Below are 57,671 nucleotides of genomic sequence, written 5' to 3' on the forward strand. Positions count from 1 at the left end.
AAGCGCCCTGCTGGCCTGTCCGGGGATCCGGGAAGCCGTGGTCATCGCCCGCGAAGACAGCCAGGGCGATTCGGAGAACAAACGCCTGGTGGCCTATGTCTGCGGCGAGCCGGTCCCGGCCGAGCAACTGCGCAGTGCCTTGTTGAACGGATTGCCCGAGTACATGGTACCCAGCGCCTTCGTTCACCTGGACCGCCTGCCCCTGACCGCCAATGGCAAGCTCGACCGCCGCGCATTACCGGAACCGGGCCAGGATGCGCTCGCCAGCAAGGCCTACGAGGCGCCGCAGGGCGACACCGAGGTCGCCATTGCCGAAATCTGGAAAGGCTTGTTGCACCTGGACCAAGTCGGCCGTCATGACGGTTTCCTCGAACTGGGCGGGCACTCGCTGCTGGCTGTACAGCTGCTCTCGCGGCTGCGACGCAAGCTCGGCGCGCGGGTCACCCTGCGCGAGCTGTTCGACGCACCGACCGTGCGCGGCCTCGCCGCGCTGGTCCAAGCCGCGTCGCCCACCGAGGCGGCATCGATTCCCCTGGCCAATCGCTCGGGACGACTGCCCTTGTCATTCTCCCAGCAACGGTTGTGGTTCCTCGACCACCTGGACCACGCGGCCGGCGCCGCCTACCACTTGCCATTGGCCTTGCGCCTGAAGGGGCCGCTGGACAAGACCGCCCTGCAGGCAACCCTCGATCGCCTGGTGGCGCGCCATGAAACCCTGCGTACCCGCTTCGAGCTTGTGGACGGCGAACCGGTGCAGAAAATCGCCCCGGCCGACTACCGCTTCCCGCTGGAACACCAGGACCTGCGCCAGATGTTCGCCGACGAACGCAGCGCCACGCTGGAACGCCTCGGCCAGGCCAACGCAACGCAGCTGTTCGATTTGAGCCGGGGTCCGCTGATGCGCGGTCATCTGGTGCAGTTGGCGGACGAAGAGCATGTGTTGTTCATGACGTTGCACCACATCGTCTCCGATGGCTGGTCCAACAGCGTACTCGCCCGTGAAGTCAGCGTGCTCTACAGCGCCTTCGCCCAAGGCGAGAAAGACCCGCTGCCACCGTTGGCGCTGCAATATGTGGACTACGCCGCCTGGCAGCGCAAGTCCCTGGAAGGCCCGGCGCTGCAAGCCCAGATCGACTTCTGGCGCCAGCATCTGGAGGGCGCCCCGGCCCTGCTGAACCTGCCGCTGGATCGCCCGCGCCCGGCGATACAAAGCTATGCCGGCGGTATCGTCGATTGTGTCTTCACCCCGTCCCTGAGCGCCGACCTGCGCGCATTCAGCCAGGCCCAGGGCACCACGTTGTTCATGGTGCTGTTGGCCGGCTGGTCGGTGTTGATGAGCCACCTGAGCGGACAGCACGATGTAGTGGTCGGTACGCCAGTGGCCAACCGTCAACGTCCGGAGCTGGAGGCCTTGATCGGTTTCTTCGCCAACACCCTGGCGTTGCGGGTCGACACCGGTCGCGACAGCCGCATCGAAACGCTGCTGGAGCGGATCAAGCATCTGACCCTGGCGGCATACAGCCATCAGGACTTGCCCTTCGAGCAGGTGGTCAGCGCCTTGCAGCCGACCCGCAGCATGAGCCATAGCCCGTTGTTCCAAGTGATGTTGAGCCTGGACAATACGCCACCCTCACCGCTGCAATTACCGGGGCTGGAGGTACAGACCCTGGACAGCCCCCACAACACCACGCAGTTCGATCTGTCGCTATCGCTGGTCGACAACGGCGAGCGCATCAGCGGCAGCCTGCAATACGCCAACGACCTCTTTGACACGGTGACCGTGCAAAACATTGCCCGACTGTTCGCCACGGTCCTGGAAAACCTGGTGGCCGACCCACAACAGTCTGTCGGACAGTTGTTGGAAAACACCCCGCCGCTGGTGCGCTCGGCCAACGCCGTGACGCAACCGGTCGATACCGCGGACACGGTCGAGGCCTTGCCGTACGAAGCGCCGCAGGGCGATACCGAACTCGCCATCGCTACACTTTGGCAAGACTTGTTCAAACGGGAGCGAATCAGCCGACACGACGATTTCTTCAGTCTTGGCGGGATTTCGTTGATGGCCGTCCAGATGGCCTCGCGGCTGCGCAAAGTGCTGGGTAAACCCATTGCCGTGCGCGACCTGTTCGTCGAGCCTACCATCGCCGGTTTTGCCAGGACCCTCGACGGTCAAACCCGACCGGGCGCCCACGGCAACCTGGTACCGATCCGTCGTACCGGTTCCCAGCGGCCGCTGTTCCTCGTTCACCCCCTGGGCGGCGAAGTGCAATACGCCCGGGACCTGGCAACGGCGCTGGATCCCCAGACGCCCGTCTACGGTCTGGCCGCCAGCGGCCTGGTGGCCGGCGAGGCGCCGCTGTCGGACGTCGCGGCCATGGCGACGCGTTACCTGTCGGCCATCCGCCAGGTACAGCCGCAAGGACCGTACCGGATCGCCGGTTGGTCGGCCGGTGGCCTGATCGCCTATGAAATGGCCCGTCAGCTCCAGGCCGGTGGTGAGACCCTGGAATTCCTCGGCATCATCGATGCTTCGGCACGCCCTGATCCGGTATCGACTCCGGCGGTGAGCGAGGCGCAGTTTCTGATGGCCTGGCTCCCCGAGCAGATCGATCCGGACCTGTCCCGGCAACTGACGGAGATGGCCCGGGACTCCGCCATCGAGGCAATGCTGGCGCTGTGCACGGCCCATCGCCTGCTGCCGGAGGAACTGCCTCATGACATCGACGCGGGCCTGCTGCGCACGCACCTGGCGGTGGCCTATGCCACACGACAAGCCATCGGCGCCTATGTCAGCCCACCGAGCCCACTCAAGGTGTCGCTGTTCACGGCCAGCGAACAGCAGCGCAGCGACCCGACTCTGGGCTGGCGCGCACTGCTCCAGGATCGGGTGAGCGTGACGGCCCTTCCCGGAACGCACAATACCGTGGTCAAGGCCCCCCATGTCGCCCGGCTGGGCGAGGCGATCAACCAGGAGCTGAGAACCGCCATGGCGTCATGAACCCACTGTCTCTGGGTGGAAGCGAAGCTTGCTCGCGGTCGTGGAAAGGCAGTCGGCGCAGAAGCGACTGTCCGGACGTCATCGCGAGCAGGCTCGCTCCCACAAGGATCAGTGGCGAACACAATCATCATGAACTCCAGGAAAACTGTGGGAGCGGGCCTGCTCGCGATAAAGCCCCGGATAGAGGGCGGGCCAGGTGTCCCTGTTTTCCGCCACAGACTTTTCCCACCCGGCACGGCTTAATACCTCCCTGGAAGCTGAATCGTTTTAGTGGATGGAGTCCACGGGCGATAGCCGGTTCATCACTCACCGCACGATCACTCTGGAGGGAACCTTATGCATGTGATCATTACGGCTGTCGGCTCAGCCGGCGATGTTCATCCTTTCGTTGGCATCGGTCGCACGCTCGCAGCCAGGGGGCACCGGATAACGTTTTGCGCCAGTGCCGCGTTCGCCCCGTTGATAGAGCGTTGTGGCTTCGAATTCCTGCCCCTGGGCACCCGCGAAGAGTATGACGAAGTCATGGCCGATCCCGCGCTATGGCATCCACGGACATCCCTTCCAACGCTATGGAAAACCATCGCCAGCACCCTGCACGAACAATACCGGCTGCTGGAACAGGCGTGTGATGATCAGACCGTCCTGCTGGGGTCCCTGTGGGCATTCTCTGCCCGGCTGCTACAGGAAAAAACCGGTATCCCACTGGTCACCGCACAGGTCTCGCCGTTCGGTTTCTGGTCCGCCGCCGCGCCCTCCACCCATCCACCGGGAACGAACCTGCCGGCGTTCGTGCCCTATCCGGTGAAACGGCTGCTGCTGGGGGTCATAGAACGCGCTTTCCTCGATCGGGTCATGGCGCCAGAGCTCAACAGCTTCCGCCGCGAACTGGGATTGCCGCCCATCAAACGCATTATCAGCCAATGGATTTCGTCCCCGGATCGGGTGCTGGGATTGTTTCCGGAGTGGTTCGCCCCCGTACAGCATGACTGGCCCGCCCAGACCGTGCTGACCGGCTTCCCGCTGTTCGATGAGTCGGGCTTCCAACCGATCGATACCGAACTGGACGACTTCCTGAACGAAACCTCGCCGGTAGTGTTTACTCCCGGCTCGACCATGGTCAACAGCGAGCAGTATTTCACGGCTGCCGTCCAGGCCTTGAAGTTGATCAATCGGCGTGGTGTGTTCCTGACCAGCCAACCCATCGACCCGACGGTGTCTACCGAAGGCCGGGTCCTGGTGCGTCGCTATGTGCCGATGAGTCGCATCCTACCCCGGAGTTCGGCGCTGGTGCACCACGGAGGCGTCGGGACCACCGCCCTGGCGATGGCGGCTGGTGTGCCGCAGATCGCCACGCCATTTGCCCATGACCAATTCGACAACGCCGCACGAATGGAACGGTTGGGCTGCGGTGTGCGGGTGTTCCCGCCCGCCTCCGCCGAATCGTTGGCCACGGCACTGGACAACGTCCTGAACAGCCAGGAAATACGTGCCCATTGCGATCGCTATCGTGCGCTGATCCCGGACGGCGAGAGCGCCAGTGAAGCGGCGGCGTTGCAGATCGAAGCACTCGCCCGCACCGCCAGGCACCGCGCAGCATAAGCCCGCAGCCACGCGGCGGGTGCATGGATGAATCAGTCACCGACGGGAAGCGGCCATCCGTTTGCCGTCGGGCTTTGAAAAGGACGACGGACATGGACGTGCTTTACCCCCTTACTGCCCCACAACTGGACATCTGGCTGGACCAGGTCCTGCACGGAGATAGCCCGCTCTACAACATTGGCGGCTATGCACGCATCAACGGAGCGGTCGATGCCTCGCGGATGCGACTGGCCGTCCAGCAAGTGGTCGACCGTCATGACGCGTTGCGCATCCAGCTGGTACCCGGCTCGCCTGACCATCCCCTGCCGCGACAGCGCTTCCTGGCGTCTGTGAATGTTCCGCTGGCTCTGCACGATGTATCCGGACAGGCCGATCCTGAAGCCAGCGCACTGGCCTTGCTGCAAACCAACCTGCAAGCGCCGTTTTCCTTCGACAGTGGATTGCTGTTTCGCGCGGCCCTGCTCAAGGTGCGGGAAGACCTCTACTATTTTTTCGTCAACTGTCACCACCTGATCATCGATGGCTGGTCCTTCGCCATGATCGGCCGGGCCATCAGCCAGGCCTATACCGCCCTTTCGGACCCGGCACAAACGCGGGTGCCGGCGCCCACCTACCAGGCGTATGTCGAGCAGCAATCCGACACCGACAAGCACTCGCCGTCGGTGCGTCGCCAGCGCCAATACTGGCTGGACAAGTACCGCACCCTACCCGAGCCACTGCTCGCACCCCGCTATCAAGGTCGATTCGCCCAGCGCGTGGCCCCCAGCCGCAACCATGCCTGGCGCTTGCCCCGAGCGCTGTACGACCGCCTTGGTGAGCAGGCCAGGGCACGCGGCCAGGGGACGGTTTTTCACGCCATGGTGGGCCTGCTGTACACCTACTTTGTCCGCGTGACCCTGCGCGATGAAATCGTGATCGGCCTGCCGATCCTCAATCGCGCCAACGCCACGCACAAAGCCACGGTCGGCCTGTTCGTCGGCATGAGTCCGGTGCGCCTGAGCCTGGGCACCGACTTGGGCTTCAGTGAATTGGTTGCCAGGATTGCCCTGATGCTCAAGCAGGATTACCGCCATCAACGCTACCCGTTGAGCGAGCTGAACCGCGAGTTGGGCCTGCAGAACCTGGGCCGGCGGCAGTTGTTCGACCTGGTGGTGTCCTACGAGCAGGACCAGGACACCCGGTACGGTTCGGCCCTTGCACAACCGGTCAAGCTCAGCAACGGCTATGAACAGATGCCCTTGGCGATGCACATTCGTGAAGCCGCCCCAGAGGACGACGTGTGGATGCATTTCATCTACAACGAAGCCTACTTCGATGCGGCGCAGATCGAGGCATTGCAACAACGTTTCATGAGCCTCCTGGACCGGGTGCTCGCTGATTTCGACGCGCCGGTCAAGACGCTCGATCTCATGCCACCCGCGGAGCGTGAACAGGTATTGACCGGGTGGAACAGTACCCGCGTCGACTATCCCAGGGACGTGCTGCTACATCAGTTGATCGAAGCGCGGGTGGCCACACATCCCGAAGCGATAGCCGTCCGGTTCGAAGACCGGACGCTGACCTATGAGGAACTGAACCAACAGGCCAACCGGCTGGCCCATGCCTTGATAGAGATGGGTGTCCGCCCCGACGCCCGGATCGCCATCTGCCTGGAACGGAGCCTGGAGATGGTGGTGGGCCTGCTGGGGATCCTCAAGGCGGGCGGTGCCTATGTGCCCCTGGACCCTGGTTACCCGGCCGATCGCCTGGAACACATGCTGAGGGATTGCACCCCCAGCGCATTGATCACCACCCGTGCGCAACTGGCGAACCTGCCCGCCGTGATATCGCCAGTGCTGTGTCTGGACACCGATTCCGAACACATGGTTCGTCAACCGGCGCACAACCCTGACGCCAGCGCACTGGGATTGACGCCGCGGCACCTGGCCTACGTGATCTACACCTCCGGTTCTACCGGTATGCCCAAGGGTGTCATGAACCAGCATGACGGGGTGGTGAACCGATTGCTCTGGGCTCGCGATACCTATCAGGTCGATGAGCACAGTCGCATCCTGCAGAAAACGCCGTTCAGCTTCGACGTCTCCGTCTGGGAGTTCTTCCTGCCGCTGCTGAGCGGCGCGCAACTGGTCGTGGCCGCCCCCGGTGGACATCAGGATCCTCGCTATCTGATGGAGATCATGGCGACCACCGGCATCACCCTGCTGCATTTCGTACCGTCGATGCTGCAGGTCTTCCTCGATCAGGTCGTGCCACAGCGCTTGCCCGCACTCAAGCAGGTGCTGTGCAGTGGCGAAGCGTTGCCCCCTGCGTTGCAGGAGCGCTTTTTCCACCACCTGCCGCAGGTACAGTTGCATAACCTCTATGGCCCTACCGAGGCGGCCATCGACGTAACGGCCTGGCAATGCCGCCCCGATGTGCACCCGGGTATCGTTCCCATCGGTCATCCCATTGCCAATACCCGGCTCTATGTCCTTGATGAACACCTGCAGCCGCTGCCGCCGGGTATCGCCGGCGAACTTCACATCGGCGGCATCGGCGTGGCGCGAGGCTATTTGAACCGTCCGCAGCTGACGGCCGAACGGTTCATCCGCGACCCGTTCCAGGCCACCCCCGAAGCCCGCCTGTACAAAACCGGTGACCTCGGGCGCTGGCTGCCCGATGGCTGCCTCGAATACCTCGGACGCAACGACTTCCAGGTGAAGATCCGTGGCCTGCGTATCGAGCTCGGCGAGATCGAAGCGCACCTGGCGGCCTGCGAAGGGGTCAAGGAAGTGGCAGTGATCGCCCGCCAGGCAGGCGACGGGGACGCGTTCCTCAGCGCTTATCTGGTGAGCGAGACCGGCAGCACCCTTTGCCCACAAAGTCTGCGCGAGGCCTTGCGCAGGCAGGTGCCGGACTACATGGTGCCCCGCCACTTGATCCAGCTCGAACAACTGCCCTTGAACGCCAATGGCAAGCTGGACCGAAAAGCCTTGCCCGAACCGGAGCACACCTCTGGCAGCACCGATGCGACGGCGCCTCGCAATCCGTTGGAACAGACGCTGGCCGAACTCTGGGCAGACAACCTGAATCGACCCGCGCCGGGCATTCACGACAACTACTTCATGTTGGGCGGCGACTCCCTGAAAGTCATCCACTTGCAGATCCAGGCCCGTGAACAAGGGATCGGGCTGACGCTGGCACAGGTCTACCAGCACCCGACCATCGCAGAGCTGGCGCAAAGCCTCCAGGCGCCGAACCTCACGCCGACGTCGCTGCTGCCCTCGACGCACGTCGTGCCTTTCGCCCAGGTTCCAGAGGCGATCCGCCAGGCCAGCGAGGGTGAATTCGATGATGTGTTCGCGGCCTCGCAGTTGCAGGTCGGGATGATTTACCACTCGATGATGCACCCGGACTCGGCGATCTATCACGACATCTTCCGCTACCGCCTGCGCTTGCATTGGGATCCGGTGGCCTGGGAACGTGCCTGCGACGCCTTGATCCGCCGCCACCCGGCATTGCGCATGTCGTTCGATATCGGACATGCCGAGATTCCCATGGCCCGCGTGCACGCCAGGGTCGAATCGCCTGTGCAGGTCATCGATACCCTGTCGCTGAGCGCGCAGGCCCGTGCCCAGGTCATCGACGCCTACGTGGAGGAACGCAAGCGTCACCGCGAGGACTGGCAGCGAGCGCCGCTGTATCAGTTCTGCGTGTTCGTGGCGGCGGAGGAAATCGACCTGGTGTTGAGCTTCCACCATGCGATTCTCGACGGCTGGAGCGTTGCGACGCTCATGCGCGACCTGGTCACCCTCTACACCTCGGCGCCGGACACAAAGCCATTGCCCCGGCTGAGTACCACGCCCGCCGATTTCATCGTCCTGGAACGGCAGGCCATGGCGAATGACGACCACCGCCGCTTCTGGGGTGCCTACCTCAGCGATGCACCCGCCGCGTCCATGACCAGCTGGGTGCCGGCGGTTGCGCCGGATCCGACGCCTCACCGCTCGGCCTACCGGGAAATTCCCGCGGCTGAACTGGCACGACTCGAAGCGTTCTGCCGCGACCACGACCTGCCGCTGCGTGCGGTATTGCTGGCCGCCCACGGTTTCGCGCAAGCCATCCTGTCCAACCATAAAGAGGTATTGTGCGGCGTCATCAGTCATGGCCGGCCTGAGTTCGAAGACGCGGCCTCGGTCCTGGGCCTGTTCCTCAACACCCTGCCCGTACGCTTCAGTGCCCGGGGCTCGAATTGGCTGGAGGTAATCCGCGCAACGGCCGCCGAGGAGCGAAAGGTCTTTGCACATCGACGCTATCCATTCGCCCTGATCCATCGCGATACCGCTGTCGCCCTGAATGTCGTGTTCAACTACGTCGATTTCTATGTGCTCAAGGACATGGTGGCCCGGGACGCAGAGATCCTCGTCGAATGGCAGACCACCGAAGCCAGCAACTACGACCTGCTGACCACCCTGGGTCGCCATCCTGGCAATGGTTCGCTGATGTTGAAGATGGATTACTGCACGGCACGCGTCGCCACGTGCCAGGCCGAGGCTTACGCCGATTATCTGCTGCGCACCCTTGACCTGATGATCGCCGAGCCCGACGCCCAGCCTCGCATACCGGCCTGGCTCCCCGACCTCGGGCCAACCAACCCTGTGCCAGCGCCGTTGCCTCGGCACAATTTATCGATCCTGCTGGAGCACAGCCTGTCGCACCATAGCGAGCAAACGGCCCTGAGCTTCAACCAGACCCGCCTGTCCTATCGCCAGCTGCGTGACCGTTGCGCACAGCTGGCCGATTGGCTATCCCGGCACGGTATCGGCCAGGGGGATCGGGTAGCCATCATGATGCCCCGCTCCCCCGAGCTGATCGTTGCCCTGCTCGGTGTCGTCCAGGCCGGCGCGGCCTATGTGCCGATCGATCTGAGCTATCCCCATGACCGCATCAGGCTGATCCTGAAAGACTCACAGCCAGGCCTGGTGTTGTTCGCCGATGCGTCGCAAGATCTCGCGGCACTCGCCGGCAAGACGGTGCAGCGCCATTGGGATAGCGTGACGGCGGAGTTCGACGACGACCTGGCGCGCTGCCATGAACGGGTTGCCCTCGTGGCCGACACCATCGCCGGTGAAGATAACGCTTACGTGCTCTACACGTCGGGCTCCACAGGACGCCCCAAGGGCGTGGCGATGCCCCACCGTGCGCTGACCAACATGATCGTTTGGCAGATTCGCCAGCAGCCCCAGCACACCCCGGCGGCCGCACCGCTGAAGACTCTGCAGTATTCGCCCATTTCGTTCGATGTATCGTTCCAGGAAATTTTCTCCACGGTGTGCTGCGGCGGGGAATTGGTCTTGATCGACGAAGGGCTGCGCTATGACTTCATCCGGCTGCTGAAGTTGATCCGCGAACAAGGCATCAGTCGCCTTTTCCTGCCCTACGTTGCCTTTCAGGGGTTGGCCGAAGTGGCGCTGCAACTCGGCATTCGACCTGTTTCGTTGCGCCAGATCAACGTGGCCGGCGAACAACTGAAAATCACCGGTGAAATCCGCAACCTGATCGATAGCCTCGAAGATTGCCGGGTTGAAAACCATTATGGTCCCACCGAAGCCCACGTGGTCACGAGCCTGACACTCGAAGATGCCGCGGCGGCCTGGCCGAGCATGCCGCCCATCGGCACGCCCATCGAAGGGGTGCGCATGCACGTGCTGGACGCAGCGGGCGAGGCCTGCCCTGTGGGCGTCATGGGAGATCTTTATATCGAAGGCACCTGCCTGGCGAACGGTTACTGGAACCGTCCCGACCTGACTGACGAACGCTTCGTCTATCGCCAGCTGGAAGGCAAGGCCCGTCGCCTGTACGAAACCGGCGACATCGGGTTCTATCTGCCTTCGGGCGATCTGGTCTATCAGGGCCGCAGCGACGCCCAGGTCAAGATCCGCGGCTATCGCGTCGAGCTGGGTGAAATCGAACTGGCCATCCTCGGCTCCACCCGGTTCGGCGCGGAGATTCAACAGGTGGCCGTCATCGACAAGCCAGCGGCGGACGGCAGCCGTTACCTGGTGGGCTTCATCCAGGCCATCCCGGGCCGTCAGCCGGACCTGGACCAACTCAAGGCCGAAATGCGCCTGGCGCTGCCCGACTACATGGTACCGACCACGCTGGCCGGCATCGTCCGGATCCCACTGGGCCCGACCGGCAAGATCGACCGTCGACGCTTGCAGGAAGTCGAGGTCGAGAACACCTCGATACGCCCCTTTACCGGCCCGAGGAATGTCACCGAGGACCTGCTGCAGGCCTATTGGCAGGAAACCCTGGACCTGGAGAACATCAGCGTCCACGACAACTTCTTCGAGCTGGGCGGCAACTCCCTCAAGGCCGTGCAACTGGTTGCCATGCTGACCCGGCACCAGGGTTTCGAACCGTCGCTCTCCGACTTCATCCAGGCGCCGACCATCGCCGAGTTTGCCCAGGTGCTGCAACGGACCGAAGCCATGCGCCGGGACACCGGTGCGCTGGTGGATTTCAAGAACGCCAGCCAGGCACCTGCGCTGTTCCTGGTTCATCCCATCGGCGGCCATGTCTTGTGTTACGCCGCATTGGCCCGCGTTCTCAAAGACCAGGTCCATCTCTATGCCTTGCAGGCACCGGGGACCTGGGATGAACGCGGACCGCTGCAATCCGTGCAGGCCCAGGCGATCCATTATGCCGATGCCATCGAACAGGTCGCGCCACGAGGTCCCCTGAATATCGGTGGCTGGTCATATGGCGGCGTCGTTGCGTACGAGCTGGCAAGCGAGCTGCGCCGCCGTGGGCGACGCCTGCACAACGTGTTCCTGCTGGACACCATCGTGCGCATCAAGCAGGGCGAGGTGCAGATAGAACGCAGTGAATTCATGAACTGGTTCATGTGGGAGCTGCTCAGCGGCGACGGTCAGAAGGATTACGACTACCAGGCACTCGACTTCTCGTCCCTGGACGACCCGGATGCCTTCGATGCCATCAGGCAACACGGGATCGACCGTGGCCTGTTCGACGAAACCCTGACCCGGGCCACCCTGAACCAACTGTTCCAGGTCTTCCACGCCAACTGGCAATCCTTGCTGGACTACCGCTTCCCGCCGTTGGACCTGCCCATCACGTTGTTCGCTGCGGATGTCCAGCTACCCGATGTGCTGCAAGCCCCCCATGAATTGGTGGGGACCGCCTTCGCCGATCCCTACCGAGGCTGGCGTTCGATTGCGCCGCAGGTGCAGCGCATCGCCGTAGAGGGTGACCACCTGACGATGATGCGCGAACCGCACATCCGGCGAGTGGCCGAATTCATCAGATTACGCATGGACGCCGCACGGGCTGAGAACGCCAGCGCCAGGACGGCGTTCGTTTGAATCACCCCCCATTCGAAAAAAGGTGAACGACATGACTGAACCCAGGAAAGCCATCGTGGCAGGCGCCGGCATCGGTGGGCTGACCGCGGCCATCGCCCTGCAACGAGCAGGTTGGCAGGTCAGGGTCTTCGAAGCGGCCCAGACGCTCCGAACCGGCGGCACCGGATTGTCCATCATGGCCAATGCGATGGCGGCGCTGCACGCCATCGATGCCCACCTGCCCGTGGAACAGGCTGGCCAGGCAATCCGCCAGTTCTGCTTCAAGAGACAAAACGGCACGCCCATCACCCGCATGCCGATCCATGAGATCGGCGAACAACTGGGCCACCCCAGCGTGAATATCCAGCGCCCACTGTTGCTGCGCGCCCTCGCCGCGCAGCTCGCACCCGACACGCTGATCACCGGATTGCGTTGTGTGGGCTACGCCCATCGCCCGGACGGCGTGACAGTGCGGTTCGAGGATGGCAGCAGCCACGAGGCGGACCTGCTGATCGGCGCCGACGGCCTCAATTCGGTTGTCCGCCAGCAGATGCTCGGCGAGACGCCCACACGCGCCTCTGGCTATATCGCGTGGCTGGCGGTAACGCCCTTCAGCCATCCAGTGATGAGCGAAGGCTATGTGGCGCATTACTGGGGCCGTGGCAAACGCTTCGGGTTGTGTGACGTAGGGGACGGCCAGGCGTACTGGTGGGGAACCTGCAACCACGATAATGCCGCGCACGCCGCCTTGAACGTCAATAAACAAGAGGTCCGGGCGACTTATGCCGGCTGGGCGCCGGAAGTCATGGCAGCCATCGAGGCCACCCCCGAGAATGCATTACTGAAAATGCACGCCCGGGATCGTCCTCCGGTCAAACAGTTCTGCGACGGGCACGTGGTGCTGCTGGGCGATGCAGCCCATCCGATGTTGCCCAGCCTGGGCCAAGGCGCGGCACAAGCGATCGAAGACGCGGTGGTACTGGCCGACCGGCTGGCGCAAACGCCGGACTTGCGCACCGCGCTGGCCCTCTACCAGGCGTATCGACTGCCCCGGGCCAACGGGATCGTCAACGCCGCTCGCTTCATGAGCGGTATCGAACAGGCCGAATCGGCGGTTGCCTGCTGGGTCAGGGAACTGTATTTCCGCCTGGTCCCGCAAAGCAGCTGGCGCAAGAAAAACCTCGACATCCTGTCATTCAAGGGCGGCTTACAGCCGATCCCTGACTACGTCAATGACTGAAATTGACTCACGCATAGACAAAAAATGAAAAAAAAATTCAAAATCCGACGGAGCCCTCCATAATTGGAACTCAGATTCCGGCCCCTGCTGTCCGGAACGATCCGCCGCAACACCGCCAAAAAACGGACAGGACGTCACTCGAATGAGCCCGATAGCTGCGCAGTTCATTGGTTTAATAAGGATTTTCGAATCGCAAAAAGCCCCTGCCAAACCGCCAGTGCGGAAACTGATTTCCGCACTGGCGGAATCTGGTCTGGTGTCGTCGGTCAGACAACGCCCCTCCCGCTCCACACGATGTCCCTGTTTTCCCTTACAGATTTTTCCTACATGAGAATGCTTAATAGTCCCACCAGCTGAATCGTTTTTCATGCGAATGGATTCACAGGTGATATTGATCAACAGGTATTAATCCAGAAAGGCTTCAGCATTTTGGGAAGCGGTCGGATTTTCCTCCGTCAACGATCACTGAAATGCAAAGCAGTTTCGATATGCAGGATAAGCATATGAATCGACATGCGGTTTTTGGAGGTGCGCAAAACACGCACATCTACGCAGAGCTAGGAAGGCTGATTTCAAGTGTCGGACACGAGAGTTTCTTGACCAACATGCACCAGCTGATCGAAGCATCGGTGCCTGTCAGTCGACTCGAACTGAGCGAATGGACAGTTGACGATACTCAGACGAGCGTTCTCGATGTGCAGTTGCTGGGGGACGCGGGCCTGCAAAAAAGCCCCGAGATGCAATCCGTCTGTCCCACCACCGCGGTCCAGCGCAACGACCACCCCCTGGTGAAACGGGTGCTGGAAGTAGACGACGCCCTGCTGATCCACCTGGGCGCCAGGATGAAGGACGAAAGGGGTAACACCTGCCTCGGTACGTCCCACCAATGCAGCCTGATTTCCCGTAAAGGCAACCGCCGTTGCGTGATCTCGCTGCACCGACCGCAACTGCACCGTGACTTTTCCCTTCAGGAACTGTCCTTTCTGAAATACCTCTCCGAAACCTTGCTGCCACTGGCGGAGCGCCATGCCCATCTCAATCGCCAGTCAAGCGTCAAGGCCCCTGGCGGTGCTTCGGGTCACTCGCTCAATGCCGCGGAGCAAACGCAACTGCAGCGTGATTTCGATGAACGGTTGAGCCCGTGCGACGTCACGCTGTCGGTGCGGGAAAAAGAAGTCTGCCTGGGGCTTCTGGCCGGTGGCACGGTTCCGGAGATCGCGGAAAAACTCCAGGTCAAGAACAGCTCCATCGAAACCTACCTCAAGCGTGCCGCAGCCAAGCTTGGCGTCAGCGGGCGGCACGGGCTGGCGAAATGGATGATCGGATCATGACGAACCGGCGCGCAAGGCCGCTGCCCCGACAGACCCCGCCTGCCCGTGCCAACGGGGCTTGAGCAGGCACTATTGAGACAGGTCGATGCATAAATTCTTGAGCCCTCTGACAGCCGCCACCTTGCTGCTCGGCGGCTGTTCGCTGATTCCGGACTACCAGCGCCCCGCGGCCCCTGTCGCCGCGCAGTATCCGCAAACGTCGGCCTATGCTCCGGCACTATCAGGACCTGTCGCGGCCGACCAGGGCTGGCGCGACCTGTTTCGTGATCCGGCGCTGCAACAACTCATCGAGAGCGCACTGCGCAACAACCGCGACTTGCGCGTGGCGGCCCTGAACGTCCAGGCCTACCAGGCGCAATACCGGATCCAGCGTGCAGATCTGTTCCCGGCAGTCAGTGCCACCGGCGCCGGTTCGCGCCAGCGGGTGCCCGCCAGCATCACACAGACCGGCGATTCCGCAATCAGCAGTTCGTACTCCGCCACGCTGGGCATCAGCGCTTATGAACTCGACCTGTTCGGACGCATCCGCAGCCTCAGCGACCAGGCCTCGCTCGTCTACCTGTCCAGTGAAGAAGCCCGTCGCAGCACCCAGCTGAGCCTGGTAGCCAGTGTCGCCAGCGCCTACCTGACCTGGCGTGCCGATCAGGAATTGCTGGCGCTGACCCGCGACACCCTCCAATCCTTCGAACAGAGCCTGCGCCTGACAGAGCGCAGCAATCAGGTCGGCACTGCCTCGGCCCTGGACCTGAGCCAGTCGCGAACCTCGGTGGAAAGCGCCAGGGCCAGCCTCGCCAAGTTCCAGCGCCAGGTGGCCCAGGACTTCAACAACCTCACCCTGCTGGTCGGCGCATCGGTCGCCGATGACCTGCCTGCCCGGGCATTGTCGGAGGACTTGCTGGCCGAAGTCCCAGCGGGCCTGCCTTCGGACTTGCTGCAACGGCGACCGGATATCCTCGAGGCCGAATACCTGCTGCAATCGGCCAACGCCAACATCGGGGCCGCCCGTGCCGCGTTCTTCCCGAGCATCAGCCTGACCGCCAACGCCGGCAGTTCGAGCAACGAGTTGTCGGGATTGTTCAAGGGGGGATCGGGCACCTGGCTGTTCCAACCCCAGATCAACCTGCCGATCTTCAATGCGGGCAGCCTGCGGGCGAGCCTGGATTATTCGAAGATTCAGAAAGACATTCGTGTATCGCAGTATGAAAAATCGATCCAGACCGCCTTCCAGGAAGTATCCGATGGCCTGGCGGCCCGCAAGACCTATAAGGACCAGCTGATCGCACAGAACGATCTGGTACAGGCCAACCAGGACTATTACAGGCTGGCGGAGCGCCGGTACCGTATCGGCGTCGACAGCAGCCTGACGTTTCTCGATGCACAACGTTCGCTGTTCAGCGCCCGCCAGACGCTTATCGTCGATCGTTTGGCCCAGTTGCTCGCCGAAGTCAACCTGTACAAGGCGCTGGGTGGGGGTTGGCTCGAACGCACACAGACGCTGACTGCGAGGTGACTGATGATGGGTACATTCGAACCCGGAACGCTGGTTCGCTTACGCTCGGGAGGCAAGACCATGGTGGTCAAGCACGCCTCGTCCATCTCCCAACTGCCCGACACCCTGTTACTCCTGTGCGAGTACCGGGCCAAGAAACGCCTGGTACAGGGTTTCTATGCGATACGCGACCTGATCCCTGCCTCCGTAGACCCTGGCGGCGAAAACACCTGAGGGAATGAGAGACCCTCCCCCGCACGGCTTGTGGTCAGACCGTTCGCGAATACTGGACCGTCGGGGCCGCCTCCAGATAGGCATCGAAGGCCATCGCGACGCTGCGCATCATCAACTGCCCCTGGGGCAGCAGCACCAGTGTGTCGGGATGGATCTGCACCAGTTGGTCGCGTACCTGCTCCTGAAGCCGGACCAGCGCATCGGCGAAGTAGTCGGTGAAACGAACGCCATGGACGGCCTCGATGCGGGCGAAGTCGATCCTTCCATGACACATCAACTCACTGATGACTTCGCGCCGCACACAGTCGTCGGCGCTCAGGCGATAGCCACGCTGCACCGGCAGCAGCCCCTGCTCCAGGCGCGCGTAGTATTGGGAAAGTTCCTTGACGTTCTGGTTATAGCTGTCGTCGACCTTGCCGATTGAAGAGACCCCGAGACCGATCAGGTCACAATCGGCATGGGTCGAGTAGCCCTGGAAATTGCGCTGCAAGGTGCCTTCGGCTCGTGCACGCACCAGTTCATCGTCCGGCAGGGCGAAGTGGTCCATGCCGATGTAGACGTAACCGGCCTCGGTCAGGCGATTGATGGTCAGCTCCAGCAGCTCCAGCTTGCGCTCCGGTGGCGGCATGTCTTCCGGCCGGATCATCCGTTGCGCCCTCACCCGCTGCGGCAGGTGCGCGTAGCTGTAGGCGGCGATCCGGTCGGGACGCAGCGCGATGATCTTGCTCAGGGTAACGTCGAAACTGGCGACGGTTTGCAATGGCAGGCCGTAGATCAAATCGACACTGACCGACTTGAAGCGCGCCAGACGGGCGGCCTCCACCAATTGCGCAACCTGCGCTTCGCTTTGCACCCGATTCACCGCGGCCTGCACCTGGGCATCGAAATCCTGAACACCGAAGCTCAGACGGTTGAACCCCAATTGCCGCAAGCCCCGCACCCGTTCGGCACCGATGGTGCGCGGGTCGACCTCGATGGAGAACTCATGGGCGTCGCTGTCATCCATGTCGAAGGCCTGGCGCAGGCAGCCCATCAGATCGGCCAGTTGTTCATGGGACAGGTAGGTCGGAGTACCACCGCCCAGGTGAAGTTGGGTCAGCTTGCGCGAGCGGTCGAACAACGCTGCCTGCAAGGCGATTTCCCGCTTGAGGTACGTCAGGTATTCGGCCGCGCGGTGGGTCTTGCGGGTAATGATCTTGTTGCACGCGCAGTAATAGCAAAGGCTTTGGCAGAACGGGATATGGATGTACACCGATAACGGCTTGGGGATCGGTGCCTGGTTGCTGCGCTGGGCCGCCTGGCGATACTCATCCATGGCAAATGCCTGATGGAACTGCGGCGCGGTGGGATAGGACGTGTAGCGTGGCCCCGGACGGTCGTATTTCTCGACCAGGGCGCGGTTGAAACCGGAGGGGGCATTCATGGTGGATTCAGTTCTCGAGAAGTCGGGTCAAGTATCGGGTCGAAGGGCGCCGTTCCGGCCTCGTCCGGACGGGGGTCGAACAGTTCGCAGATCGCGTCCACGTCCAGTCGTCCGGCCGGCAGGATGCCGATGAAGCGGCTCGACAATTCGATCGATCCCTTGGCATGCAAGGTTTGCAGTTGCGGCCAGATCGAGGCGAAGTGTTCGCGAAAATCCAGCCCGAAACGTGCCTCGATGGCGGGGATATCCAGCTCCAGGTCACAGGCCAGGTGTTCGGTCACCGTCGCGCGGATCCGGTCCTGGGCTTCGCAACGCCAGCCACGCCAGACCGGTAGCTGTCCGGCGTCCAGTTGCTGGCGGTACTGCAGCAGGTCCTCGGTGTTCTGTACGTACAGATGTTCGATCTGAGAGACGGCCGCCAGCCCGAACCCCACATGATCGCAACAACCGTGTCGGGTAAACCCTTGGCAATTGCGATGCAGCCGTCCATGTTCCTGGGCAACCGCCAGGTCATCGTCGGCCCTGACGAACTGCCCTTGGCCGATGTAGTGATAGCCCGCTTCGAGCAACTGTTCGCAGCAGATCCGCGCCATGGCGTCCTTGTCGGACTGGCTACAAAAGGCTTCCACCGCTCCGGCGTTGACCGAACGGTAGCGCCAGGGCGCTCTGGCGTAATCGAACACATGCAAGCGATCCGGCTCCAGTTCGATCAACGTCGCCAATTTCACGGCAAAACTGCGGGGCGTCTGCCAGGCATGACCATAGCCGAGGTCGATGTTGACCGAGCGAAAACCGAAGGTTCGCGCCGCGTCGATCAGCGAATGGATCGGGGCCGGGTTCTGATAGCAGTCCACCGCCATGTCCCGGTCGACGCCCATGTCGGGCACACCGATGCTGACATGGGTGAAACCCTGGTCGCGTATCAAACCCATGGTTGCCCAGTCGGTGTGGTGCAGGTCCACTTCGATGCTATGGTCGCCGCTCTCGGAAAAGTCAAAGCGCTTGCGCAGATCGCCCATCAGTTGCTGCAAATGAGCGATCACCGGCGTCCCTCCGGTCAGCCAGAACTGCTCGACGCTGCGGCCTGCCCCCAGATGACAGCCGACCAGGCCCATCTCGTACTTCAGGCGTTGCAGATAAACGTCGATTTCGGCGCATCGGCAGACGCTGGCCAGTGGCGAGCAGGACGCCAGCCTCAAACGCGACGGCAGGTGCACCGACAGCGACAACGGCCGGCACTTGCGACGACTGTCGCGCAACCCCCGGAGCAGGTCGAGGGAGCCGACACCTCCGTGGAATTTATGAAACAGGTCGAACATGACAATCTCCGAGTGGTTGCCGGGACATTGTCCGTCTTGAGCCAGCTCCTCACCTTGACCTGTATCAAGCGCCCGGAACCCCACACCATCGGCTTACCAGGCGACGTAGAACATGGCCTTGGCCAGCAGCACGATTGCCACCAGATGCAAGAACACGCGGGTATGGATGATCCGGACACAATGGGCATTCATCCGACCGCGCCTGAACAGCCACATGGCCCAGAAAAAATGCCCCAGTACGCTGCCTGCCAGAAGAATCTTCAGCCCCAGCAGCAAACCGAACGATGAGTGCATGGGCGATATCAGCGCGGGCCAGTAGCGCAGCCAGACCATTGCAACGCCCGCCCCGAACAGCACCAGCAACACCCAGGGCATCAATTGCCGCGCTCGCTGGCTGATACCCTGTTCCAACAGCACCATGACCTTGGCGGGCAGTTGCTTGCGGATGCTCTCCAGGAACAGCACTTCGAAAAACACCGTGCCGACGAAGACCAGCGCGGCGAACAGGTGCAACGTCAGAAACAGCGGATAACTCATGGGGGATTCTTCACCGGCGGAGGGTTTATCCCGAGGCTACCGCGTGCCCCCGTCATCCCGATTTGATGCCAGTCAACAAAGTCCTGAATACCTGCTCCCACAGGTCATGCGTCAACAGAACGTTATTTTCCAATCCGTAGTTCCCGACCGCTGATCCGTTAGTTCAGCTTTTTGACACTTCTCCCGATGTGCGGTCACAACTTTCCCGCTCCGCCGGGTCCTAACTCCGTGGTCGCCGATGGAATATTGGCATTTACCGTGGTTCCAGCCCGATACGGAGATAAGCTCATGATTTTCAACGTACAAAATTTTGGCGCCAAAGGAGACGGTATTACCGATGACACCGCAGCCATCCAGGCTGCGATCGATGCGGCGGCCGCCGCCGGCGGGGGCCAGGTGTATATGCCCACCGGGACCTACATTGTTTCGGGAGGCGAGGAACCGTCCGACGGTTGCCTGATGCTCAAGAGCAACGTCTATCTGTACGGCGACGGCATGGGCGACACCACGGTCAAGCTGGCCGATGGCTCCGACACCAAGATCACCGGCATCATCCGCTCGGCCTATGGCGAGGAAACCCACGATTTCGGCGTCAGCAATCTCACCATCGACGGCAACCGCGACAGCACCACCGGCAAGGTCGACGGTTGGTTCAATGGATACATACCAGGCGAAGAAGGCTATGACTCCAACGTCACGATCGACAGCGTCGAGATCAAGGACTGCTCCGGATACGGCTTCGACCCCCACGAGCAGACCGTCAACATGGTCATCAAGAACAGCGTGTCCCATGGCAACGGCCTGGACGGCTTCGTGGCGGATTTCCTCAGCGACAGCACCTTCGAAAACAACGTCGCCTACAACAACGACCGCCACGGATTCAACGTCGTCACCAGCACCCATGATTTTACCCTGACCAACAACATCGCCTACGACAACGGCGGCAACGGCATCGTGGTCCAGCGCGGCAGCGAGGACATCCCCTCCCCCAGCAACATCACCATCACGGGGGGCGAGGTCTATGGCAACGGTGCCGAAGGCGTGCTGATCAAGCTGTCCAGCGAAGTCGACGTCACCGGCGTGGACATCCATGACAACGCCAGCGCCGGGATCCGCATATACGGCAGCAACCACGTCGACATTATCGACAACACCCTGAACAACAACGCCCTCGGCGGCGCCGTACCGGAAATCATCATCCAGTCCTACGACGACACCCTGGGCGTCTCCGGCAAATACTTCAACGGCAGCGACAACCTCATCCAGGGCAACCTCATCAGCGGCAGTGACCTGTCGACCTACGGGGTAGCCGAACGCAACGAGGACGGCACGGATCGCAACGCCATCATCGCCAACACCATCAGCCACACCAGCAAGGGCGCCACGCTGGTCTATGGTGATGGCAGCTACGTCAGCGCCACGGTGCCGATGACCACCGTGCAAGGCACGGCCGGCAACGACACCCTGCTGGGCAGCAGCGCCAGCGAGATTTTCTACGGCGGCGCGGGCAATGACACCATCAATGGCGGCGCCGGCGGCGACATCCTGGTGGGCGGCGCGGGCGTCGATAAACTCACCGGTGGTACCGGCGCCGATACCTTCCGCTTCGCCAGCCAGTCCGACAGCTACCGTAACGCCACGTCCAGCTTCGATGACACGATCACCGATTTCGACGTCACCCAGGACAAGATCGACCTCGCCGACCTGGGCTTCACCGGCCTGGGCAATGGCCGTGGCGGCACCCTGCAGGTCAGCTACAGCGCCACCAGCGACCGCACCTACATCAAGGACTACGATGCCGATGCCAGTGGCAATCGCTTCGAACTGATTCTGTCCGGCAACCTGGCCAGCACCCTGACCGCCAGCAATTTCATCTTCAATCGCGTGGTCACCGGCACCAGCGGCAACGACTCGCTGACGGGCAGCGATGCGGCCGACACCCTGCTCGGCCTGGCGGGCAACGACAGCCTCAGCGGCGTTGCGGGCGATGACAAGCTCGATGGCGGTGCTGGCATGGACACGTTGACCGGCGGTGCCGGAGCGGACACGTTCGTGTTCTCCAACCGTCTGGACAGCTACCGCAACTACAACACCGGAGGCGCCAACCTCGGCGACCTGATCACCGATTTCAACGTGGCCTCCGACAAGATCGACCTCTCTGCGATGGGCTTTACCGGCCTGGGTGACGGCAAGAACGACACCGTGTACCTGGTGCTCAACAGCGCCGGTACCAAAACCTATATCAAGTCCCTCACCGCCGATGCCAATGGCAACCGCTTCGAAGTGGCGTTGGACGGCAACTACCTCAACACGCTGACCAGCGCCAATTTCGTGTTCGCCACCTCGTCCCCGACCAACCAGGCCCCCGTGGTGGCGACGCCGCTGCTGGACCAGAACGCAACGGAAAAAACGCCATTCAGCTACGTGGTACCGGCTACCAGCTTCAGCGACCCGGACAATGACAGCCTCAGCTACACCGCCAAACTGGCCGATGGCAGCGCACTGCCCAGCTGGCTGGTGTTCGATGCGGCCACCCGCACTTTCAGCGGCACGCCCAGCGACACGGCATCGGGCACCTACGCCATCCAGGTCACCGCGACCGACGGCAGCAATGCCAGCGTCAGCGACAGTTTTACCCTGGCCGTGCAGGATGCGCCCGCCGCCCCCATCGTGATCAACGGCACGCCGAACAACGACACGCTTACCGGCACCGCGGCCAACGAGCAACTGTTCGGGGGCGCCGGCAACGACACGCTCAACGGCGGCGCTGGTAATGACATCCTGGTGGGTGGCACCGGCGTGGACAAACTCACCGGCGGCGCGGGCGCCGATGTATTCCGCTTCACCTCCAGACTCGACAGCTACCGCACCAGTTCGACCAGCGTCAGTGACCAGATCCTGGACTTCGATGTGGCCGCCGACAAGATCGACGTCTCGACACTTGGCTACACCGGTCTGGGCAACGGCCTCAATGGCACGTTGCAAGTGACCTACAGCTCCTCGACCAACCGGACCTACCTCAAGGACCTGACCGTCGATGCCAACGGCAACCGCTTCGAAGTCTCACTGGCGGGCAACCTGCTCAATAGCCTGACCGCCTCCCATTTCGTCTTCGCCGACCAGAACACACCAAGCAACGTCGCGCCGGTGGTGACGATTCCATTGCTCGACCAGACGGCCAGTGAAAACACGCCGTTCAGCTACACCGTGGCCCATGACAGCTTCACCGACGCCAACCAGGATGTTCTGACCTACACCGCGACCCTCGCCGACGGCAGCGCCCTGCCCTCGTGGCTGAAATTCAACGCCACCAGCCTGAGCTTCAGCGGCACGCCCACCAGCACCGCCGCGGGCAGCTACGACGTGCTGGTGAAGGCCACCGACCCCTCGGGTGCCTCGGTCAGCGACAACTTCGCCCTGGTGGTGGCCGACGCCCCCGCCAACACCGTCACCGGAACCAACAACGCCGAAACCCTCAATGGCACGGCAGGCGCGGACTTGATACTCGGACTGGGTGGCAACGACACGATCAAGGCCGCTGCCGGCGCGGACATCGTCGATGGCGGTGCCGGACGGGATTCGCTGTACGGCGGCGATGGTGCCGACACCTTCCGCTACAGCAACGTGCTCGACAGCTACCGCGACTACGACACCGGCGGTGTCACGGCCACTGACACGGTCTATGACTTCACCATGGGCATGGACAAGATCGACGTGTCCAGCCTGGGCTTCACCGGCCTCGGCGATGGCAGCAACGGCACGCTCTACATGACGTTGAACTCGGCGGGCGACAAAACCTACATCAAGTCCGCCGAGGCCGACGCCGACGGCAACCGCTTCGAAATCGCCCTCAACGGCAACTACCTCAACACCCTGACCGCCAACGACTTCGTCTTCGGCGAGCGCGCCCAGCAGGACATTCTCTATCTGCCGACCCTCGGCCAATCCAATGCGCGGCTACTGCGCATGACCGAGGACGACGATCAATCCGGCACGTCAATGCTGGTCAACGACCTGGACAGGTACACGACCTATGACGTGCGCAGCCAGTTCACCGATGCCGACGGCAATGGCATCGACATCGCGGTGGGTGGCAGCACAGTCAACGGCCTGTCGACCCTGGGCCCCGACGAACTGAAGCTGTGCTGGTGGCTGACCGATACCAACCAACCCGGACCGGCGCTGTTGCGTGCCGTGACGTTGTTGCGCGACCAGCTCACCGAACTCAAGGCCATCGACAACGTCACCATGGGCATCATCTGGGGCCAGGGCGAGGAAGCCGCCCAGGAAATCGCCCGCTCGACGGACAAAGCGGCAGCCGCCGCAGCCTACAAGGCGGCGACCCTGAAAGTGTTCGACTACTTGCATGCCCAGTTCGGCAATTTCAACGTGTACCTGATGGAGACCGGTCACTACGAGCAGGATGCGGCGCGTGCCCGGGGTTATTCCGAAGAGAAAATCGCCGCCATCGTCGACGGAGTGGGTTATGTCCGTGCCGCCCAGGAGGCCATCGCCGCCGAGCGCGCGGATGTCAAGCTGGCGGTGGACTACACCGACCTGCCCCTGCGCTACGAAGTCGATCCGCTGGTGTACCCGGATGATGTCTGGCATCTGCACGAGGAGTCGGCGGAAATCGTCGGCCAGCGCCTGGCGGACTACATTGCCGATGACCTGGGCTTCCAGGGCAACCCCAACGACAACAACAGTGTGCAGGACATTTTCGACAACGCCCAGAATGAAGGCGGGATGATTGTCGGCACCGACCAGGCGGATACCCTGGTGGGCAGTTCCGGCAACGATACGCTGGACGGTGACCTGGGTGCCGACACCCTGACCGGGGGCGATGGCAACGATATCTACATCGTCGATAACGCCTTCGACAGCGTGGTGGAGACCAACACTTCGACCTCGCAGATCGATACGGTACAGGCATCGGTCAGTTGGACCCTGGGCGCCAACCTCGAGAACCTGGTGCTCACCGGCGTCTCGGACATCGACGGCACCGGCAATGAGCGACGCAACTTCATCACCGGCAACGCCGCCAACAACGTGCTCGATGGCGCCGCCGGAGCCGACAGCACCAGTGGCGGCGACGGCGATGACACGTACTACGTGGACAATGCCAGCGACACCGTGATCGAGACCAACGTCAATGCGTTGACCGGCGGGGTCGATAGCGTCCACAGCAGCCTCGCGGCCTACACCCTCGCCAACAACGTCGAGAACCTGTACATCGCTGGCGCCGGCGCGGCCAATGGCACGGGCAACGCGCTGGACAACACCCTGTTCGCGGGTGCCGGCGACAATGTGCTGGACGGGCGTGACGGCAACGACACTGCATCATTCGAACGTGCCCTGGCGGGCGTCACCGTGACCCTTTCGACGTCCTCGCAACAGAACACCGTGGGCTCGGGCCTCGATACCTTGAAGTACATCGAGAACCTGACCGGCAGTGCCTACGCCGACACCCTGACCGGCAACAGCGCCGGGAACATCCTGAACGGTGGCGCGGGCAACGACGTGCTGGTGGGCGGCTCGGGGGATGACCGGCTGATCGGCGGCGCGGGCACCGACAACCTGAGCGGTGGCACCGGCGCCGATACCTATGCGTTTTCGGCGTTGTCGGAGATGGGCGTGGGTGCGTTGCGCGATGTGATCAGCGGCTTCAAGAGCACGGAGCTGGACCACCTGGACTTGACCGGCCTGGACGCCAACCCGCTGACCGCCACCGTCGACACTTTCACGTTCATCGGCAGCAATGCCTTCGACGCCACCAACGCCACCGGCCAACTGCGCTTTGTCGATGGCATCCTCTACGGCAGCGTCGACGCCGACGCCACGGCGGAGTTCGAGTTCGAACTGGTCGGCGTCAAGGAGTTGCATGCCAGTGACTTTACCGCCTGAGGAGGTTTGGACCGGCGAGGCCCGAGGCAGCTGACCCACCGCTATCGCGGGCGAGCCTTGCCCGCGATGGCGATAGCTGACTCAGAAAAGCGCTTGCACCTGTTCCAGTACAGCACGACTCATCTGCCCGGTGTGGGTGTGCAGGCTCACGTAGCTTTGCAGCATATCGAGCTTGGTGTTGAGCAGATCTCGACGGGCCTGGAAGACCCGTTGCTGAGCGTCGAGGATGTCGACAGTGGAGCGCACGCCACCCTGGAAGCCTTTTTCCGTCGAGGTCAGCGCCCGCTGGTTGGATTCCACCGCCCGTTGCATGGCCTTGCTCTTGGCAAACCCGGCCACCACGCCCTGGTAATCGGTTTCGATATCCTCCGCCAGTTGTTGGCGTTGCACGTCGTAGTCCGACTGGGCACCGGCCAGTTGCGCCTCGGCCTTGGCCACCGAAGCCCGTACCGCGCCGCCGCGGTACAGCGGAATATCCAGCTGCACTCCCACGTAGTAGGTATCCTGGCGTGGATCGAGCTCCTGGTACTGGCGGGTTTCCCGACGGGTCAATTGGGTGGTGAGGGACAAGGTCGGATAGTGCCCGGCACGCTGGCTGTCGGCCTGCGCCTCGGCCACTTTCACCGCCGCCAGCCGGGCTGCCAGCTCGGGGCTGGCTTCACGGGCGATGGCCGTCCAGTAACGCAGGTCCTGCTCCGGCGGGATCGGGCTGCTGGCGGCAAGCTCCTCGCGCATCGGCAGAATGTCATCGATAGGCACGCTGGCACGCCCCGACAACGCCCGCAACGCCGCCACCCGACGCGCCTGGGCCTCGGCTTCCTGGGCCTCCACCAGATCGAGCCGCGCCTGGGCCTCGTCGATGTCGGTGATCGCCCCCTGCCCTCCCTGGAACAGCTTTTTGCTCTGCGTGACCAATCCATTGATGGCGGCTTTCTGCTGGGCGATCAGCTTGATCTCGTTCTCGGCCCGGGCGACGTCGAAATAACCCTTGGCGACCCGGTCATACAGGGTCTGCCCGGCCACATCGAACACTTGGCTGCCCAGTCGCCCCCGCGCCTTGCCCTCCTGATAAGCGGCCCAGCGCCCCTTGTCATAGAGCGGTTGTTGCGCCACCAGGGACACGTTATTGGCCTGGTAGTCGTTGCTGTTGACATAACCGCTGTCGTCGCCGCCATCGGTACGTCCACCGTAGCCATAGCGTGAAGTCAGGGACACTTGCGGATAGAGCCCGCCTCGCCCGATGGCTTCTTCATGCCGGGAAGCCTCGAAAGCATGGGCCGCCGACTGCACGGTCGGATCGTTGAGCCGTGAAGCATCGTACGCGGCGGTCAGGCTCAGCCCTGCCTCGGCGCCCCAGGAGGGGCTGATCACCGCCCAACCGGTGCACAGACTCAACAACATCCGGGCGCGATAAAGACAACGGTGGGTCATGCTCATTCCTCTTTAAAAGCCGCCAGCAAGCGTTCGCGCAACGGTTTCATCAAGTAGTTCATCAGCGTGCGTTCCCCCGTCACCACCGTGACATCGGCCAGCATGCCGGGACGCACCAGCAACCCGGCGGACTGCAGCGCGGCAACGGTATCGGCGCCGATTTCCACCTTGGCCGAGAAATACGGCTGGTGCGTCTGCTCATCGATCAACTGATCCGCCGACACCGTACTCACCGTGCCCGTCACCGTTGGCGTATCGACACGTTGCAAGGCGGTGAAATGCACATGCACCGGCAGCCCCGGTCGCAACTTGTTGGCCATCAGCGGCTCGAAACGCGCCGTGATCGCCATGGGCGCATCCAGAGGCACCACTTGCATCAAGGTCTGGCCGGCCTGGACAACGCCGCCGACCGTGTGGATGTTCACGTCCATCACTTGCCCGGCCGCCGGCGCACGGATGGCACCGTTGTCGACTTCGAACTGCAAGGCGCGGATCTGCTCGGCATACCCCGCCGCCTCGGCGGACACCTCGCTGAGCTGGGTTTCGGCGTCACGCCGGAACTCCTGTTGTGCCTGCAACGCCTTGAGCCGGCTCTCGTTGATCGCCTGCCGGGTCCTGCCGATATCGCCGACCCCGGAGGCAATCTGGCCAGCCAGTTGCGCGGCATTGCGTTCAGCCTCGAAGAGTTTGTTGCGCGGTACATAACCCTCACGCGCCAGGTCCCGCAGTCCCTCCAGTTCCTGTTGCTGGAAGCGCATCTGCGCGTCGTAGTTGCGCTTGACGCCTTCGTAGCCGAGCAACTGCTGCTGCAACGCCGCCACTTCATGCTCGATGATCTGCAAACGGCTGCCCAACTCAGCGCGGCGAGTCAGGAACAGTTGGCTCTGCAACGCCATGGCCGCCTTGACCCGCGGCTCGTCAGCGCGTTCGAGCAATTGCGCGGGCCACTGGATCTCGGCAGCGCCCAGGCGCTCGGCGATCAGTCGTGCCTCGATGCTACGGTCGTTGAGCAGTTTGCCCAGGGTCACGTCCAGCTGCGACTGCGCCTGCACGGTGTTGAGCTGCACCAGTAATTGCCCCTGGCTGACGCGGTCGCCATCGCTCACCAACAGTTTCTCCACCACGCCGCCCACCAACGACTGCACCGCCTTGCGCTCGCCGGCCACCACCACGGTGCCGCTGCCGACGACGCCCTGGTCCAGCGGTGCCAGGCAGGCCCAAAGCAACGCACCGCCCAAAGCCAGGACCAGGAAGCCCACGCCATAACGGGCAGCCCCGCTCGCATCGGTGCTGGCGCCCGGCAGTGCCGCGACGTTGCGCACGCTCAGCCCCTGCTCGCTGAACGCTTGTGTATTCGGAGTCAAGTCACGCATCTTCGCCCGCTTCCCTCACTGCTGTCGGCCGCGGCCCAGGCATCAGCGCCTTGAGCACCCGGTCCCGGGGACCGAACGCCTGTTGCATGCCGTCCTTGAGCACCAGGATGTGATCGACCACCGCCAGCACGGTCGGTCGATGGGTAATCAGCACCACGGTGCTGCCAGCGGCTTTCAGCGCATTGATGGCCTGCACCAGCGCCAGTTCGCCGGCTTCGTCGAGGTTGGAGTTGGGCTCGTCGAGCACGATCAGCGACGGGTGCCCATAAAGCGCGCGGGCCAGGCCGAGACGTTGTTTCTGCCCACCGGACAAACCAAGCCCGCCGGGACCCAGCGGCGTGTCATAACCCAGGGGAAACCTCAGGATCATTTCGTGGATACCGGCGTGACGGCTGGCGGCAATGATCTTGTCGGCGTCCTGCTCGCCGAAGCGGGCAATGTTGTCGGCCACGCTGCCATCGAACAGTTCGATGTCTTGAGGCAGGTAGCCCAGGTGCGGGCCGAGGGCATCGTGGGACCATTGGCTGATCTCGGCGTTGTCCAGGCGCACCGATCCCCCCAGGGGCGGCCATACGCCGACCAGCGCCCTGGCCAGGGTCGACTTGCCGCTGGCGCTGGGACCGACGACCGCCAGCACTTCACCCTTGTTCAGGCTGAAGTTGATCCCTCGCAATATCGGCTGTGTCGAACCGGGCGGGCCGACATACAGCTGCTCCAGGCGCACCGCGCCGGTGGGCGGCGGCAACGGCATGCGCAGGCGTTCGCGGGGATGCTGGGCCAGCAACTGGCTCAGACGCTGATAGCTCTGGCGGCCGGCATTGAATTGCTTCCACGAACCGATGGCGATTTCCACCGGCGCCAGGGCTCGTCCCAGCAGCAGCGACATGGCGATCATCATGCCCGCCGAAAGCTGGCCTTCGAGCACCAGCAACGCCCCCAGGCCCAGGGCCAGGGACTGCCCGGAGATACGTACGAAACGGGTTGTCGAGGTGATACGGGCACTGCGGTCGCTGGCATGGGCCTGGGCGGCAATGATGCGCTGCTGCAACAGGCTCCAGCGTTGGCGCAATGACCCGAGCATACCCAGGGCCTGGATGACCTCGGCATTGTGCAGCGTGCTGTTGACGTAAGCGGCCGACTGCACGCCCAGCCGGTTGGCTTCACCCAGGCGCCCCCGAGTCGCCAACTCACCCCACAACGCCAGACCGATGAGCACCAGCGCGAGCACCAGCGTCAACACACCGAACCAGGGATGGAAGATGAACGCCACCAACAGGAAAATCGGCAGCCACGGCGCATCGAGCAAGGCGATCAGGCCCTGGCCGGTAATCAATTGCCGCAGCGTGGCCAGATCCGTGAGCACCTGGGCCGGGTTGGCGTTGTGTTCGCGCAGGCTGCGGGCGAACGCGGCGTCGAAAATCCGCTCGCCCAAGGCCTCGTCCAACCCAGCGCTCATGCGGATCATCACCTCGCCGCGCACCCACTCGATCAGGGCACTGAACATGAACAGCCCCAGGGCGATCAGAGTCAGCATGAACAAGGTGGTTTCGTTGCGACTGGTCAGGACACGGTCATAGACCTGCATCATGTAGAGCGATGGCACCAGCACCAGCAGATTGATCACACCGCTGAACAGCGCCAGCGCCCAGAACACCTTGCGATAGCTCAACAAGGCGGCATCGATGTCATGACGCGGATCGAGTAGCAAAGCCATAGAGTGGCAACCCGCCAAAGGAATAGTCGGTCCAGGACGCAATCCATCGCGAGTTATTTGCCCGAAGGCGAGCACCACAGGCGCCCATTACTGACAACGCCGCCGCGAGTTAGTGCCGGTTCGACAGGTGGGGTTTCGAGGCGGGTGACAGGCGGATGTCAGACACCGGAGAAGCTGTTTCAGACTTGAAACAGCTGGAAGGATCGAGACCCTGTCAGCACCTCGACAGGGCTCCTTGCAGCATGACTACGACCCCAGGGTAACCGCTCCCTTCACTGGGGAGTGCTGACGCGACGTCACCAGCCCGATGAAGGAAATGATCAGCGCCAGACCCAGGGTGGAACTCACTTCGCTACGGTGCTCGGGCGTGATCATCATGACCGCCAGAGCCGCCGAGATGAACGCGATCACCACCCAGGTCAACCAGGGAAACAGCCACATGCGAAAGGTCAGCTCAACGTTCTGGCGACGCAGCATCCGGCGCATGCGCAGTTGCGAGATAGCGATCACCAGATACACCAGCAAGGCGATGGCGCCGGAACTGGCGAGCAGAAACTGGAACAGCCCGGCGGGCATGAAATAGCTGAACAAGGTGATACCCGCCCCCAGCACAGTACTGGCGATCACGGCAGCCCTTGGCACGCCCGCCGACGATGTCACTTTCAACGATTTTGGTGCATCGCCACGTCGTGCGAGGGAATACAACATGCGCGAAGCAATGTAGATCGAGGAGTTCATGCAACTGGCCACTGCAATCAACACCACCGCATCCACCATGAACTTGGCGTGGGGAATGTTCATCAATTCCAGCGCACGCTGGTAGGAACCCACTGAAGCCAGGAGCGGATCGTTCCAGGGCACCACGGAAATGACCACGAAGATCGACAGCAGGTAGAACACGCCGATGCGCCAGATCACCGAGCGCGTTGCCTTGGCGATATTCTGGGCGGGGTTATCGGATTCCGCCGCCGCGATAGTCACGGCTTCTGTCCCGATGAAGCTGAACATGATGGTGATGAAGGCACCGACTACCGCCGACAAGCCATTGGGTGCGAAACCGCCATGCTCTTGCATCAGGCGACTCAGACCGCTGGCTTCCCGCTCGGGAATCCAGCCCATCAGGACCGCGAACCCCAGGGAAATGAAACCGATGATCGCCACGACCTTGGCCATGGCGAACCAGAATTCGAACTCACCGTACTTGGACACGCTGAACAGGTTGGTCACGGCCAGGGCAACAATCGATACCGAGGCGAAGAACCAGGCGTCGATGGAGGGAAACCATTGATTCAATACATGCCCGGCGGCCAGCGCCTCGATGGGTATCACCAGCACCCAGAACCACCAGTAGAGCCACCCGATGGTAAAGCCCGCCCAACGTCCGATGGCCTGGTCGGCGTAGGTGGAGAAAGAGCCGGTGTCCGGGCGGGCCACCGCCATTTCCCCGAGCATCCGCATCACCAGCACCACCAGCAGGCCGGAAAACAGATAGGCCAGCAGCACCGCCGGCCCCGCCGCCGCAATGGCATGCCCCGAGCCGACGAACAGACCGGCGCCGATAATCCCGGCGATGGACAACATGGTGACGTGTCGAGGCTTGAAGCCCTGTGCCAGATGGCCGTTCGAATCCTTGAAACTGGGGCTGGTCATTTTCTTATTCTCTTTTGTGATTGCTTGAAACGTACCGAGGCACCGACGCAGGGACGAAACCGTCCGCCACGTTACCCGCCTGACCGGTCGGTCGTGCTGCCTGTATGCGCTCTTTTTTTGCCTGATCTCGCCATTTCCGGCGTAGCATTTGGCCATGTGTGGGGCTGCCTCACCGCCATCGCGAGCAGGCGTGCTCCAACAGGTTATGTGAAAACGTTCAAGGCTTTAGTCGTGTCGCGCCCAAGGACTCGGCCATTCGCACCAGGTCCGCAAAAGACTTGGCATGCATTTTCTTCATTGCATGGGCTCGATGGATCTTCACGGTGATTTCGCTCAGGTTCATCTGCCCGGCAATCTGCTTGTTCATCAGGCCCTGGGCGGCGAACGCCATCACCTCTTTTTCGCGAGCGGTCAGTGTCTGGTAATGGGCGTGCAGGTCCGCCAATTGCTGCTCGGTTTCCCGACGCTTGATATCGGCCTGGAGCGCGGCGCTCACCGCGTCCAACAGATCCTGTTCGCGGAACGGCTTGGCCAGGAAGTCCACGGCGCCAGCCTTCATCGCCTTGACGGACATTTCGATGTCACCGTGGCCGGTGATAAAAATAATGGGGATATTGGCGTCCGAGGCGGCCAATTGGTTCTGGAAATCCAGACCGCTGCTGCCTTGCAGCCGCACATCGAGAATCAGGCAACTGGCGCAGTCAGCCTTCGGTTGCCGGAGAAATTCCGCCGTGGAAGCAAACGTCTCGACGTGGTTCCCGACAGAGCGCAAGAGGTTACTCAGTGCATCGCGAATGGAGGCATCGTCATCCACCACGAACACAATGGAACCTTTGTTGCCCCGTTCATGGGATGAGACATTGCCGCTCATGCGCGATCCTCTTGGGATGGACAGGGAAAAAAGTGTAGCACAGGGGCCCGCCCGGAAAGCTTCATCCAAGACTACGCAATGAAGTAGGGCCGCAACGCCGCAATCAACGCCAACAATTCACCGGGACGATGGAACCAGGCGTTGACTTGCGCACTGTAGCTTCTGCCACTGACGCACCAACTGCAGAAGTGCTCGCAGTTATTGGAAAACACGTGATAACGGTTTTCACCCAGCCTCGAGCGCGCCCGACGTGCCACCTCTTCGTTGGAATAGTTGCAGGGTTCCTGAAGGATCCAGACCGGCTTGCCGCTGGCGAACTGCTCAAGGTCGATCACCTCGATCGGGCCCGACCTGAACGTACTGCTGAATCCCGAGTAATGGGCAACCTGTGCACCGCCCAGGTAGATCCCGTGGTGCAGGTAGAACCGTCGCGGGCTGACCAGGTGAGCGCCAATCGGCACCTGGTCTGCGGGCTGTTCTGGATTGACCGGTTTGAGTGAAACATCAGCCATGGAGGTCAAGTAATTCATGACAGGTACTCCGCAGTGCTTGCTGCGGAATATATCGCCGGGTTCACCGCACTTCATTTGTACCTGCGCCTGTTTCGCATGATCGATTGATATGCGATTTTTAAACTTAAGTATTAAGCAGGCATCCGGTACCTGTGGGAGCACATTCACCGTTGTGCGATAGGCAGCGTGAAGCGAACCGTGGCGCCGCGAGGTTGATTGGCGCCAGCACTCAGGCAGCCGCCGTGGGCCTCGATGATCGAGCGACAGATCGACAATCCCAACCCCAGGCCCGTGGGCTTGGTGGTGTAGAACGAGGTGAACACCAAATCGGTGCTTGGCGTCGCGAACCCAGGTCCCGAATCGCTGACGCTCACCAGGATACTGCCCTCCTCGCCTGGCATCGTACAGATGACCAGGTGCCGTTCGCCCTCGCCGACGCCAGCCATGGCTTCCAACGCGTTCATGATCAGGTTGAGCAGCACCTGTTGCAGCTCGACGCGGTCGCCCTCGATGAGGGGCAAACCTTCCATGAGTTGTATGTCGATGCGGGCGCCACTCTTGAGGATCTGGCCCCGCGTGAACTCGATCATTTCAGCGATAGCCGCATTGATATCCACCGGTCCTTTTTCCGGCGGCGCCTTGCGAATATGGCCGCGAATTCGACCCAACACGTCCGCCGCCCGGTTGGCATCGTTGATTAGCCGGTCGAGCACCTGCCGGACCTCTTCGATTTCCGGCGGTTGGGCATTCAGCCAGCGCAACGCGGCGTTGGCATTGAGAATGGCCGCGGCAATCGGCTGGTTGACTTCATGGGCAATCGAAGCCACCAACTGGCCCATGGTCGCCACGCGGTTGGCATGGGCCAGTTCGGTTTGCACCTCGCGATACCGCCGTTCGCTCTCGCGGATTCGCTCTTCCGCCTGCCGGCGCTCGGTCAGATCCAGTACGAAAGCGACCCCTTCCCGGCTGCCGGCCTCGAACAGGGCCAAGCCCACGATGACCGGTAGGTGACTGCCGTCTTTCCTGAAATATTCCTTCTCATAGGGCCGGGCATGTCCGGTCAGCAGTGCCTGGGCCAGAGAGCGGTCGCTGAGTTCGCGGAACTCCGGCACCGTCAGGTCTCGCCAGCGCAGGCGGCCGCCGGCAAGGTCGGCGCGCTCGTAGCCCAACATGCGCAGGAATGCATCGTTGGCTTCGATGATGTCACCGTCGGCGCTCCAGACGAGGATCCCGATGATGTTGGCGTCCACCAGGCGCCGAACCTTCGCTTCACGTTCGGCGACCTCGCGGTACAGCCGGGCGTTCTCCAGGGAAATGGCAGCCTGAGACGCCACCAGTTTCAGCACGGCGATCCGAGCCGGACTGAACACATGGGCGGCAAGATTGTTTTCAAGATAAAGCGCGCCCACCAGCTTGGCCTGGTTCATCAATGGCAGGCAGAGAATCGAACGGGCGCGCTGCTGACGGACATAGGGGTCCGTGGCGAACGCCGTTTCGGCCACGGCGTCATCAAGCACGACGCTCTCCCGGGTACGCAGGACATGGTAAAGAATCGACTCCGGCAGCCGCGCCGCGCTGATCGGCGTATCCCGCACTTGCGTTGCGTCGCCCCCCGAGCTCACCTGGGCGACGATCCGTGGTCCGCCGGCATCCGACAGGATCAACACCCCGCGCTCGGCACCGGCCTGTTCGATCGCCGTGCCCATGATGGTGTCGATGAGTCTGTCCAGCAGGATTTCCCCCGACACGGCCTGGGACACCTTCAGTACGGTCGCCAGGTCCAGGTGCTCGACCGGCGTCGTCATGGTGGTCGTCGGACCGAGCACCGGTTCCTCGGCCCTCAAGAACGGACACTCGTTCTCCAGCTGCCGTACCTTGCCATCAGCGCCCCAACGCAGATAGCCATAACGGGCGTCCTGCATGTAGACGCGAGCGATCCTGGCAAAACCGCGCGCCGCGTAGAAACGAGAGGCGAGTTCATTGGCCAGCGCCTCGACATGAACAAAACCGCTCTGCCGGGCGCTATGCAAGGCTTCTTCATAGAGCATCTCAGCCTCGATGACCCGGCCCTCGACGCGAGCGATTTCAGCACCAACCAGAGCAGCGCGACAGGCGAAATTCTCGGGACATTGCTGCGCCCAGGTCTTGAGCCATTGGTGCGAAGCCGCCATTGCGCTCAAGTGCTGATCATGATCGCCCACCGGCAGGCCATCGCAGCGAGCAGCCCGTGCCAGCGCTCCATAAAAGTGATATTCGGCTTCTTCGCAGAAGGCCTGGCAGACCCAGAGCAACCCCTGGGCCCGAGTCGCCGCTTCCAGGGCCGCTTCAGGCTCACCGGCCAGGAAGCGCGCCTGCAACTTGCGAACCCAGTACAAGCATTCGGCCAGGACCAGATCCGGGTTGGCGGATAAATGCGCCTCGGTGGCCGACTCGTCAACCTCGCCGTCGTCCAGACGTCCAAAGGTGTGCGTCGTTCCCCGCAGCATACGGATCAGGGTCAATTGAGTGACGATGAAATCAGTCACCAACCCGAAGCGCACCTTCCTGGCATACGCCAGGCCGCGCTCGGCTTCCCCTTGAACATCGAGCAGAGGCTCGCCCGCCAGCAACAGGTCGGCGGTGAGGTTATTGCCCGCATAGGCGCCATAGGGCAGATCGCCGATCCGGTTCGCCGCCGCGAAGGAACGGCGTAACAGGTCGCGACATTGCGTCACCGGTTTCATCCAGCGCACGGCAAAACAGGAAAAACAAAGGTAGGTACTGGCCTCGAATCGTGTCAGGCCACGTTGTTCGACCAGGTCGCAACCGAGCTGGCCAAACCGGAACCCCATTTGGTAGTCGCCGAACCGCCGGCCGGCCACCCTGAAGAAATTGGCATAGAGCACACAGGAGGCATCGCAGTTACCCCGCTCCAGGCTCAGGTTGACCGCCTTGCAGATCAGCAAGTCCGCCAGGTTCGCGTCGCTCTGCAAGGCCGGTGCGAAAAGCTTGCCCAAGGCGTTGGCGGTCATGAGGGACGTCGGGTCCTCCATCAGCGGCAGATCGATGAGGTCTTCGATGGCCCGCCCGCCGAGCAACGAGCCGATGCGCTCGTATTCCTCGCGCACTTGGGCGTCGCTCGGATGAGCCGACCACTCGATGCCCACGTGTCGCAGGTAATCCAGGCAAACCGCCACCGCGCCGTCGCTACGGTCCTGCAGCAGGTAGACATCCATCAACAGACAGGCAACGCTGGCCCGTTCGATCACGGTTTCGGCGCGATCCGCCAATGCCGTCAGGCACTGGTCGGCGACGCTGAGCTGGCCGGTCAGGAGTTCGCACTCGGCCCGACTCAAGGCCAGCGCGAAGATCAGCCCATGCCGGCGGGTCCAGCAATCGTCGTCCAGCAAACGCATCCCGGCGGCAAGGTAGCTGAGCGCCGAAGCATAGGCCGTCGACGCCTTCGCCCGCTGGCCGGCAATCAGATTGAAGTGCGCCAGTTGCTCACGCTCGTCCGGGTCGCTGATCAAGGCGGCGCCGCGATTGAGCTGGCCGACGATTTCGAAGATCGCCTCCTCCCGCGCCTGCTCGGGCGTCTGCGCGGCGAGCAGGCGCCCGATACGCAGATGAGCCTCGGCGCGATCGTCCAGGGGTATCAGCGAATAAGCCGCCTCATGGATACGGTCATGGACGAAGCGGTAGGTACCGTCCAACCGCTCGATCATTTCCTGGCGGATCGCCTCCCATAGCACCGCCTTGACCTCGGTCTTGAGGAGACCCAGCACCTTCGAAAGCGTTTTGGAACTGGCGACGTTTCCCAGGCACGCCAACTGCTGCAGGGCCTGTTGCGTCCGCGGCGGCAAGCGTACAAGTTTGCCGACCATCAGGTCGACGATGTTGTCGGTATAGCCCTTGGCGTGGATCCGATCCGGGTCCCACCACCATTGCCGAGCCCCATGATCGAAGGTCAGCAGTCGCTCCTCGGCGAGGGCCTGCAAGAACTGGATGACGAAGAACGGGTTGCCCGCGGTTTTATCCAGCACCAGCTGCGCCAGGGGTTCGATGCGGGCGAGGTCGTCGTGGAGCGCCTCGGCGATCAGTTGTTCGACATGCACCTTCGCCAGGGGCTTGAGGATGATTTCGCTGACCTTGCCTCCCGCGCTCCGGATGGCCCGGAGCTTGGAGGCCAACGGGTGACTGACGTCCACCTCGTTGCTGCGGTAGGCGCCGACCAGCATCAGGTGCCGCACGTCGGTGCTGGTCAACAGGTCTTCCAGCAGGTCGAGGGTCGCGGCGTCGAGCCATTGCAGGTCGTCGAGGAACAAGGCCAGCGGATGGTCTTCACGGGCGAACACGCCGATGAAACGGCGGAACACCAGCAGGAAGCGACGTTGCTCCTGTTGCGGGTCGAGTACCGGCACCACCGGCGGCTCGCCGATAATAAGTTTGAGCTCGGGAATAAGGTCGGTCATGAGCCGTGCGTTGGCATCCAGCGCATGGAGCAGGGCCTCGCGCCAGCTCGCCAATTCTGTGTCACTTTTGCCCAGCAGGGTGCGAACCAGGGTCTGGAAGGCCTGTACCAGCGTCGAATACGGAACATCGCGGCGGTATTGATCGAACTTGCCACTGGCGAAGAGCCCGCGCGGCGGCACCAGCGATTTGTGCAGTTCGTTGACCACCGAAGACTTGCCGATGCCCGAATAACCGCTGACCAACACCAGCTCCGGTGCGCTGCTGTTGACGATCCGGGAAAACGCGCCGACCAGGGCCTCCACTTCCTGCTCACGGCCGTAGAGCTTTTCGGGGATCAGCAACCGGTCCGAGGTGCCCTGTTCGGCCAAGGCAAAGTCATTGATCTCGCAACGCTGCTGCCAGTCCTCCAGGCATCGGCGCAGATCATGCTCGACACTGGCGGCCGTCTGGTAGCGTTCCTCGGCGGTCTTGGCGAGCAGCTTCATGACCAGGCGTGACAGCACATCGGGCACGGTCCCGATCCGCTCGCGGGGCGACAGGGCCTTCTTGGCAATGTGGCAGTGCACCCACTCGATCGGGTCCGCCGCGTTGTACGGCAACGAGCCGGTCAGCATCTGGTAAAGCGTGACGCCGAAAGAATAAAGGTCGCTGCGTGAATCGATCGAGCGGTTCATCCTGCCGGTCTGCTCGGGCGCCATATAGGCGAGCGTGCCGGCCAGCGTCTCCGGCGCCTGGCGTTCCCGTGGCAACCGTGAAGCGAGGCCGAAACCGGTGAGCCGGGCCTGACCATCGCAGCAATTCACCAGGATATGGCTGGGCTTGATGTCCTTGTGAACGAGGCCGCTCTGATGCAGCTTGCCCAAGGCCACCGCGATGCTCACTGCAAGGCGCAGGAACGTGGCCGTTTCCATCGGCGCGATCAGTAACTGCGAAAGTGGGACGCCGCCGGGGTCCTCAAGCACCAACTGCACCTGGCCGCCTTCGCGCAACATTGCCACCGGCCGTACCGACCAGCTGCCGTCCAGTTCGTCCTTGAGGCCGAACTCGTGAGCCAGACGCCCGAGGCAGCCGGGGCGTGGTTGCTCGCCGGCAGGTCGGGCAACCAGGACCGGTCCCTGCCCGTCGGCACCCGAACGGGTTTGCCGACAGAAGATACGCTCGCCATCGTCCCAGAGTATTTGCATGTTGTTTCCACCGGTACGGTCGTGTGACCGCCTTGTAGATTACCCTTTGGTCAAAGCCCTTCCCAGCGATTTTATTGGGCGACCTCGAGCCCGAATCTTAGGTCTTAACAGGTTATACGCAGGTATACTTTTGCCTCTCGCGAGAGCGCGTATGGTGTAGTCACGACAGGCGCTGCCACGAGCGACCCCTATGCCAGGTACCCATATCCGCAAAACCAAGACCATTGCTGTCGTCGATGATGACGAATCCGTTCGGGCGGCCCTCAAGAGCTTGTTGCGGTCCAGCGGATATGAAGTGCTCACCTACTGCAACGCCTTGGAATTCCTCGACACACATTCTCCCGCCGTGACCCACTGCCTGGTGTCCGATGTGCAGATGCCGGGAATGAGCGGCGTGGAGCTGCATGAACATTTGGGTGCGATGGGCCTGCGCATTCCCACCATCCTCATCACCGCCTACCCGGGCAAAGTGGCTCACCTGGGCGCCGACACGCCCGGACTGGTCGCGTGCCTGCCCAAACCCTGTGACGCCGAACGGCTGTTGCGCTGCATCGAAACCGCCCTGGCCCAGGAACCTTGAGGCACTGTTTTTTCAGCCCCTCATACCTTCGTATAAATCCCCGCCACTGATGTATGGCTGCGCTGAACCGATGTAGAAGTGCGTACGAAAGGTCCCGCTCTTATCCTGAACCCATCGCCGAAACTGATGGGGAACGGGCTATGTCAGGCTGTTTCGAACGACCCCAGCGAGCCTGGAAAACCTTCAACCTGGTCATCATGGGCGTATTCTCCCTGGCCGGCTGCATGGTCGGACCCGACTTCACGGCTCCTGCAAGCGGTCTCGACGCGCTGCAACTGGCACCTCGGGCAGAACAGGTCAGTGCGATCCCCACATCCGACTCCCCGGTACCGGCCCACTGGTGGGCGTTATTCAACGACCCGACGCTGATCCAACTGCAATCGCGGGCGCAGAGCGGCAACCTCGATATTCAGATGGCTTCCGAGCGCATTGAGCAAAGCCGGGCGCAGTTGGGCATCGTAGCGTCACAACTACTGCCCACCGTGGGCGCCGAAGCCAGCTACACCCGTGAAGCCCTGCCCTTGCCTTCGCTGCCCACTCGCGTGCCGCTCGGTGTCCCGTCCGAACTGGCACGCCGGCGTCCGGACATCCTGCGCGCCGAAGCACAACTGCATGCCGCCACGGCCGCCATCGGCGTTGCCAAGGCCGATTTTTACCCGCGCATCGGCCTGAAGGGACGCGTCGGTATGGAGGCTTTCAACAGCGGCGACCTGAGCAGTTGGGATTCGCGTTTCTTTTCCATCGGCCCGACGGTTTACCTGCCGATTTTTCAGGGCGGTCGTTTGACCCAGCGCCTGGCCCTCAATGAGTCCCGGCAGAAGACCGCCGCGCTGGTCTATCGGCAAACGGTGCTGAGCGCCTGGCATGAAGTGGACAATGCCCTTGACGCCTGGGCCGCCCGACAGCGCGAGCATGAAGAATTGCAGGCGTCCTACGAACAGAATCAGCTGGCCCTGCGCGCGGCCGAGCGCGGCTACCAGCAAGGGGCAGCGGACTATCTGAGCGTGCTCACCGCCCAGCGCAACCTGTTGGCCAGCCAGACCCTTCTCAACAACAGTGCGACCGATGCCACGCTCACAGTGGTCAACCTCTACAAGTCCCTGGGTGGTGGCTGGGATCCGGAGATCCGGCGATGAACGTCGTCGCCGTGTCGCCAGCCGATGCAGCCGACCGTGTAGCGCCTCAGGCCCGGTCTGCGATCCGCCCACTGGTGGGCCTACTCGGCATCTTCCTTGCGGCTATGATGGCGGGCTTGAACACCCGGGTCGGCGCCCTCGCGGCGGCGGATATCCGGGGCGCCATGGGGCTGGGTTTCGACGATGGCTCCTGGCTCAGCACCGCGTACAATGCCGGAGAGCTGATCGCCATGCCCTTTTCGGCCTGGTTCGCTATCACGCTCTCGGTGCGTCGCCTGGAACTGTGGATGCTCGCCGGTTGCAGTCTGCTCGCCTTGATCTTGCCCTTCATCCACATGCTGGAGCTGCTGCTGACGTTGCGCTTCGTACAGGGCATCGCCTGCGGCACGACCATTCCATTGCTGATGATGGCGGCATTGAAATTCCTGCCGCCGCCCATACGCCTTTACGGGCTGGCGCTGTATGCGATGACCGCAACGTTTGCCCCCAACCTGTCTATCTGGCTGGCCGGATACTGGACCGATGGGCTGCAGGATTGGCGCTGGGTCTATTGGCAAATCATCCCTCTTGCAACGCTGGCCGCCGGCTTGATCGCCTGGGGGCTGGAGCGGGAACCGATCCAGACACCACGTTTTAAGCAGGCAAATTGGACAGGCCTGTTTTTCGGGGTACCGGCGCTCGGCCTGATCACCGTCGCGCTGGATCAGGGCGTGCGGCTGGACTGGTTCCACTCGCCCTTGATCGCTTCGTCCCTGGTGGCGGGCCTGGCCCTGCTGGCGATCTATCTGCTGACCGAATGGTATCACCCCACGCCGTTCATCAAGTTGCAGATTCTGGGACGCCGTAACCTGGGGCTGGGCTGCATCCTGTTCGTCTCGCTTTTGGTGGTGCTGATGTCCAGCTCGCTGTTGCCCGCCAGCTACCTCGCTCCGCTGCAGAACTACCGCCCTTTGCAGATGGCCTCCATCGGACTGATCGTGGCGCTGCCGCAGTTGCTGCTGGGGCCGTTGGTGGCACTGTTGCTCTACCGCAAATGGGTCGATGCGCGCCATGTGTTTTCGCTTGGTCTGGTGCTGATCGCCCTGGCGTGCCTTGGCGGTGCGCAGTTGACCGCCGACTGGAACCGCGACCAGTTCGTCATGGTGCAGACGCTACAGGCCTTCGGGCAGCCGATGGCCGTGGTGTCGATGCTGTTCCTGATCACCAGCGTGGTACAGCCCCCCGAAGGCCCTTATGTGTCGGGCACCATCAACACCCTGCGCGCCTTCGGCTCGCTGCTCGGCGCAGCACTGGTCGGGCAGCTGATGACCGTACGAGGCCGCTTCCAGGCAGAGATGTTGCTCGATCACGCGGCTCTGGCATCCGTACCCACGCCAGCAGGGCTGGCGGGCATCGTCAGCCAACAAGCGCTGGTGCTGTCCATTGCCGATGCCTATCGCGTGCTCGGCCTGCTCGCGCTGCTCCTGATCCCCCTCGTGCTGCGCCTGGCCTACATCCCAGCGCCCACGCCGCACGCGCCCTCCTCGTCCTCCCATGGGTGACCATCATGGCCTTACCGAAGAAAGCCCAGATCATCAGTGCCGTGCTGCTCGCAGTGGGCATCGGCGCCGTCGTCTATTTCAATCGCCCCGAATCCAGCGCGGCGGTCCAGTCCACGGACGATGCCTACGTCCTGGCGGACTTCACCACCGTAGCGCCGCAGGTGTCGGGCACGGTGCAGAACGTGCTGGTGGAAGATAACCAGCGAGTGCAGCAAGGCGACCTGCTCGCAACCCTCGATGATCGGGATTTCGTGGCGGCGGTGAACGCGGCGAAAGCCCAGGTCGCCAGCGCCCGGGCCAGCATCGCCAGCCTGCGAGCCCACCTCATCCAACAGAACACCGCCATCCGCCAGGCCCAGGCGGTGGTGGCCGCGGACGAGGCCGCGCTCAAGTTGGCCATGGTCAATCAGGCGCGCTATCGCAACCTCGCTGCCGACGGTTCAGGCACGGTGCAGGCTCGGCAACAGGCCGAAGCGCAGTTGAGCGTACAACTGGCCGGACGGGACCGGAGTCAGGCGGGTTTGCAAGCGGCCAGGCAGCACGTGGACATTCTCAAGGCCGATCTGGAAAAAGCCCAGGCGGGCCTGGCCCACGCCGAGGCCGCCCAAGCCATTGCCGAGCTGAAGCTCTCCTATACCCGCATCACGGCACCGATCAGCGGCACCGTCGGACAGAAAGCCGTGCGTGTCGGCGCGTTCGTCAACACCGGCAGCCCCTTGCTGGCGATCGTTCCCCTCGACGCGGTCTACGTCACCGCCAATTTCCGCGAAACCCAACTGACGCGCGTAGCTGCCGGCCAACCCGTGAACATCGACGTCGACGCCCTGCCGGGTGCCACGTTCAAAGGCACCGTTCAAAGCCTCGGCCCGGCCAGCGGCGTAAGCTATTCCGCCATCGCGCCACACAACGCCACGGGCAACTTCACCAAGATCGTCCAGCGCCTGCCGGTGCGCATTCGCCTCGATGCTGATCAGCCGATGATGGAACGACTTCGGGTGGGCATGTCGGTAACGCCGCGGATTCGGGTGGGGGGATAACGACAGCAGGGCTTGCCCGCGATGGCATCCGTCCGTTGGATATTGATGCAAACTGACCCAACCGGCCCCTCCAAAGACTTAAGCAAATAACCCAAAGTTATTTGTTTTATGTTTTTTAGATCACTTAGATTAAACCTTAAGCCTGAGGGCTCTCACACCCAGCGAACTCATCCATAGGCCACCGTCATGCAGCTCCTTACCCTACCCCCATCTCCCGGCCTGGCCACTTCAATACGTGCAACGGCCCAGGTCTTCGAAGACGCATCGTCTCGTGCCCTGCTGGCCCATTTGCAACAAGTGGCGCCCAGCGATGCCAGCGTGCTGATCATCGGCCAGACCGGTACCGGAAAGGAATTGGTGGCGCGGCATGTGCACAACCTCAGCGCTCGCCGCGACAAACCGTTCATCGCGGTGAACTGCGGGGCGTTTTCCGAGACGCTGGTAGAGGCTGAGTTGTTCGGCCACGAGAAAGGCGCTTTCACAGGTGCGCTGACGGCCAAGGCTGGCTGGTTCGAGGAAGCCGACGGCGGCACGTTGTTCCTGGATGAAATCGGTGATTTGCCCCTGCCGATCCAGGTCAAACTGCTCAGGGTGTTGCAGGAACGTGAAGTGGTGCGACTGGGCTCGCGCAAGAGCATCAGGATCAACGTCCGCGTGCTGGCCGCCACCAACGTGCAACTGGAAAAAGCCATCAATGCCGGGCACTTTCGCGAAGACCTCTATTACCGTCTCAATGTGGTCAGCCTGGTGCTCAAGCCTCTTCGCGAGCGGCCCGGCGACATCCTGCCGCTGATCCGTCATTTCATCGCCGAATACAGCCGCAGGCTCGGCCACGGCGAAGTCACGCTGGATGCCCAGGCACAACGCAAATTGCTTGACTACTCCTGGCCGGGCAACATCCGCGAGCTGGAAAACGTCATCCATCACACCTTGCTGATCTGCCGCAACAACGTGATTGGCGTACAGGACCTGCACCTGTCCAACTTGCGCATCGACCGTCAACAGGATCCGCAATCCTGCGTCCCCCAGAACGCCGACGCCTTGCTGCAAAAAGCCTTCGAGCAGTTGCTCGAACGGGAGGACGGCGACTTGTATGAAAAAGTCGAGGCGCAGTTGCTGCGCGCCGCTTATCGCTACGCCAACTTCAACCAGGTGCACACCGCCAGCCTGCTGGGCCTGAGCCGCAATGTCACCCGCACGCTGCTGATCAGGATCGGCGAGCTGGTGGTGAACAAACGTCGGCCCGCGTTGAGCACACGGGACGGCCAGGTCATCAATCTTTCAACCTAGTCGCCACAGGGTTTAACCGCCCACCGCAACATTCTTCGCCCCCAGGTAAAAATCCTGGAGATCACCCCGGGCCGCCAGTTGCCCGGCGCTGCCCTCACTGACCACGCGACCGCTTTCCAACACATACCCGTAGTGGGCGTATCGCAGTGCAATGTTGATGTTCTGCTCGGCGATCAGGAAGCTGACGCCGTCGTGCCGATTGAGTTGGCGAACGATGTCGAAGATTTCCTCGACGATCTGCGGCGCCAAGCCCATCGACGGTTCGTCCAGCAATACCAACTGCGGCCGGGCCATCAGCGCACGGCCAATGGCGATCATCTGTTGTTCTCCCCCGGAGGTGTAGCCGGCCAGGCTCTTGCGCCGCAGCTTCAGGCGAGGGAAATACCCATAGACCACTTCCAGATCGGCCAATAGCTGACGCCGCGAAACCTGCCGTGCGAAGGCGCCAGTCAACAGGTTTTCCTCCACGGTCAACTGGGCGAAGCAGTGCCGGCCCTCCAGCACTTGCACCAACCCCCCGGCCGCCAAGGTATGGGGCGCACTGCGAGTAGCCTCCCTTCCCTGATAGAAAACCCGTCCCCTGACCACTTCACCCCGCTCGGCCCGAACGAGATTGGACGCCGCTTTTAACGTGGTGCTTTTGCCCGCGCCGTTGGCCCCCAACAGCACCACGACCTGCCCCCTCGCCACCTCCAGCGAAACGCCGCGTACAGCCAGGATTGTCTGCTCGTAGAGAACCTCGATATCGTCGATTTGCAGGATCGGCACATCCGTCATGCTGTCTCGCCTCTTAAGAGGGCGACCGGGACGCTTTGGCGCCCGGTTCACCCGGATGCCTCAGGATTCCCGGGTGCAGTCGCGCGGGACAATGCCTTTTTCCCGGGCGTACTGGTGGGAGGACGCTTCGATGATCGGTCGCAACAATGCGCGGTCGGCCTGTACCCAATCGCTGATCAGTTTCCACTGCGTGCCGTCCCATTGCTGGAAGCGCACCGCGCCACCGCCTTCATGGTCCGAGCATGATAACTGCAGCGGCTGCACCAGCCCCAAGGCGCCGAGCTCCTTGAGCCGGGCATCCTCGAGCTTGAGATGTTCGAAGCCCCAACGCACCTGCTCCCCGGTCAGCGGCTGTTTGCCGAACTTCTGCTGGGCAATGCGCACGGCTTCGACGTTGAGGATGCCGTTGACCACGCCGAGGTTGTAATACACGGTACCAAAGCGCTTGGGATCGGCCAGGTCGCCCTTGCCGGCATCGACCACCTGCTGCTTGATGCCTTGCAATACCGGGAAATCGGTGCCCGAAGGATGGGTGGTGATCGCGATGAATCCCTTGGCCGCCGCACCGGCCGGCGCGGCATCATCCTCGGAATTGCTCCAGATGTTGCCGATGATATGGTCTGCCGGGAAGCCGACTTTCTGTGCAGTCTTCAACGCCACCGGGTTCATTACGCCCCACCCCCGCAGGATGATCCAATCGGGTTTCTCCCGCCGGATATTCAACCATTGGGATTGCTGCTCGTTGCCCGGATGCGGGACCTCCAGCAAGGTCAGTGTGAAGCCGTACTTGTCGGCCAGGGTCTGCAGGACTTCATTGGTTTCCTTGCCATAGGGCGACCCATGATACAGGGTGACGATCTTCTGGCCCTTGAGCTTTTCCAGTCCGCCGGCGCGCTGGCCGATGTAGTTGATGATCGCCGACACCTCGGAATACGGGTTCAGTTGCAACGGGAAGACATAGGGAAACACGCTGCCGTCGGTGGAGTCGGTGCGACCGTGGTTGATGGTGATCAGCGGCAACTTGTCGGCCGTCGAACGCTCCAGCGTGGCGTAGGCGATACCTACCGACAACGGATTGGTGGCCGCTGCGGGGGCGCCGTTCAAGCCTTTCTTCAGGCGCTCATAGCACTCGACGCCTTTTTCCACCACGTACTCGGTCTCGCACTCGCTCCAGGTCAGCTTGATGCCATTCACACCGCCATTGGCGTTGACGTACTTGAGATAGTCGATGAAACCACCGAAGAACCCCGTCCCGCCAGCTGCATAAGGGCCGACGCGATAGCTTTGCAAGGGGAAATACTGTTCATTGTCCGCCTGGACAGTAAAGGCTGCGACGGTCAGGCTGACCGCCAGCGCCAGACGGCTGGCGAGTGATCGTTTAAACATCGGGTTTTTCCTTGTTCTGAAACCAGTGATAAGCCAACGCAATGGAAGTGCAACGCCGCATCGTGCGGTTCGCCCAGTAGCGCAGTGGCCATTGCCGTGCGCGCTCGCGAAATGTCTGCCAGAGGCGCGCCAGGCCCTCTGGCTCCTTGATCAGGAACAGAATGATCAGTGCGCCGAAAATGATCTTCTGCAGGTTCTCCACCTGGCCGGCGTCGAGTACCCCACCGGGCAGCAGGGACACCAGGTTCGAAAGCAGCACCGGAAACAGCACGATGAAAGCCGCCCCGAGGAAATTGCCCAGCAGACTGCCCAGGCCACCGATAATGATGATGAAGAGGATCTGGAACGACCGATTGAGATCGAAGCCATGGGGCTCCACCGTGCCCAGATAGGTAAAGGCCCACAGAGCGCCGGCCACACCGAGGAAAAAACCACTGATGGCGAAGGCCAGCAACTTGGTTTTCGCCAACGGGATGCCGATGACCTCAGCCGCTGTGTCCATGTCGCGCACCGCCATCCAGTTGCGCCCCAACTCGCTGCGCACCAGGTTCTTGCCCAGCCAGCACAACGCGGTGACCACCGTGAGCGTCAGCAGATAGCGCCCCACCGGCGAATCCAGGTTCACGCCGGCGATGTCCAGGCGCGGCGCACTGATCACGCCCGAAGCGCTGTCGTTTGAAAACCAGCTGAACCGGGTCAGCGCCCAAGTCACGAAGAACTGCGTCGCCAACGTGGACACCAGCAGATAGAAGCCCTTGATGCGCAGGCTTGGAAGGCCGGACAACAGCGACACCAGCGCCGCCGCCAGTCCGCCCAGGGTGATGCTGAGCAGCAGCGGCAACGCGGCAACCCGCACTTCGAGGTTGTAGGTGGCAAAAGCGCCCACCGCCATGAACGATGCCGAGCCGAGGGATAACTGCCCGGCATAACCGGTCAACAGATTCAGGCCCAATCCGGCTAGGGACAGCACCAGGAACGGGATCAGAATCGCACTGAACCAATAGTCGTTGCCCAGCCATGGGATCACGAAAAACGCTGCCACCCCTAGCGCCGTAAAGCCGTAGCGGTGCTGGCGCAGGGCGGAGATACGACGATCCTGGGCATGACGCGTAGTGAACTGATCCGCTTCACGATAAAACATGCCGGTCTCCCGAGTGGCTTGTACGATTGATTGAATGAGCCGAGGTCACTAGACGCGTTCGATGGCGCGCTCGCCAAACAGCCCTGCCGGACGCACCAGCAAAAACAGCAGTGCCAAGCCGTAGGGAAACCAGTTCTCGATACCACTGCCGATGACGGGGCCGAGATAGACCTCCGCCAGCTTCTCAGACGCGCCGATGATCAACCCGCCGACGATCGCCCCGCTGATGGAGGTGAAACCGCCGATAATCAGCACCGGCAATGCCTTGAGCACCACCAGCGACAGCGAGAACTGCACCCCCAGGCGTGCCCCCCAGAGCAAGCCGGCCACCAGCCCGACAAACCCCGCCACCGCCCATACCACCACCCACACCCGCTCCAAGCGGATGCCTACGGCCAGCGCCGCCAATGGATCATCGGCCACGGCGCGCAACGACAGTCCAAGCCGGGTCTTGTTGAACAGCCAGGACAACAGCAGTACCAGCGCAGCGGCCGTCAGTGCAGCAAAAATGTCGAACTGCGACAGCAGCATTCCGCCCAGTTCCAGCGGCTCGTCACTGATGCCCAGCTCCAGGCCGTGGACCTGGGCGCCCCACAGCGCCTGGGCGAAACCTTCGATCATGTAGGAAAGCCCCAGCGTTGCCATGAACAGGGTAATAGGAGAACGGTTGACCAACGGACGCAACACCATGCGCTCCACCGCCACGGCAATCAGCGCCATCGCGGCAAGGCTGATGGCGAACGCCAGCCAGAACGGCACCCCGCGCTCAAGCAGGCTGACGAAGGTCAATGCCGAGAACAACACCATCGCCCCCTGGGCGAAATTGAACACACCCGAGGCTTTGTAGATCAGCACGAAACCAATGGCGACCAGGGCGTACATCACGCCGGCCAACAGTCCGCCTATCAATACTTCAAAGAAAAATGCCATGCCTGTTCCTGTTTTGCGGGCGCAACTTGCCTGCCTTCCCGGAGGGAAAAACGCGAATAATCGGGATCAGTGGCGGGTGCCGAGGTAGGCCGCAATGACCTCTGGATTTCGCCGTACCGCTTCGGGCGGGCCATCGCCAATCTTGCGACCGTAATCCAGCACCACCACATGGTCGCTGATGCCCATGACGACGCCGATGTCGTGCTCGATCAACACCACGGTGGTGTCCAGCTCGCGATTGACGTCCACGATGGAGCGGCTCATCTGCTGCTTCTCCTCGGCATTCATCCCGGCCATGGGTTCGTCCAGCAACAACAGTCGAGGCTCCGCCGCGAGGGCACGGGCCAGCTCCACCCGCTTCTGCAGGCCGTAGGGCAACTTGCCCACCAGCACGTCGCGCCAGGGCTGCAAGTGCAAGAATGCAATGACCCGTTCGGCGGCTTCGCGCTGACGGTCATCATCCCCCCGGGCCCGACCGATTTGCAGGGCTTGCTCGATCCAGCTGCTGCGGCGCTTGAGGTTGCGTCCGGTCAGCACGTTATCGAGCACGCTCATGCCCTTGAACAGCGCGATGTTCTGAAAGGTGCGAGCAATGCCGCCCACTGCGACGTCCCGGGCACGCATCCGGCGCCGCTCCTGCCGGTCGAAACGAATACGCCCCTCCTGCGGTTGGTACACGCCGCTGATGACATTCAACAGCGAGCTCTTGCCCGCACCGTTGGGGCCGATCAAGGCGCAAATCTCACCCGTCGCGACCGCAAAGCTGATATCCGTGATGGCCTTGACGCCTTTGAATGACAGCGAAATGTTGTCCAGTTCCAACAAATGGGCGGTGGGCTGTGTCATGGGCATTTCCTCTCAGGCAGGTAGCGACTGGCGCTCGAACCGGGCTACTTTGCCTTGCTCCAGCTCACGTACCAGCGGCAGGACCTTGCGGCCGAAGTATTCGACTTCTTCCTGAAAGTGCAGGAAGCCCGCCAGTATCAGGTCGACACCCACGGCCTTGAGCGCCACGATGCGTTCGGCGATCTGCTGAGGCGTGCCAATCAGGTTGGTCTTGAAGCCGTCGTTGTACTGCACCAGGTCTTCGAAGCTGGACTTGGCCCAGTTGCCCTCGCCCTCCGGGCTCGACTTGCCAGCCTGTTTCGCCGCGTCACCAAAGGCGTTGACGGCTTCGGGGTCGGCCTGATCGATGATCTGCGCCAGGACCGCACGAGCTTCTTCTTCCGTATCGCGGGCAATGACAAAGGCGTTGATGCCAACCTTGACCTTATGATTGTTGGCCGCCGCCTTCGCCCGGATATCATCGACCTGGGCCTTGACGCCTTCGACGGTATTGCCATTGGTGAAGTACCAGTCGGATACGCGAGCGGCCATGTCCCGGGCCGCACGGGAACTGCCGCCCTGGAAGATTTCCGGGTGCTGTTGCAACGGTTTGGGTTTGAGGGTGTAGTCGTGGAAGCGGTAGAAGTCGCCGCGGAAAGTGAAGTTGTCGGTGGTCCAGATGCCCTTGAGCGCGGTGATGAATTCTTCGGAGCGGCGATAACGCTCATCATGCTCCAGCCACGGTTCGCCAATGGCCGTGAACTCCCCCTTGAACCACCCCGAGACGATGTTGACCGCCACGCGGCCACCCGTCAGTTGATCGATGGTTGCGATCTGTTTGGCCAACACCGACGGTGTCCATGGTCCCGGCAATACCGCCGCGATGACCTTCAGGCGCGTGGTGGCGGCCAGCAAAGCGTGACTGAACGCCACTGATTCATGCTGGTACTCAGCACCGTAGCCGGCGGTAAAGCGGACCTGCGACAGGGCATAGTCGAAGCCCGCCGCCTCGGCGATCTGCGCCAGTTTGCGGTTGTAGTCAATGCCCCAATCGGTGCGCTGGGCAATCTTGCTGACCACCAGCCCGCCGCTGACGTTTGGCACCCAGTAGGCAAATTTGATCGTGTCCTGGCTCATTGCGTATACCCCGTGGCTCGTTGAAAAGTAAGTGGATCAAGCGGCGCTGGCGTTGCGCCGAGGGTCCGGGAAAAGGCTTTGCAGCGCCGACTCGACCGCGCGCTCGATGCGCTCCAAGACCTGGGCGCTGGAAATCCGGTAATCGGTGAAATCACTTTCGCTGGCGTAGACACCCACCGGCAGGCTCAGGGCCTGGAAGAATCCGAACAGCGGTCGCAGCTGGTGATCGATCACCAGGGCATGGCGTTCGGAGCCGCCTGTGGCGGCCAGCAGCACCGGCACGTCCTTGAGGGCGTCGTGATGCACAAAATCGAACAGGTGCTTGAACAGGCCGGTATAGGACGCCCGATAAACCGGGGTGGCGGCAATCAGCAGGTCGGCGGTTTCGATGGCACGCAGGGACTGTTCCACGGCGGCAGGCAGTGCATGACGATGCAAGGTCCCGCCGAGTTGAGCACCGACCTGGGATAACTCGATCACCTGCACGTCGATCGGCACTTGCTGCCCGAGCCGCGCCACCAATGTCTTGAGCAGCACCAGCGTTCGCGAGGGTTGCTGCACGCTGCCTGACACCGCTACCACTTTGAGTTGCTTGCTCATCTCTCGCCCCATTCGATAGACGTCACGTCGGCGTCCGCACCAGGGGTAGAGCAGCAACCGTGCCACCTGAATATTTCTTTTGAATCCAATGAGTTACCGATTTTCATCGACGAACGATGTTGTCGTGCAACAAACAGGCTGTTGGTCCACTGTTGCCTGGGCAACACCTCGCGGATCGGCCTCCGCGGCCGCGACTGTTGCGCGCCACACAGTGACGCAACACATTGTCCGCAGGACGACAGCGCCTGCTTCGTAAAAACCGGCGCAGGCTCAGGTTTCATGGGCGTTTCGCCGCGGGCATGCTCCGTGCAACGACAGCCTGGACTGGCAGGTACACATTCCTGCCCATCCTCTCGTCACTCAGGAGCAGCATCCATGACCGCACAGCAACAACACCTGCCGCCAATCCTTTCCACCGGCACCGACTACGAAACCCTGGCCGAGCGTTTCCGTCCCCTCTTCGCCCGCATTCAGGCCGGTGCGCTGGAGCGTGAACAGAGCCGCAGCCTGCCCTTCGAGCAAGTGAAGTGGCTGAAGGAAGCCGGCTTCGGCGCCGTGCGTGTGCCGGTTGAATACGGAGGCGCTGGCGCCTCGCTACCGCAGTTGCTGCAACTGCTGATCGAACTGGCCGAAGCCGACTCCAACCTGCCCCAGGCCCTGCGCGGTCACTTCGCCTTTGTCGAGGATCGACTCAATGCTCACGCCACGCATCCGCAGGACGTCTGGTTCAAACGTTTCGTAGAGGGAGAACTGGTGGGCAATGCCTGGACCGAAATCGGCTCGGTGAAGATCGGCGAAGTCGGAACGCGAGTATCCCGTCAAGGCGAGCAATGGGTGGTCAATGGCACCAAGTACTACAGCACCGGCAGCATCTTCGCCGACTGGATCGACCTGTATGCCCAACGTGACGACAACGGCACCGATGTGATCGCCGCCGTCAACGTGCATCAGCCGGGCGTCCGGCAAAGCGATGATTGGGACGGATTCGGCCAGCGCACCACCGGCAGCGGCACGTCGGTGTTCGAGAATGCTGTGGTCGAGGCGGAAAACCTCATCGACTTCTCCACTCGGTTCAAATACCAGACCGCGTTCTACCAGCTGGTCCTGTTGGCCGTGCTGGCGGGCACTGGTCGTGCCGCTGTGCGCGACATAACCGAACAGGTACGGGCACGGACGCGAGTCTTCAGCACTGGCAACGCCGGTGAAGTGAGCCAGGATGTTCAGGTGCAGCAAGTGGTCGGCAAGGTTTCCGCCCAGGTCTACGCCGCCGAAGCCACCGCCTTGCGTGCCGCAAAGGCGTCCCAGCGCGCCTATGAAAGCCGCTTCGGCCAGGACGCCGAGACCGAACACACCGCCAACATCGCCGCGGAACTGGAGTCGGCCCAGGCGCAAGTGGTCATCTCGGACCTCGTGCTTCGCGCCACCAGCGATCTGTTCAACGCTCTCGGCGCCTCGGCCACCAGCACCGGCAAAGCCCTCGACCGCCACTGGCGCAACGCCCGCACCGCGGCGTCGCACAATCCGTTGATCTACAAGGAGCGCATCATTGGCGACTGGGAAATCAACGGGACGGAACCGCCCTATGTCTGGCAGATCGGCCGGGGTACTAAGAACGCCTAGCCGACCTGTGTAGGAGCGAGGCTTGCTCGCGGTGGGTTCTTCTGTTCGGCATCTGATGCAAGCTGTGCCGCCGCTTTCGCGAGCGAGCCCGTTCCCACACATTCGAGGTGTTGTCCGGGGAGATTTTCTCAAGCAGACTTCCGGCACAGGCTCAAGCCCTGCCCCACCGGAACCCGCGCCCCATGAACGAACGCCAGTCACTCATCAAAGCCAGGATCGAAGCGGCGATGATCGCCAGCCAATCCGACCGGATCGACTATCAGTCGGAGTGGCTTGGCTACATGCCCTTCGGGGTCTATCAGTGGGTGGAATGCCAGGGCGAAAACATTTCCAGCGACTTTCCCTTCGACTGGTCCCTGGAGGATCTTGCCGGCCTTGAGCAGATCGGGTTTCTGGAGACGCTTGAAACCTGCGAGAATCCCGAAGACCACTATGACCGACATATCCAGTACCGCGTGTGTGGCGCGGTCATGATCAGTTTCGACGCGTGAATCAGCGGATGTTACCCGCCCAGACAGCCGGACGACGCTCCGACCATGGCAATTCGCGCTCCAACTGCCCGGCCAGTTCGAACAACAGACCCTCCGTCCCAAACTTGCCCATGAACTGCATTCCCACGGGTAATCCAGTCAGCGGGTCGTGGCCCAGCGGCACCGACATGGCTGGGGCGCCGATGACGTTTGCCAATGCGGTGAACGGCGACTGATTGAACACCCGGTGCATCCAGCCCAATCCATCGAGTTGTTCCTGACCGGCGTTGTACGTGCCGATCTGTGGCGCCAGCCCTGGTAACGTCGGGGATAAAAGCACATCGTAACGCTCGAAGAAATCACCCAGTTTGCGGGCGACGATATTGCGCTCGAACAACGCGCCCAGCAGCTCGGTGGCGCGCAGGGCTTTCCCTTGCCGGTAGAGCGCCAGCGTAGCCGGCTCCAGGTTCTGGGCATCGATGGAGCGCCCGGTGGCGGCGGCGATGGCATCGATCCAGGCTGCGGTGTTGGATGACCAGAAGCAGCCATTGAGCGCGACGAACGCCTCCCAACTCAACCCGATATCAGGCTGCACTTCCTCGATCCGATGCCCGAGTCGTTCCAGATCGCGAGCCGTCTGCATGAGCGTTTGCGCCACGGCGGGGTCCACCGCCTTGCCGTTCAGAGGGCCGCCTTGCAAGCCGATCCGCAACGAGCGAGGTTGACGTTGCGCGTGTGCCAGGAAGCTGGTTTCAGGAGAAGGTATGCAGAACGGATCACCCACTGCAGCGCCGTGGATAGCATCGAGCAACGACGCGCTGTCGCGCACCGAGCGAGTCAGTACGCCATGAACGGCCAGGCCGCTCCAGACTTCATCGACCTGTGGCCCCATCGGCACTCGGCCGCGACTGGGTTTCAAACCGAACAGGCCGCACATCGAAGCTGGCACGCGAATGGAGCCACCACCATCGGTGGCATGGGCGACCGGCACCATCCCCGTCGCGACTGCGGCAGCCGAACCTCCGCTGGACCCGCCGGCACTGCGCTCGGTATCCCAAGGGTTACGGGTCGGCCCACACAAGCGACTTTCCGTGGTGGTGCTCGCGGAGAACTCGGGCGTGGTGGTCCGGCCCAACGGCAACAACCCGGCGAGGCGCAGGCGCTGCATCAGGTGCGAATCGCTGGGCGCCGTGCAGCCCAGCGCCAAAGCGCTGCCCAGTTCGTTGCGCCGTCCTGCCGCAGTGACACCCAGGTCCTTGAGCAATATCGGGACACCTTGAAAGGGGCCGGAGCCAGACAGCGGTTCATCCATCCAGGTTTCCACCACCGCATTGACCTGGGGGTCGAGGGTATCGACGGCCTGTAGGGCGGCGGCCCTGACTTCGTCGGCGCTCACCTGTCCGTCGCGGATCAGTTGAGCCAGGCCGGTTGCGTCCTGGATGGCATATTCGTAAAGGTGCATAGGATTCTCCAGATCGGTATGATCGATACCAGCGGGTATCAGGAGATACTCATTAGTATCATGCGATACCAACCAGTATTGCTGTCAAGTGGAGATTATTCATGCGCCCGGAACGTATCCCCCAACTGCCACCTCGGGAGCGTATCGTTGACGCCGCGCAGGCCCTGTTCACGGAACAGGGCATCACCCGCGTCAGCGTGGATGCCATCGCCGCGCGTGCGGCATCAACCAAGATGACCGTGTATCGCCATTTCGAGAACAAGGATTCGCTGGTGCTGGAATGGCTGGGCCGTTTGGCTGAAAGCTACAGCGATGTGCTCGACCGCTTGGCCGAGCAATATTCCGAATCCCCCCGTGAACAGTTACTGGGGTTCGTGACCTTTATCGTCGAGGACCTGGAGCAAGCCGGTTACCGCGGCTGTGCCTTCACCAACGCACTGGCCGAATTACCCGACGCCGACCACCCCGCTCGCGCATTGATACAGGCCCATAAGCAGCGACAGTTCCATCGATTGGCGACCCTATGCACCCAATTGCAACTCAACCAACCCGAGCAGGTTGCCGAGGAGCTGACCCTGTTGATGGAGGGCGCCCAGGTCGTGGCGCAGAACAAGGGTATCGAACGGGTCGGCGAACGCTTGATCCGGATCGCCCAGCGACTGTTGGAGGCCTGAATAATGTTGATCGAACCGTTCTGCATCGATGTGCCCGAATCCGCTCTAGATGACTTGCGCCGTCGCCTGCAACACACCCGACTGCCCGAGCCCCTGGCCGACCAGGGCTGGAGCGAAGGCATGAATATGGATGTGCCTCGGGAGCTGCTGGCTTATTGGTCGACCTCGTTCGATTGGTTCTTCCGGCCCCAGCGTCAGTCACTGTGGTGAATTCAAGATTGTGGTGAACTCAAAACTGAGGTGAACTCAAAACTGTGGAAGCAAGGCTTGCCCGCTCCCACAAGGGCTGCTTTGCGCTAGCCCCTCCCCCCCTTTACTCAGAAAACAGAGAGACCCGCATGGAAGACCATAATCGACTGCAACCCTCGGAATGCACCGACATGGAAGACATCCGATGCGAAATCGACGCCTTGGATCGGGCCGTTATCAAGCTTTTGGGCAAACGCTTCCAGTACGTGCTGGCGGCCTCGAAGTTCAAGACCTCGGCGACTTCGGTGCGCGCTCCGGAGCGTTTCAAGGCGATGCTGGCGACACGCCGAGAATGGGCCGAGTCCGAAGGACTGAGTCCGGATGCTATCGAGAAAATGTACAGCGACCTGGTCAGCCACTTCATTGCCGAAGAAATGAAACACTGGATGGCTCACCCTTCCCGACCATGACTGTAAACATTGTCATTTGGAATGCAAACAGCCCCGGTCGGCTTCCGTCATCATTGACGGGATACCGACCAGGGCTGTGTACAGGCGCTACAGGACTGCGTCTGTCATCACCGGGTTGTTTCGACAGGCTCCGTCAACGCAGCCAGCACCAATGGGTGCAAGACCGCCCCCGAATGCTCTACCCGACAGGCTGCCAGTTGCCGGCGCATGACCGGGGTCCAGAAATTCTGGATGTGCTGGCGCACCCCCTTCACGGCCAGTTCGGTATCCGGTTCGCTAGCGAAGTACTGGCCGATCTGGTTGGCCATCTTGATCAGGCTTTCGGTGCTCATCGACGCACCTCGGCTTTCTCGGCATGACGGCGTTCGCGTAGCAGACGGCTCTGTTCATCGCTGAACGCCTGATAGCGTTTCTGCCATTCCGAAGGCTGGCTGACCCGCACGATTTCCACCGCCGTCACCTTGTATTCCGGGCAGTTGGTGGCCCAGTCGGAGTTGTCGGTAGTGATCACGTTAGCGCCCGATTCGGGGAAGTGGAAAGTGGTGTAGACCACCCCCGGCGCCACTCGCTCGGTGACCTTCGCCCGCAGTACCGTCTGCCCGGCGCGGCTGCCGATGCCGACCCAGTCGCCATCGACGATGCCGCGGTTCTCGGCGTCGGTCGGATGGATTTCCAGGCGGTCCTCCTCGTGCCAGGCCACGTTTTCGGTGCGTCGGGTCTGGGCGCCGACGTTGTATTGGCTCAGGATGCGCCCGGTGGTCAGCAATAGCGGATAGCGGTTGTTGACCTTCTCCTCGGTGGGCACGTAGCCGGTGAGCATGAAGCGCCCCTTGCCGCGCACGAACTTCTCGATGTGCATGATCGGCGTACCGTCCGGTGCGTCATCGTTGCAAGGCCATTGCAGGCTGCCATGGCGATCCAGTTCGGCATAGCTGACCCGGGTGAAGGTAGGCGTCAGACGGGCAATCTCATCCATGATTTCGGAAGGATGCTTGTAGTCCATTTTGTAGCCCAAGGCTTCGGACAGGGCCATGGTAGCCTCCCAGTCAGCCTTGCCGGCCAGGGGCTCCATCACCTTGCGTACCCGGGAAATGCGGCGCTCGGCATTGGTGAAAGTACCGTCCTTCTCCAGGAACGAACTGCCCGGCAGGAATACGTGGGCGAACTTGGCCGTCTCGTTGAGGAAGATGTCCTGCACCACGACACACTCCAGGGCACTCAGGGCCGCAGTCACGTGCTGGGTGTTCGGGTCACTCTGGGCAATGTCCTCACCCTGGCAATAAAGCGCCTTGAAGGAGCCATCCAGCGCCGCTTCAAACATGTTCGGAATGCGCAGCCCTGGATCGGGTTGCAGGGTCACGTTCCAGGCCTGTTCGAACTGGGCACGCACCGTTTCGTTGGAGACGTGTCGATAACCGGGCAGCTCGTGGGGGAACGAGCCCATGTCGCAGGAGCCCTGCACGTTGTTCTGCCCGCGCAACGGGTTCACACCGACGCCTTCGCGACCGATGTTGCCGGTGGCCATGGCAAGGTTGGCGATCCCCATCACCGAGGTACTGCCCTGGCTGTGCTCGGTCACACCGAGGCCGTAGTAGATGGCCGCGTTGCCGCCGGTGGCATAGAGCCGTGCGGCCGCGCGAATCTGCTCGGCGGGCACGCCGCAAACCGGGCCCAGGACCTCGGGGGCGTTTTCCGGCAGGCTGACAAAGTCACGCCAGCGGGCGAAATCCACCGCTTCGCAGCGCTCGTCGACGAAAGGCTGGTTGACCAACCCTTCGGTGACGATCACGTGGGCCAAT

The 57,671-nt window shown here is 62.3% G+C and carries 38 protein-coding genes and 1 pseudogene (1 of these 39 running past the window's edge); 18 read left to right on the forward strand and 21 right to left on the reverse strand.

Annotated elements, in window-relative coordinates; genetic code table 11:
* The 4 genes from LCU97_RS21935 to LCU97_RS21950 all read left to right on the forward strand — a co-directional run.
* A partial coding sequence (locus LCU97_RS21935) for a condensation domain-containing protein (RefSeq protein ID WP_232777750.1) occupies positions 1–2,998 on the forward strand: 2,998 nt, incomplete at its 5' end.
* 336 nt (positions 2,999–3,334) lie between these two features.
* Positions 3,335–4,597, forward strand: coding sequence for a glycosyltransferase (locus tag LCU97_RS21940; protein ID WP_232777751.1), 1,263 nt, complete (start codon positions 3,335–3,337; stop codon positions 4,595–4,597).
* A 92-nt stretch (positions 4,598–4,689) separates the two neighbouring features.
* Complete coding sequence (locus LCU97_RS21945) at positions 4,690–11,964, forward strand: amino acid adenylation domain-containing protein (RefSeq protein WP_232777752.1); 7,275 nt, start codon at positions 4,690–4,692, stop codon at positions 11,962–11,964.
* A 31-nt stretch (positions 11,965–11,995) separates the two neighbouring features.
* The gene (locus LCU97_RS21950) at positions 11,996–13,183 is read left to right on the forward strand and encodes an FAD-dependent monooxygenase (RefSeq protein WP_232777753.1); all 1,188 of its coding nucleotides are present in this window, start codon (positions 11,996–11,998) and stop codon (positions 13,181–13,183) included.
* Here LCU97_RS21950 and LCU97_RS21955 read toward each other — a convergent pair.
* On the reverse strand, positions 13,151–13,582 hold the full coding sequence (locus LCU97_RS21955; protein ID WP_232777754.1) for a hypothetical protein: 432 nt from the start codon (positions 13,580–13,582) through the stop codon (positions 13,151–13,153). The genes LCU97_RS21950 and LCU97_RS21955 overlap by 33 nt on opposite strands.
* 104 nt (positions 13,583–13,686) lie before the next feature.
* On the opposite strand from LCU97_RS21955, the gene LCU97_RS21960 reads away from it, so the two are divergent.
* The 3 genes from LCU97_RS21960 to LCU97_RS21970 all read left to right on the forward strand — a co-directional run bounded on the left by LCU97_RS21960 (position 13,687) and on the right by LCU97_RS21970 (position 16,237).
* Positions 13,687–14,514: a helix-turn-helix transcriptional regulator gene (locus LCU97_RS21960; protein ID WP_053158812.1), complete on the forward strand. Its 828-nt coding sequence runs from the start codon at positions 13,687–13,689 to the stop codon at positions 14,512–14,514.
* A gap of 85 nt (positions 14,515–14,599) precedes the next feature.
* Positions 14,600–16,024, forward strand: a complete 1,425-nt coding sequence (adeC, locus tag LCU97_RS21965) for an AdeC/AdeK/OprM family multidrug efflux complex outer membrane factor (protein ID WP_053156922.1) — start codon at positions 14,600–14,602, stop codon at positions 16,022–16,024.
* A 6-nt stretch (positions 16,025–16,030) separates the two neighbouring features.
* Positions 16,031–16,237, forward strand: coding sequence for a hypothetical protein (locus LCU97_RS21970; protein WP_053156925.1), 207 nt, complete (start codon positions 16,031–16,033; stop codon positions 16,235–16,237).
* A gap of 34 nt (positions 16,238–16,271) precedes the next feature.
* On the opposite strand, the gene hemN is transcribed toward LCU97_RS21970, so the two are convergent.
* From hemN to LCU97_RS21985, 3 genes are all read right to left on the reverse strand, one after another.
* Positions 16,272–17,660 (reverse strand): oxygen-independent coproporphyrinogen III oxidase, encoded by a 1,389-nt coding sequence (gene hemN, locus LCU97_RS21975; RefSeq protein ID WP_232777755.1) that lies wholly within the window; start codon positions 17,658–17,660, stop codon positions 16,272–16,274.
* Entirely contained in the window at positions 17,657–18,979 is a 1,323-nt protein-coding gene (locus LCU97_RS21980; protein WP_232777756.1) for an oxygen-independent coproporphyrinogen III oxidase, read from the reverse strand. The genes hemN and LCU97_RS21980 overlap by 4 nt, the downstream gene beginning before the upstream one ends.
* A 93-nt stretch (positions 18,980–19,072) precedes the next feature.
* On the reverse strand, positions 19,073–19,516 hold the full coding sequence (locus LCU97_RS21985) for a CopD family copper resistance protein (protein WP_232777757.1): 444 nt from the start codon (positions 19,514–19,516) through the stop codon (positions 19,073–19,075).
* Positions 19,517–19,804: 288 nt separating this feature from the next.
* On the opposite strand from LCU97_RS21985, the gene LCU97_RS21990 reads away from it, so the two are divergent.
* Positions 19,805–25,420 carry a putative Ig domain-containing protein gene (locus LCU97_RS21990; RefSeq protein WP_232777758.1) on the forward strand — a complete coding sequence of 1,872 codons (5,616 nt, stop codon included), beginning with the start codon at positions 19,805–19,807 and terminating at the stop codon, positions 25,418–25,420.
* 81 nt (positions 25,421–25,501) lie between these two features.
* Here the strand turns inward: LCU97_RS21990 and LCU97_RS21995 are convergent, their stop codons facing one another.
* The 7 genes from LCU97_RS21995 to LCU97_RS22025 form a co-directional block, all read right to left on the reverse strand.
* Positions 25,502–26,851 (reverse strand): TolC family outer membrane protein, encoded by a 1,350-nt coding sequence (locus tag LCU97_RS21995; protein WP_053156937.1) that lies wholly within the window; start codon positions 26,849–26,851, stop codon positions 25,502–25,504.
* A 2-nt stretch (positions 26,852–26,853) separates the two neighbouring features.
* Positions 26,854–28,224, reverse strand: a complete 1,371-nt coding sequence (locus tag LCU97_RS22000) for an HlyD family type I secretion periplasmic adaptor subunit (protein ID WP_053156947.1) — start codon at positions 28,222–28,224, stop codon at positions 26,854–26,856.
* Positions 28,217–29,938: a type I secretion system permease/ATPase gene (locus LCU97_RS22005; protein WP_053156950.1), complete on the reverse strand. Its 1,722-nt coding sequence runs from the start codon at positions 29,936–29,938 to the stop codon at positions 28,217–28,219. Before LCU97_RS22005 ends, LCU97_RS22000 begins: the two co-directional genes overlap by 8 nt.
* A 246-nt stretch (positions 29,939–30,184) precedes the next feature.
* Positions 30,185–31,588: a GABA permease gene (gene gabP / locus LCU97_RS22010; protein WP_053156953.1), complete on the reverse strand. Its 1,404-nt coding sequence runs from the start codon at positions 31,586–31,588 to the stop codon at positions 30,185–30,187.
* A 217-nt stretch (positions 31,589–31,805) separates the two neighbouring features.
* The gene (locus LCU97_RS22015; protein ID WP_053156956.1) at positions 31,806–32,459 is read right to left on the reverse strand and encodes a response regulator transcription factor; all 654 of its coding nucleotides are present in this window, start codon (positions 32,457–32,459) and stop codon (positions 31,806–31,808) included.
* A 71-nt stretch (positions 32,460–32,530) separates the two neighbouring features.
* Entirely contained in the window at positions 32,531–32,989 is a 459-nt protein-coding gene (locus tag LCU97_RS22020) for a lecithin retinol acyltransferase family protein (RefSeq protein WP_332875348.1), read from the reverse strand.
* 146 nt (positions 32,990–33,135) lie between these two features.
* The gene (locus LCU97_RS22025; RefSeq protein ID WP_232777759.1) at positions 33,136–38,607 is read right to left on the reverse strand and encodes a trifunctional serine/threonine-protein kinase/ATP-binding protein/sensor histidine kinase; all 5,472 of its coding nucleotides are present in this window, start codon (positions 38,605–38,607) and stop codon (positions 33,136–33,138) included.
* Between the two features lie 190 nt (positions 38,608–38,797).
* Between LCU97_RS22025 and LCU97_RS22030 the strand changes: the two genes are divergently transcribed.
* From LCU97_RS22030 to LCU97_RS22050, 5 genes are all read left to right on the forward strand, one after another.
* On the forward strand, positions 38,798–39,187 hold the full coding sequence (locus tag LCU97_RS22030) for a response regulator transcription factor (RefSeq protein WP_053156961.1): 390 nt from the start codon (positions 38,798–38,800) through the stop codon (positions 39,185–39,187).
* Between the two features lie 140 nt (positions 39,188–39,327).
* A complete protein-coding gene (locus LCU97_RS22035; protein WP_408636432.1) occupies positions 39,328–40,323 on the forward strand; it encodes a TolC family protein in 996 nt (331 codons plus the stop codon).
* Positions 40,320–41,864: an MFS transporter gene (locus LCU97_RS22040; protein WP_232777760.1), complete on the forward strand. Its 1,545-nt coding sequence runs from the start codon at positions 40,320–40,322 to the stop codon at positions 41,862–41,864. Before LCU97_RS22035 ends, LCU97_RS22040 begins: the two co-directional genes overlap by 4 nt.
* A 5-nt stretch (positions 41,865–41,869) precedes the next feature.
* Complete coding sequence (locus LCU97_RS22045; protein WP_232777761.1) at positions 41,870–42,901, forward strand: HlyD family secretion protein; 1,032 nt, start codon at positions 41,870–41,872, stop codon at positions 42,899–42,901.
* 186 nt (positions 42,902–43,087) lie between these two features.
* A complete protein-coding gene (locus LCU97_RS22050) occupies positions 43,088–44,191 on the forward strand; it encodes a sigma-54 interaction domain-containing protein (protein WP_053156969.1) in 1,104 nt (367 codons plus the stop codon).
* A gap of 12 nt (positions 44,192–44,203) precedes the next feature.
* Here the strand turns inward: LCU97_RS22050 and LCU97_RS22055 are convergent, their stop codons facing one another.
* The 7 genes and pseudogenes from LCU97_RS22055 to msuE form a co-directional block, all read right to left on the reverse strand.
* Complete coding sequence (locus LCU97_RS22055) at positions 44,204–44,968, reverse strand: ABC transporter ATP-binding protein (RefSeq protein WP_232777762.1); 765 nt, start codon at positions 44,966–44,968, stop codon at positions 44,204–44,206.
* A gap of 60 nt (positions 44,969–45,028) precedes the next feature.
* Positions 45,029–46,354 carry an ABC transporter substrate-binding protein gene (locus LCU97_RS22060; RefSeq protein WP_232777763.1) on the reverse strand — a complete coding sequence of 442 codons (1,326 nt, stop codon included), beginning with the start codon at positions 46,352–46,354 and terminating at the stop codon, positions 45,029–45,031.
* A gap of 76 nt (positions 46,355–46,430) precedes the next feature.
* Positions 46,431–47,495, reverse strand: a pseudogene (locus tag LCU97_RS22065) (branched-chain amino acid ABC transporter permease); the annotation flags it as partial.
* A gap of 48 nt (positions 47,496–47,543) precedes the next feature.
* Positions 47,544–48,425: a branched-chain amino acid ABC transporter permease gene (locus tag LCU97_RS22070; protein ID WP_232777764.1), complete on the reverse strand. Its 882-nt coding sequence runs from the start codon at positions 48,423–48,425 to the stop codon at positions 47,544–47,546.
* 66 nt (positions 48,426–48,491) lie between these two features.
* The gene (locus LCU97_RS22075) at positions 48,492–49,277 is read right to left on the reverse strand and encodes an ABC transporter ATP-binding protein (protein ID WP_408636434.1); all 786 of its coding nucleotides are present in this window, start codon (positions 49,275–49,277) and stop codon (positions 48,492–48,494) included.
* 6 nt (positions 49,278–49,283) lie between these two features.
* The gene (gene sfnG, locus LCU97_RS22080) at positions 49,284–50,387 is read right to left on the reverse strand and encodes a dimethylsulfone monooxygenase SfnG (RefSeq protein ID WP_232777766.1); all 1,104 of its coding nucleotides are present in this window, start codon (positions 50,385–50,387) and stop codon (positions 49,284–49,286) included.
* 36 nt (positions 50,388–50,423) lie between these two features.
* Complete coding sequence (gene msuE, locus LCU97_RS22085; RefSeq protein WP_053156981.1) at positions 50,424–50,987, reverse strand: FMN reductase; 564 nt, start codon at positions 50,985–50,987, stop codon at positions 50,424–50,426.
* 375 nt (positions 50,988–51,362) lie between these two features.
* Here msuE and LCU97_RS22090 point away from each other — a divergent pair, with 375 nt between their 5' ends.
* Positions 51,363–52,607, forward strand: coding sequence for an acyl-CoA dehydrogenase family protein (locus LCU97_RS22090; RefSeq protein WP_053156983.1), 1,245 nt, complete (start codon positions 51,363–51,365; stop codon positions 52,605–52,607).
* Positions 52,608–52,789: 182 nt separating this feature from the next.
* Positions 52,790–53,098: a hypothetical protein gene (locus LCU97_RS22095; RefSeq protein WP_053156986.1), complete on the forward strand. Its 309-nt coding sequence runs from the start codon at positions 52,790–52,792 to the stop codon at positions 53,096–53,098.
* 1 nt (position 53,099) lies between these two features.
* Here the strand turns inward: LCU97_RS22095 and LCU97_RS22100 are convergent, their stop codons facing one another.
* Positions 53,100–54,539, reverse strand: coding sequence for an amidase (locus LCU97_RS22100; RefSeq protein WP_232777767.1), 1,440 nt, complete (start codon positions 54,537–54,539; stop codon positions 53,100–53,102).
* Positions 54,540–54,640: 101 nt separating this feature from the next.
* Between LCU97_RS22100 and LCU97_RS22105 the strand changes: the two genes are divergently transcribed.
* The 3 genes from LCU97_RS22105 (at position 54,641) to LCU97_RS22115 (ending at position 55,872) form a co-directional block, all read left to right on the forward strand.
* Entirely contained in the window at positions 54,641–55,213 is a 573-nt protein-coding gene (locus LCU97_RS22105) for a TetR/AcrR family transcriptional regulator (RefSeq protein WP_232777768.1), read from the forward strand.
* 3 nt (positions 55,214–55,216) lie between these two features.
* Positions 55,217–55,423 (forward strand): epoxide hydrolase N-terminal domain-containing protein, encoded by a 207-nt coding sequence (locus LCU97_RS22110; RefSeq protein ID WP_232777769.1) that lies wholly within the window; start codon positions 55,217–55,219, stop codon positions 55,421–55,423.
* A gap of 128 nt (positions 55,424–55,551) precedes the next feature.
* The gene (locus LCU97_RS22115) at positions 55,552–55,872 is read left to right on the forward strand and encodes an isochorismate lyase (protein ID WP_232777770.1); all 321 of its coding nucleotides are present in this window, start codon (positions 55,552–55,554) and stop codon (positions 55,870–55,872) included.
* A 107-nt stretch (positions 55,873–55,979) separates the two neighbouring features.
* Here LCU97_RS22115 and LCU97_RS22120 read toward each other — a convergent pair whose 3' ends face one another.
* The gene (locus tag LCU97_RS22120; protein WP_232777771.1) at positions 55,980–56,204 is read right to left on the reverse strand and encodes a formate dehydrogenase subunit delta; all 225 of its coding nucleotides are present in this window, start codon (positions 56,202–56,204) and stop codon (positions 55,980–55,982) included.
* Positions 56,201–57,671: the 3' portion of a formate dehydrogenase subunit alpha gene (fdhF, locus tag LCU97_RS22125; RefSeq protein ID WP_232777772.1), read on the reverse strand. The gene runs 1,406 nt beyond the window's last position; 1,471 of the gene's 2,877 nt are visible here — the last part of the coding sequence; its start codon lies off the right edge, out of view — the gene reads right to left on this strand; it ends in the stop codon at positions 56,201–56,203. Before fdhF ends, LCU97_RS22120 begins: the two co-directional genes overlap by 4 nt.

The organism is Pseudomonas uvaldensis, from assembly GCF_021271205.1.
In the GTDB taxonomy this organism is placed as follows: domain Bacteria; phylum Pseudomonadota; class Gammaproteobacteria; order Pseudomonadales; family Pseudomonadaceae; genus Aquipseudomonas; species Aquipseudomonas uvaldensis.

What these genes read in the sequence shown, in the direction of transcription:
- LCU97_RS21960 (WP_053158812.1), top strand. Translation starts at nt 13,687, where the DNA reads ATGAATCGACATGCGGTTTTTGGAGGTGCGCAAAACACGCACATCTAC.
- hemN (WP_232777755.1), bottom strand. Translation starts at nt 17,660, where the DNA reads ATGAATGCCCCCTCCGGTTTCAACCGCGCCCTGGTCGAGAAATACGAC.
- LCU97_RS21945 (WP_232777752.1), top strand. Translation starts at nt 4,690, where the DNA reads ATGGACGTGCTTTACCCCCTTACTGCCCCACAACTGGACATCTGGCTG.
- LCU97_RS21995 (WP_053156937.1), bottom strand. Translation starts at nt 26,851, where the DNA reads ATGACCCACCGTTGTCTTTATCGCGCCCGGATGTTGTTGAGTCTGTGC.
- LCU97_RS22030 (WP_053156961.1), top strand. Translation starts at nt 38,798, where the DNA reads ATGCCAGGTACCCATATCCGCAAAACCAAGACCATTGCTGTCGTCGAT.
- LCU97_RS22095 (WP_053156986.1), top strand. Translation starts at nt 52,790, where the DNA reads ATGAACGAACGCCAGTCACTCATCAAAGCCAGGATCGAAGCGGCGATG.
- LCU97_RS22075 (WP_408636434.1), bottom strand. Translation starts at nt 49,277, where the DNA reads ATGCCCATGACACAGCCCACCGCCCATTTGTTGGAACTGGACAACATT.
- LCU97_RS22055 (WP_232777762.1), bottom strand. Translation starts at nt 44,968, where the DNA reads ATGACGGATGTGCCGATCCTGCAAATCGACGATATCGAGGTTCTCTAC.
- LCU97_RS22120 (WP_232777771.1), bottom strand. Translation starts at nt 56,204, where the DNA reads ATGAGCACCGAAAGCCTGATCAAGATGGCCAACCAGATCGGCCAGTAC.
- LCU97_RS21980 (WP_232777756.1), bottom strand. Translation starts at nt 18,979, where the DNA reads ATGTTCGACCTGTTTCATAAATTCCACGGAGGTGTCGGCTCCCTCGAC.
- LCU97_RS22110 (WP_232777769.1), top strand. Translation starts at nt 55,217, where the DNA reads ATGTTGATCGAACCGTTCTGCATCGATGTGCCCGAATCCGCTCTAGAT.
- LCU97_RS21990 (WP_232777758.1), top strand. Translation starts at nt 19,805, where the DNA reads ATGATTTTCAACGTACAAAATTTTGGCGCCAAAGGAGACGGTATTACC.
- LCU97_RS22050 (WP_053156969.1), top strand. Translation starts at nt 43,088, where the DNA reads ATGCAGCTCCTTACCCTACCCCCATCTCCCGGCCTGGCCACTTCAATA.
- LCU97_RS22045 (WP_232777761.1), top strand. Translation starts at nt 41,870, where the DNA reads ATGGCCTTACCGAAGAAAGCCCAGATCATCAGTGCCGTGCTGCTCGCA.
- msuE (WP_053156981.1), bottom strand. Translation starts at nt 50,987, where the DNA reads ATGAGCAAGCAACTCAAAGTGGTAGCGGTGTCAGGCAGCGTGCAGCAA.
- sfnG (WP_232777766.1), bottom strand. Translation starts at nt 50,387, where the DNA reads ATGAGCCAGGACACGATCAAATTTGCCTACTGGGTGCCAAACGTCAGC.
- LCU97_RS22015 (WP_053156956.1), bottom strand. Translation starts at nt 32,459, where the DNA reads ATGAGCGGCAATGTCTCATCCCATGAACGGGGCAACAAAGGTTCCATT.
- LCU97_RS22105 (WP_232777768.1), top strand. Translation starts at nt 54,641, where the DNA reads ATGCGCCCGGAACGTATCCCCCAACTGCCACCTCGGGAGCGTATCGTT.
- LCU97_RS22100 (WP_232777767.1), bottom strand. Translation starts at nt 54,539, where the DNA reads ATGCACCTTTACGAATATGCCATCCAGGACGCAACCGGCCTGGCTCAA.
- LCU97_RS22020 (WP_332875348.1), bottom strand. Translation starts at nt 32,989, where the DNA reads ATGAATTACTTGACCTCCATGGCTGATGTTTCACTCAAACCGGTCAAT.
- gabP (WP_053156953.1), bottom strand. Translation starts at nt 31,588, where the DNA reads ATGACCAGCCCCAGTTTCAAGGATTCGAACGGCCATCTGGCACAGGGC.
- LCU97_RS22090 (WP_053156983.1), top strand. Translation starts at nt 51,363, where the DNA reads ATGACCGCACAGCAACAACACCTGCCGCCAATCCTTTCCACCGGCACC.
- LCU97_RS22040 (WP_232777760.1), top strand. Translation starts at nt 40,320, where the DNA reads ATGAACGTCGTCGCCGTGTCGCCAGCCGATGCAGCCGACCGTGTAGCG.
- LCU97_RS22005 (WP_053156950.1), bottom strand. Translation starts at nt 29,938, where the DNA reads ATGGCTTTGCTACTCGATCCGCGTCATGACATCGATGCCGCCTTGTTG.
- LCU97_RS21950 (WP_232777753.1), top strand. Translation starts at nt 11,996, where the DNA reads ATGACTGAACCCAGGAAAGCCATCGTGGCAGGCGCCGGCATCGGTGGG.
- LCU97_RS22000 (WP_053156947.1), bottom strand. Translation starts at nt 28,224, where the DNA reads ATGCGTGACTTGACTCCGAATACACAAGCGTTCAGCGAGCAGGGGCTG.
- LCU97_RS21940 (WP_232777751.1), top strand. Translation starts at nt 3,335, where the DNA reads ATGCATGTGATCATTACGGCTGTCGGCTCAGCCGGCGATGTTCATCCT.
- LCU97_RS21970 (WP_053156925.1), top strand. Translation starts at nt 16,031, where the DNA reads ATGGGTACATTCGAACCCGGAACGCTGGTTCGCTTACGCTCGGGAGGC.
- LCU97_RS22060 (WP_232777763.1), bottom strand. Translation starts at nt 46,354, where the DNA reads ATGTTTAAACGATCACTCGCCAGCCGTCTGGCGCTGGCGGTCAGCCTG.
- adeC (WP_053156922.1), top strand. Translation starts at nt 14,600, where the DNA reads ATGCATAAATTCTTGAGCCCTCTGACAGCCGCCACCTTGCTGCTCGGC.
- LCU97_RS21985 (WP_232777757.1), bottom strand. Translation starts at nt 19,516, where the DNA reads ATGAGTTATCCGCTGTTTCTGACGTTGCACCTGTTCGCCGCGCTGGTC.
- LCU97_RS22035 (WP_408636432.1), top strand. Translation starts at nt 39,328, where the DNA reads ATGTCAGGCTGTTTCGAACGACCCCAGCGAGCCTGGAAAACCTTCAAC.
- LCU97_RS22070 (WP_232777764.1), bottom strand. Translation starts at nt 48,425, where the DNA reads ATGGCATTTTTCTTTGAAGTATTGATAGGCGGACTGTTGGCCGGCGTG.
- LCU97_RS22025 (WP_232777759.1), bottom strand. Translation starts at nt 38,607, where the DNA reads ATGCAAATACTCTGGGACGATGGCGAGCGTATCTTCTGTCGGCAAACC.
- LCU97_RS22115 (WP_232777770.1), top strand. Translation starts at nt 55,552, where the DNA reads ATGGAAGACCATAATCGACTGCAACCCTCGGAATGCACCGACATGGAA.